Source organism: Streptomyces sp. NPDC002328 (genome assembly GCF_042890065.1).
Lineage (GTDB): Bacteria > Actinomycetota > Actinomycetes > Streptomycetales > Streptomycetaceae > Streptomyces.
Genome location: NZ_JBIARQ010000007.1, coordinates 230,159 through 287,829, shown reverse-complemented (window position 1 = coordinate 287,829; position 57,671 = coordinate 230,159). Strand labels below are relative to the sequence as shown.

General features: G+C 67.6%; 47 protein-coding genes and 1 tRNA gene (1 of these 48 cut by a window edge). 20 read left to right on the top strand and 28 right to left on the bottom strand.

All coding sequences use genetic code 11. From position 1 onward, the window contains the following. Positions 1-89 carry the 3' portion of an SDR family oxidoreductase gene (locus ACFYX4_RS20650; protein WP_389334912.1) on the top strand. Its footprint begins 694 nt before the window's first position, so 89 of the gene's 783 nt are visible here — the last part of the coding sequence; the start codon falls outside the window, past its left edge; its stop codon occupies positions 87-89. 176 nt (positions 90-265) lie between these two features. Next, complete coding sequence (locus ACFYX4_RS20645) at positions 266-859, top strand: TetR/AcrR family transcriptional regulator (protein ID WP_389334909.1); 594 nt, start codon at positions 266-268, stop codon at positions 857-859. 205 nt (positions 860-1,064) lie between these two features. Here ACFYX4_RS20645 and ACFYX4_RS20640 read toward each other — a convergent pair whose 3' ends face one another. From ACFYX4_RS20640 to ACFYX4_RS20630, 3 genes are all read right to left on the bottom strand, one after another. Then, a complete protein-coding gene (locus tag ACFYX4_RS20640; RefSeq protein ID WP_389334906.1) occupies positions 1,065-2,279 on the bottom strand; it encodes an acyl-CoA dehydrogenase family protein in 1,215 nt (404 codons plus the stop codon). Between the two features lie 4 nt (positions 2,280-2,283). Continuing rightward, positions 2,284-3,306, bottom strand: coding sequence for a phosphotransferase family protein (locus ACFYX4_RS20635; protein WP_389334903.1), 1,023 nt, complete (start codon positions 3,304-3,306; stop codon positions 2,284-2,286). A 199-nt stretch (positions 3,307-3,505) separates the two neighbouring features. Continuing rightward, positions 3,506-3,802 (bottom strand): hypothetical protein, encoded by a 297-nt coding sequence (locus ACFYX4_RS20630; RefSeq protein WP_389334900.1) that lies wholly within the window; start codon positions 3,800-3,802, stop codon positions 3,506-3,508. 112 nt (positions 3,803-3,914) lie between these two features. Between ACFYX4_RS20630 and ACFYX4_RS20625 the strand changes: the two genes are divergently transcribed. Beyond that, the gene (locus ACFYX4_RS20625; RefSeq protein ID WP_389334897.1) at positions 3,915-4,862 is read left to right on the top strand and encodes an NADP-dependent oxidoreductase; all 948 of its coding nucleotides are present in this window, start codon (positions 3,915-3,917) and stop codon (positions 4,860-4,862) included. Between the two features lie 21 nt (positions 4,863-4,883). Here ACFYX4_RS20625 and ACFYX4_RS20620 read toward each other — a convergent pair whose 3' ends face one another. The 4 genes from ACFYX4_RS20620 to ACFYX4_RS20605 all read right to left on the bottom strand — a co-directional run bounded on the left by ACFYX4_RS20620 (position 4,884) and on the right by ACFYX4_RS20605 (position 7,081). Next, entirely contained in the window at positions 4,884-5,195 is a 312-nt protein-coding gene (locus tag ACFYX4_RS20620) for a DUF202 domain-containing protein (protein WP_389334894.1), read from the bottom strand. Then, on the bottom strand, positions 5,192-5,590 hold the full coding sequence (locus tag ACFYX4_RS20615) for a YidH family protein (protein ID WP_389334891.1): 399 nt from the start codon (positions 5,588-5,590) through the stop codon (positions 5,192-5,194). Before ACFYX4_RS20615 ends, ACFYX4_RS20620 begins: the two co-directional genes overlap by 4 nt. Then, positions 5,577-6,089, bottom strand: coding sequence for an NUDIX hydrolase (locus ACFYX4_RS20610; protein ID WP_389334888.1), 513 nt, complete (start codon positions 6,087-6,089; stop codon positions 5,577-5,579). Before ACFYX4_RS20610 ends, ACFYX4_RS20615 begins: the two co-directional genes overlap by 14 nt. Before the next feature lie 77 nt (positions 6,090-6,166). After that, positions 6,167-7,081, bottom strand: a complete 915-nt coding sequence (locus ACFYX4_RS20605) for a DMT family transporter (RefSeq protein ID WP_389335214.1) — start codon at positions 7,079-7,081, stop codon at positions 6,167-6,169. Between the two features lie 414 nt (positions 7,082-7,495). On the opposite strand from ACFYX4_RS20605, the gene ACFYX4_RS20600 reads away from it, so the two are divergent. From ACFYX4_RS20600 to ACFYX4_RS20590, 3 genes are all read left to right on the top strand, one after another. Next, complete coding sequence (locus ACFYX4_RS20600) at positions 7,496-8,488, top strand: hypothetical protein (RefSeq protein ID WP_389334886.1); 993 nt, start codon at positions 7,496-7,498, stop codon at positions 8,486-8,488. Positions 8,489-8,552: 64 nt separating this feature from the next. Then, on the top strand, positions 8,553-9,326 hold the full coding sequence (locus ACFYX4_RS20595; protein ID WP_389334883.1) for a molybdopterin-dependent oxidoreductase: 774 nt from the start codon (positions 8,553-8,555) through the stop codon (positions 9,324-9,326). Next, positions 9,310-9,936, top strand: a complete 627-nt coding sequence (locus tag ACFYX4_RS20590; RefSeq protein WP_389334880.1) for a cytochrome b/b6 domain-containing protein — start codon at positions 9,310-9,312, stop codon at positions 9,934-9,936. Before ACFYX4_RS20595 ends, ACFYX4_RS20590 begins: the two co-directional genes overlap by 17 nt. A 60-nt stretch (positions 9,937-9,996) precedes the next feature. Here ACFYX4_RS20590 and ACFYX4_RS20585 read toward each other — a convergent pair whose 3' ends face one another. Next, on the bottom strand, positions 9,997-11,394 hold the full coding sequence (locus ACFYX4_RS20585) for a GntP family permease (RefSeq protein WP_389334878.1): 1,398 nt from the start codon (positions 11,392-11,394) through the stop codon (positions 9,997-9,999). Between the two features lie 140 nt (positions 11,395-11,534). Further along, positions 11,535-12,050, bottom strand: a complete 516-nt coding sequence (locus ACFYX4_RS20580) for a gluconokinase (RefSeq protein ID WP_389334875.1) — start codon at positions 12,048-12,050, stop codon at positions 11,535-11,537. A 134-nt stretch (positions 12,051-12,184) separates the two neighbouring features. Here ACFYX4_RS20580 and ACFYX4_RS20575 point away from each other — a divergent pair, with 134 nt between their 5' ends. Continuing rightward, positions 12,185-12,886 (top strand): FadR/GntR family transcriptional regulator, encoded by a 702-nt coding sequence (locus ACFYX4_RS20575; RefSeq protein WP_389334872.1) that lies wholly within the window; start codon positions 12,185-12,187, stop codon positions 12,884-12,886. A 43-nt stretch (positions 12,887-12,929) separates the two neighbouring features. On the opposite strand, the gene ACFYX4_RS20570 is transcribed toward ACFYX4_RS20575, so the two are convergent. From ACFYX4_RS20570 to queC, 7 genes are all read right to left on the bottom strand, one after another. After that, positions 12,930-13,364: a YchJ family protein gene (locus tag ACFYX4_RS20570; RefSeq protein ID WP_389334869.1), complete on the bottom strand. Its 435-nt coding sequence runs from the start codon at positions 13,362-13,364 to the stop codon at positions 12,930-12,932. A gap of 187 nt (positions 13,365-13,551) precedes the next feature. After that, a complete protein-coding gene (locus ACFYX4_RS20565; RefSeq protein WP_389334866.1) occupies positions 13,552-14,883 on the bottom strand; it encodes a M1 family metallopeptidase in 1,332 nt (443 codons plus the stop codon). Between the two features lie 74 nt (positions 14,884-14,957). Next, complete coding sequence (locus tag ACFYX4_RS20560; RefSeq protein ID WP_389334863.1) at positions 14,958-18,848, bottom strand: Pls/PosA family non-ribosomal peptide synthetase; 3,891 nt, start codon at positions 18,846-18,848, stop codon at positions 14,958-14,960. 1,012 nt (positions 18,849-19,860) lie between these two features. After that, positions 19,861-20,628, bottom strand: a complete 768-nt coding sequence (locus ACFYX4_RS20555) for a GTP cyclohydrolase I FolE2 (protein WP_389334860.1) — start codon at positions 20,626-20,628, stop codon at positions 19,861-19,863. A gap of 3 nt (positions 20,629-20,631) precedes the next feature. Then, positions 20,632-20,988, bottom strand: a complete 357-nt coding sequence (gene queD / locus ACFYX4_RS20550) for a 6-carboxytetrahydropterin synthase QueD (RefSeq protein WP_030951629.1) — start codon at positions 20,986-20,988, stop codon at positions 20,632-20,634. After that, a complete protein-coding gene (gene queE / locus ACFYX4_RS20545; RefSeq protein ID WP_389334856.1) occupies positions 20,988-21,623 on the bottom strand; it encodes a 7-carboxy-7-deazaguanine synthase in 636 nt (211 codons plus the stop codon). The genes queD and queE overlap by 1 nt, the downstream gene beginning before the upstream one ends. A gap of 2 nt (positions 21,624-21,625) precedes the next feature. Next, a complete protein-coding gene (gene queC / locus ACFYX4_RS20540) occupies positions 21,626-22,336 on the bottom strand; it encodes a 7-cyano-7-deazaguanine synthase QueC (protein ID WP_389334853.1) in 711 nt (236 codons plus the stop codon). A 568-nt stretch (positions 22,337-22,904) separates the two neighbouring features. On the opposite strand from queC, the gene ACFYX4_RS20535 reads away from it, so the two are divergent. From ACFYX4_RS20535 to dbpB (ACFYX4_RS20520), 4 genes are read left to right on the top strand one after another with little or no spacing between them, the layout of a single operon-like run. Beyond that, the gene (locus tag ACFYX4_RS20535; protein ID WP_389334850.1) at positions 22,905-23,333 is read left to right on the top strand and encodes a hypothetical protein; all 429 of its coding nucleotides are present in this window, start codon (positions 22,905-22,907) and stop codon (positions 23,331-23,333) included. Next, the gene (gene dbpB, locus ACFYX4_RS20530; RefSeq protein ID WP_389334847.1) at positions 23,330-24,472 is read left to right on the top strand and encodes a DGQHR domain-containing protein DpdB; all 1,143 of its coding nucleotides are present in this window, start codon (positions 23,330-23,332) and stop codon (positions 24,470-24,472) included. Before ACFYX4_RS20535 ends, dbpB (ACFYX4_RS20530) begins: the two co-directional genes overlap by 4 nt. After that, a complete protein-coding gene (gene dpdA, locus ACFYX4_RS20525) occupies positions 24,469-25,722 on the top strand; it encodes a tRNA-guanine transglycosylase DpdA (protein WP_389334844.1) in 1,254 nt (417 codons plus the stop codon). Before dbpB (ACFYX4_RS20530) ends, dpdA begins: the two co-directional genes overlap by 4 nt. 47 nt (positions 25,723-25,769) lie before the next feature. Further along, positions 25,770-26,867 carry a DGQHR domain-containing protein DpdB gene (dbpB, locus tag ACFYX4_RS20520; RefSeq protein WP_359568372.1) on the top strand — a complete coding sequence of 366 codons (1,098 nt, stop codon included), beginning with the start codon at positions 25,770-25,772 and terminating at the stop codon, positions 26,865-26,867. A gap of 56 nt (positions 26,868-26,923) precedes the next feature. Here the strand turns inward: dbpB (ACFYX4_RS20520) and dpdD are convergent, their stop codons facing one another. From dpdD to dpdE, 8 genes are read right to left on the bottom strand one after another with little or no spacing between them, the layout of a single operon-like run. Then, positions 26,924-28,945: a protein DpdD gene (gene dpdD / locus ACFYX4_RS20515; protein WP_389334841.1), complete on the bottom strand. Its 2,022-nt coding sequence runs from the start codon at positions 28,943-28,945 to the stop codon at positions 26,924-26,926. Continuing rightward, positions 28,942-29,463 carry a phospholipase D-like domain-containing protein DpdK gene (gene dpdK, locus ACFYX4_RS20510; RefSeq protein WP_275120966.1) on the bottom strand — a complete coding sequence of 174 codons (522 nt, stop codon included), beginning with the start codon at positions 29,461-29,463 and terminating at the stop codon, positions 28,942-28,944. Before dpdK ends, dpdD begins: the two co-directional genes overlap by 4 nt. Continuing rightward, a complete protein-coding gene (gene dpdJ / locus ACFYX4_RS20505) occupies positions 29,460-33,965 on the bottom strand; it encodes a protein DpdJ (protein WP_389334838.1) in 4,506 nt (1,501 codons plus the stop codon). Before dpdJ ends, dpdK begins: the two co-directional genes overlap by 4 nt. Beyond that, complete coding sequence (locus tag ACFYX4_RS20500) at positions 33,962-34,642, bottom strand: hypothetical protein (protein ID WP_389334835.1); 681 nt, start codon at positions 34,640-34,642, stop codon at positions 33,962-33,964. Before ACFYX4_RS20500 ends, dpdJ begins: the two co-directional genes overlap by 4 nt. A gap of 5 nt (positions 34,643-34,647) precedes the next feature. Further along, a complete protein-coding gene (gene dpdH / locus ACFYX4_RS20495) occupies positions 34,648-37,719 on the bottom strand; it encodes a protein DpdH (RefSeq protein ID WP_389334832.1) in 3,072 nt (1,023 codons plus the stop codon). After that, the gene (dpdG, locus tag ACFYX4_RS20490; RefSeq protein WP_389334829.1) at positions 37,712-38,623 is read right to left on the bottom strand and encodes a protein DpdG; all 912 of its coding nucleotides are present in this window, start codon (positions 38,621-38,623) and stop codon (positions 37,712-37,714) included. Before dpdG ends, dpdH begins: the two co-directional genes overlap by 8 nt. Next, complete coding sequence (gene dpdF / locus ACFYX4_RS20485; protein WP_389334826.1) at positions 38,623-41,226, bottom strand: protein DpdF; 2,604 nt, start codon at positions 41,224-41,226, stop codon at positions 38,623-38,625. Before dpdF ends, dpdG begins: the two co-directional genes overlap by 1 nt. Then, on the bottom strand, positions 41,219-44,500 hold the full coding sequence (dpdE, locus tag ACFYX4_RS20480) for a protein DpdE (protein WP_389334823.1): 3,282 nt from the start codon (positions 44,498-44,500) through the stop codon (positions 41,219-41,221). The genes dpdF and dpdE overlap by 8 nt, the downstream gene beginning before the upstream one ends. A 554-nt stretch (positions 44,501-45,054) precedes the next feature. Between dpdE and ACFYX4_RS20475 the strand changes: the two genes are divergently transcribed. Together ACFYX4_RS20475 and ACFYX4_RS20470 are read left to right on the top strand one after the other, a co-directional pair. Then, on the top strand, positions 45,055-45,576 hold the full coding sequence (locus ACFYX4_RS20475; protein ID WP_389334820.1) for a VUT family protein: 522 nt from the start codon (positions 45,055-45,057) through the stop codon (positions 45,574-45,576). A 1,152-nt stretch (positions 45,577-46,728) separates the two neighbouring features. Beyond that, positions 46,729-47,004 (top strand): NUDIX hydrolase, encoded by a 276-nt coding sequence (locus tag ACFYX4_RS20470; protein ID WP_389335211.1) that lies wholly within the window; start codon positions 46,729-46,731, stop codon positions 47,002-47,004. A 4-nt stretch (positions 47,005-47,008) separates the two neighbouring features. Here ACFYX4_RS20470 and ACFYX4_RS20465 read toward each other — a convergent pair whose 3' ends face one another. Then, the gene (locus tag ACFYX4_RS20465; RefSeq protein ID WP_389334817.1) at positions 47,009-48,829 is read right to left on the bottom strand and encodes an IS481 family transposase; all 1,821 of its coding nucleotides are present in this window, start codon (positions 48,827-48,829) and stop codon (positions 47,009-47,011) included. Positions 48,830-49,157: 328 nt separating this feature from the next. Beyond that, positions 49,158-49,925, bottom strand: coding sequence for an IclR family transcriptional regulator (locus ACFYX4_RS20460; protein ID WP_389334814.1), 768 nt, complete (start codon positions 49,923-49,925; stop codon positions 49,158-49,160). A gap of 278 nt (positions 49,926-50,203) precedes the next feature. On the opposite strand from ACFYX4_RS20460, the gene ACFYX4_RS20455 reads away from it, so the two are divergent. From ACFYX4_RS20455 to ACFYX4_RS20445, 3 genes are all read left to right on the top strand, one after another. After that, entirely contained in the window at positions 50,204-50,725 is a 522-nt protein-coding gene (locus ACFYX4_RS20455) for a hypothetical protein (protein ID WP_389334811.1), read from the top strand. Positions 50,726-50,919: 194 nt separating this feature from the next. Then, positions 50,920-51,102: a hypothetical protein gene (locus ACFYX4_RS20450; protein WP_389334808.1), complete on the top strand. Its 183-nt coding sequence runs from the start codon at positions 50,920-50,922 to the stop codon at positions 51,100-51,102. Next, a complete protein-coding gene (locus ACFYX4_RS20445) occupies positions 51,099-52,997 on the top strand; it encodes a hypothetical protein (RefSeq protein WP_389334805.1) in 1,899 nt (632 codons plus the stop codon). Before ACFYX4_RS20450 ends, ACFYX4_RS20445 begins: the two co-directional genes overlap by 4 nt. A 245-nt stretch (positions 52,998-53,242) precedes the next feature. On the opposite strand, the gene ACFYX4_RS20440 is transcribed toward ACFYX4_RS20445, so the two are convergent. Further along, positions 53,243-53,327: transfer RNA gene (locus ACFYX4_RS20440), tRNA-Leu, on the bottom strand. Between the two features lie 228 nt (positions 53,328-53,555). Between ACFYX4_RS20440 and ACFYX4_RS20435 the strand changes: the two genes are divergently transcribed. From ACFYX4_RS20435 to ACFYX4_RS20425, 3 genes are all read left to right on the top strand, one after another. Then, entirely contained in the window at positions 53,556-54,884 is a 1,329-nt protein-coding gene (locus tag ACFYX4_RS20435) for a M20/M25/M40 family metallo-hydrolase (RefSeq protein WP_389334802.1), read from the top strand. Between the two features lie 231 nt (positions 54,885-55,115). After that, positions 55,116-55,349, top strand: a complete 234-nt coding sequence (gene chpH, locus ACFYX4_RS20430; protein ID WP_389334799.1) for a chaplin ChpH — start codon at positions 55,116-55,118, stop codon at positions 55,347-55,349. Positions 55,350-55,481: 132 nt separating this feature from the next. Then, positions 55,482-56,432 carry a chaplin gene (locus tag ACFYX4_RS20425; protein WP_389334796.1) on the top strand — a complete coding sequence of 317 codons (951 nt, stop codon included), beginning with the start codon at positions 55,482-55,484 and terminating at the stop codon, positions 56,430-56,432. Positions 56,433-56,510: 78 nt separating this feature from the next. Here the strand turns inward: ACFYX4_RS20425 and ACFYX4_RS20420 are convergent, their stop codons facing one another. Next, entirely contained in the window at positions 56,511-56,699 is a 189-nt protein-coding gene (locus tag ACFYX4_RS20420; protein ID WP_189936891.1) for a DUF5703 family protein, read from the bottom strand. A gap of 47 nt (positions 56,700-56,746) precedes the next feature. Between ACFYX4_RS20420 and ACFYX4_RS20415 the strand changes: the two genes are divergently transcribed. Then, positions 56,747-57,484, top strand: a complete 738-nt coding sequence (locus tag ACFYX4_RS20415; protein ID WP_389334793.1) for a hypothetical protein — start codon at positions 56,747-56,749, stop codon at positions 57,482-57,484. Positions 57,485-57,671: the final 187 nt, after the last annotated feature.

Genomic DNA, 57,671 nt, shown 5'->3' with positions numbered 1-57,671 from the left:
CCGCCGACCCCGACCACTGGCTGTCGAACATGAACCACCTCCAGCGGAAGTGGGAGGCCGCCTCGGCCGCCGAACGGCCGGGCCAGTGAACGCGGGGTGTACTGCTGGGGGGAGACTGGCCACCTGCCCGCACCCGCGACAGGTGGAGGTCCTGCCCGACCCGCCCGGGACGGCGAGTGGGAAGATCCTTCGTCGGGAACCGCGTTCCCGCGCGCACGACAGCCAGTAAGGCACAGTAAGGCAGACGGAAAGGCAGGTGGCGGCAGTGCCCAGGACGACGGACGGCGACGGGACGCCCGTGCCGCAGCGGCTCCTCGCCGCCGCCACCCGGCTCTTCGCGGAGCAGGGCTACGACCGCACCTCGGTGCAGGAGATCGTCGAGGCGGCAGGCGTCACCAAGGGGGCGCTCTACCACTACTTCGGCTCCAAGGACGACCTGCTGCACGAGGTGTACGCGCGCGTGCTGCGCGTCCAGCAGGAGCGCCTGGACGCGTTCGCGGACGCCGACGAGCCGATCGAGAAGAGGCTGAGGGGCGCGGCGGCGGACGTCGTCGTCACGACGATCGAGAACCTCGACGACGCGATGATCTTCTTCCGGTCGATGCATCATCTGAGCCCGGAGAAGAACAAGCAGGTCCGGGCGGAACGGCGGCGCTACCACGAGCGGTTCCGGGCGCTGGTGGAGGAGGGGCAGGAGACGGGCGTCTTCTCGCGCGCGACGCCGGCCGACCTGGTCGTCGACTACCACTTCGGCTCGGTCCACCACCTGTCGACGTGGTACCGCCCGAACGGCCCGATGAGCCCGCAGGAGGTAGCGGACCATCTGGCGGACCTGCTCCTGCGAGCCCTGAGGCCGTGACCGCGGGTGTTCCTCGCCCCCGCCGCCCCTACCCCGTCCCGTACCTGGGGGCTGCCGCCCCCAGACCCCCGCTTCGGCCCTGGACGGGCCTCGTCCTCGAACGCCGGACGGGCTGAGTGACCTCACCCTTCCTCCCGACCGATCGGGCGGTGGGTGGGCATAGGCCGGGGGTCTGGGGGCGGAGCCCCCAGGTACCCCCGCCGGGTCACACGTACTTCTTCAGTTCCCGTCGCGCCAGCGACCGCTGGTGCACCTCGTCCGGCCCGTCCGCGATCATCAGCGTCCGCGCCCCCGCGTACAGCTCCGCCAGCGGGAAGTCCTGGCTCACCCCACCCGCACCGTGCAACTGGATCGCCCGGTCCAGGATGTCGACCACCGCCCGAGGCGTGGCGATCTTGATCGACTGGATCTCCGTGTGCGCCCCCCGGTTGCCCACCGTGTCCATCATCCAGGCCGTCTTCAGCACCAGCAGCCGCAACTGCTCGACCGTCACGCGCGCGTCGGCGATCCAGTTGTGGACGACACCCTGCTGCGCCAGCGCCTTGCCGAAGGCGTCCCGGGACACGGCCCGTCGGCACATCAGCTCGATCGCCCGCTCGGCCATCCCGATCAGCCGCATGCAGTGGTGGATCCGGCCCGGCCCCAGCCGCGCCTGGGCGATGGCGAAACCGCCGCCCTCCTCGCCGATCAGGTTCGCCGCCGGCACCCGCGCCCGGTCGAAGACCACCTCGGCGTGACCCCCGTGGGAGTGGTCCTCGTAGCCGAAGACCTTCATCGCCCGCTTCACCGTCACACCCGGCGTGTCGCGCGGCACCAGCACCATCGACTGCTGACGGCGGATGTCCGCCCCGTCCGGGTCGGTCTTGCCCATCACGATGAAGATCGCGCAGTCCGGGTTCATCGCCCCGGAGATGTACCACTTGCGGCCGGTGATGACGTAGTCGTCGCCGTCCCGCTCGATGTACGTCGTGATGTTCGTGGCGTCGGAGGAGGCCACCTCCGGCTCGGTCATCGCGAACGCCGAGCGGATCTCCCCGGCGAGCAGCGGCTCCAGCCACTGCTTGCGCTGCCGGTCGTCGCCGAACTGCGCGAGCACCTCCATGTTGCCGGTGTCGGGCGCGGCGCAGTTCAGCGCGGTCGGCGCGAGCTGCGGGGAGCGGCCGGTGATCTCGGCCAGCGGCGCGTACTGGAGGTTGGTGAGGCCGGCGCCGTACTCGGAGTCGGGCAGGAACAGGTTCCACAGGCCCTGCCGGCGGGCCTCGGCCTTCAGCTCCTCGACCACGGCCGGGGTGTCCCACGGCGAGGCCAGCAGCGCGCGCTGCTCCTCGGCGACCGCCTCGGCCGGGTACACGTACTCGTCCATGAAGGCGAGCAGCTTGCCGCGCAGTTCCTCGGTGCGCGCGTCGAACGCGAAGTCCATGGCGTCAGCCTTCCTGGAGGGTGGTCAGTCCGTGGTCGATGAAGACGGGGACGAGCTCGCCGATGCGGTCGAAGCCGCCGCCCACCGTCTGGCCCAGCGTGTAGCGGTAGTGGATGCCCTCCAGGATCACGGCGAGCTTGAACCAGGCGAACGCCGTGTACCAGGCGACGTCCGACACGTCGCGCCCCGAACGGGCGGCGTACCGCTCGACGAGCTCGGCGGGGGAGGGGTGCCCGGGGGCCGAGGCGGTGGTCGAGACCGGCGAGTCCGGGACCTCCAGCGGCACGCTGTACATCACCAGCAGACCGAGGTCGGTCAGCGGGTCGCCCAGGGTCGACATCTCCCAGTCGAGGACGGCTCTGATCGTGTCGTTCTCGCCGATGAGGACGTTGTCGATCCGGTAGTCGCCGTGCACCACGGCCGGGGCGGGCGAATCGGGGAGGCTGCGCCCGAGCGCCGCGTGCAGCTCGTCGACGCCGGCCAGGTCGCGGCTGCGGGAGGCGTCCAGCTGCTTGCCCCAGCGGCGCAGCTGACGGTCCAGGAAGCCCTCGGGCCGGCCGAAGTCGGCGAGCCCGACCTCGGCGGGGTCCACCGCGTGCAGGTCGACGAGCGTGTCCACGAGCGAGAGCACCGCGTCGCGGGTGCGCTCGGGGCCGAGGGGCGCGAGCTGATCGGCCGTGCGGTACGGCGTGCCGGTGACGAACTCCATGATGTAGAAGGGTGCCCCGAGCACCTCTTCGTCCTCACAGAGCAGCACCGGGCGCGGCACCGGCACGTCGGTCGGGTGCAGCGCGCTGATCACCCGGTGCTCGCGCCGCATGTCGTGCGCGGTGGCCAGCACATGGCCGAGCGGCGGCCGGCGTACGACCCACTTCGACTGGCCGTCGGCGACGGCGTAGGTGAGGTTCGAGCGTCCGCCCTCGATCAGCCGGCCGGTCAGCGGACCGTGGACGAGGCCGGGCCGCTCGCGGTCGAGCAGGGTGCGCAGCCGGTCCAGGTCGAGGCCGGGCGGGTGGTCGGGGCTCATGCGTCGCTCCTACGGCAGGTGGACGAGGACTCGCGAGGACGGACGAGGACCCACGAGTGACTCGACCTATGATGCCGACCGGTCGGTATGTAGTCCAGAGGCCGTGCTCAACGTGATCGGAGCCACCCTAGGACGGCGGCTCCCCGGGCAGAACCCGGGGAGCCGCCGCAGGGCGTCTCTCGGCGGCGCGGGGCACCGGTCAGTGATCGTCCCAGTGGCCGTCGTGCTCGGCGTGCCGGTGGCCGTCGTGCAGGTAGTCGAGGTGGTCGCCGTGCCGCACGTGCGCGTGCCCGCAGTTCTCGCCGTGCCGGTGCTCGTGCCCCTCGTGGGGCATGTGGCCGCCCGGCTCGCACTCGTCCCAGTGGCCGCCGTGCTCGCGGTGCAGATGCCCGTCGTGCGCGTAGTCGATGTGGTCCCCGTGGGGGACCTCCGTGTGGCCGCAGTCCTTGCCGTGCACATGGGCGTGAGCTGTGTGCTCCTGGTGAAGGGTGGTCATGGTGCTCACCTTCGGGGGTACGGGGATGACGACGGACAGGCTGACACGCGAACGGCACATATCCGGGCATCCGGGCTTGCGTGGCGTTCGAGTACCCCGGAGGGTCGGTGGCATGAAGGGCATCAGATACAGCCGGTACGGCGGTCCCGAGGTCCTGGAGTACGGGGAGGTGCGCGACCCCAAGGTCGGGCCCGACTCCGTCCTGGTCAAGGTGCGCGCCGCGGCCGTCAACCCGGTCGACTGGAAGTGCCGCGAGGGCTATCTCGACGGGATCCTCGACGCCGTCTTCCCGGTGGTCCCCGGCTGGGACGTCGCGGGAGTCGTCGTCCAGCCGGGCGCCTCAGTCACGGAGTTCGCGGTCGGCGACGAGGTCGTCGGCTACGTCCGTGAGGACTTCCTCTCCCGCGGCACCTTCGCCGAGTACGTCGCGGCTCCCGTGCGCACCCTCGCGCGCAAACCGCGCAACCTCACCTGGGAGGAGGCCGCGGGCCTGCCGCTGGCGGGGCTCACCGCCTACCAGGCGCTGACCAAGGCCCTCGAGGTCAAGCGGGGCGACACCGTCCTGGTCCACGCGGCGGCGGGCGGCGTCGGCTCGATCGCCGTGCAGCTCGCCCGCCACCTCGGCGCACGGGTGATCGGCACGGCGAGCGAGGCCAACCACGACTTCGTGCGGTCGCTGGGCGGCGAGCCCGTCAGCTACGGCGCGGGCATGGCCGAACGGGTGCGCGGGCTGGCGCCCGAGGGCGTCGACGCGGCGTTCGACACGATCGGCGGCGACACCCTGAAGGCCTCCGCCAACCTGCTGGCCCCCGACGGCCGCCTGGTCTCGATCGCCGACGGCGACGTCGTCGACTACGGCGGCCACTACTGCTTCGTCCGCCCCGACGCCGAGGACCTCACCCGGCTGGCGGAACTGGCCGAACAGGGAGTGGTGTCCGTGCACGTCTCGCGGACGTTCCCCCTGGAACGCGCGGAGGAGGCCCACCGGCTCAACCAGGAGGGCCGCACCCGGGGCAAGATCGTGATCACGGTCGACTGGGAGGCGAAGCCGCCGGAGTGACCGGCGCGGCGCTGGTGCGTCTCAGAGCACCAGCGCCGCCCCGCACACGGCCAGCGCCACCGTGCACAGCGCCGCCGCGGCGGCGTGGCGCGGGCTCAGCGCGGGCGGCGCGGCGCTCTCGGCGAGCCGGCGGATCCGGCGGTGCGCGAGCAGCAGGAAGCCCAGCCAGAGCCCGCAGCACAGCGCGCACGCCACGACCCCGACGGCCGACGCCCCGCCGTGCACCGCGGCCCTCCCGGCCAGCACGGCCACCACCGTGCTCGCCAGCGTCGTACGACGCCAGGCGAGCCGCGTCCGCTCGGGCTGGAGGCCCGGATCGCGCCCGCCGCTCACCCGTCCCACCCGAGCAGCACCACGACGACGATCGCGACGGCCACCACGGCGACGACGAGACTCAGCAGCGCCGGGAACCGGGAGACCGGCAGATCCTCACCCCGCCGCATCGCCCGCTCGCACCGCACCCAGTGGTTCACCGCGCGCAGCGAGCACAGCACGCCCGCGGCGAGCAGCGCGAGCGCCAGTCCCACCCGCCAGCCCCACGGCAGGTCCGGCAGGAACTGGTCCACCGCGAAGCCGCCGCCGATCAGCGCGAGCGCGGTCCGCAGCCAGGCCAGGAACGTCCGCTCGTTGGCCAGCGAGAACCGGTAGTCGGGCGTCCGCCCCTCCCGCCTGACCTCGTCGGGCGCGAACCACAGCCGGGCGTTGCGCACGAACTCATCCCCGCGCACGCAGCGCCCTGAGCCGCTCGTACGCCGCCAGGCCGTCCGGCACCCACGGCCACTCGGTCAGACGTCGCCCGATCTCCTCCTCGGGGAGGAAGTCGTGCCAGGCGACCTCCTCCACCTGAGGGCTGACCGGCAGCTCGCAGCGCACCTCGTACACGGCCGACCACCAGCTCGCCCCGTCGCCGTCGTACAGGAACTTGAAGAGGAACCGGGGCCGGGGCAGCCCGGTCACGCCGAGTTCCTCCTCGGCCTCCCGCAGAGCCGCGTCGTCGTAGGCCTCGCCCGCGCCGACCACCCCACCGATGAACATGTCGTACAGGGACGGGAAGACCAGCTTGGTCGCGGTACGACGGTGGACGAAGACCCGCCCCTCGGCGTCCCGCGCCTGGACGAAGACACACCGATGGCGCAGCCCCAGCGCGTAGGCCTCCCCCCGCGGGGAACGCCCGACGACCCGGTCGTCCTCGTCGACGATGTCGAGCATCTCCTCAGCAGCGTTCATGCCCCCATCCAAGCAGGCGCTTCGCCACGGACGGCGACCGCGCCCCCGGGCGTCGCGCCGGTCACGCCCGTCCCGCCTCACTGCGGCTGGAGGTCGCGGAAGCGTTCGCGTTCCGTGCCGCCCTGGGGCATCGCCGGGTGCAGGCCGAGCAGGACGATGCCGGTGACGATCGCCGCCAGGCCCGCCGACTCCCAGGCCAGGGCGCCGGTGTCGGTGCGCAGCCGGTCGCCCAGGAAGCCGACGCCGCAGACGATCCCGGCGATCGGCTGGGCCGCGGTCAGCGCGGGGAGCGACAGGCGCAGCGGGGCCGTCTCGAAGGCGCTCTGGACCAGGACCAGGCCGGTCACCCCGAGCGCCAGCACGGCGTACGGCTGCCAGCCGGTCAGCAGTTCCAGGAAGCCGCCCTCGGAGAAGCGCTCGCCGCTCACCCGGGTCAGGGCGTCCTGCACCCCGTACAGCAGGCCCGCCGAGAGGGAGAGCAGCACCGGGCCGGTCGACACGCGCGCGTGCCGCTTGGCGTACGCCGTGAGCAGCAGGGCCAGCCCGACCACCGCGCCGATGATCAGCCAGTGCCGCAGCGGATCGGTGACCGCGGTGCCGCCGCGCGGCTGGCCGGCCACGATGAACGCGGTCACGCCGCCGGCGAGCAGCAGCAGACCCGCCCAGCCCTGCCGGCCGAGGGGCTGCCTGGTCTGGTGGCGGGAGAGGGCGAGCGCGAACAGCAGGTTCGTCGCCAGCAGCGGTTCGACGAGGGAGATCTCGCCGTTGCCGAGCGCGACCGCGCCCAGCGCCATGCCGACCACCATCAGCCCCATGCCGCCGAGCCAGCGCGGCATCCGGACGAGGTCGAGCAGCAGCCGGGGCGAGAGGAAGTCGCCGAGCGGCGCCTTCTGGGCCGCGTTCTGCTGGAGGACGAAGCCGAAGCCCAGGCAACAGGCCGCGCTCACGGCGAGAACCAGAACCAGAACCGACACGCTGCGTACCTCGATCATCGGGTCGGGCCACGACATACGGGGTGGCCGACTTCAGTGTCCCAGCGCCATCGGCGGCTGTCCCTGGGAATGCCCGTAGGGGTGCTCCCGGGGAAAACCCGGAGCCGGGCGCCTGACGCGGTCGCGGCACACCCGAGGGGACCGGCGCGGGGCCGGGTCGCGGGCGCGGGGCGACCGTACGGCCATGCTCCGCGACCTGAACTAGCCGCGCCATGGCGTACGCCACATCCGCCCCGCGGCAACCGCTTCCACCAGCGACGGAGCCCGTCAAGTCCTCTCTACCGGGGGGTAGTTGACACCTGTCACGGAATCGCGGCCCTTGACGGTAAGCGCTGACTGCGGTTTGGGTGTGCGGCTGTCGGCCGAACGCGTGCCGACGCCGTACCCGTCACGAGGAGGGTGAGAAGTCCCACGGTGCCCCTACCCTTAACGGACGGCAGAGCCCCCGCTCCGCCCCACGCCGACGTCCGCGACGTCCCCGACGCCCTTGACGTCCGTGACGCCCATGATCCCTGTGACGCCCTCGACGACGTCGAGCTCGTCGCCGCCCGGGCCGCCCTCGCGCAGGGCCGCCGGCAGCCCGCACGCTCCCTGCTCGCCCGCACCGGCGACGACTGGGACCGCCGCGGGCACCGGATCGCCGTCCTCGCCCTCGACCCGCACGCCGCCGCCTGGGCGGGCGAATGGCTGCTCGCCGAGCCCGACTCCGCCGACGCCGCCGTCCTGCTCGCCCTGGCCCGGGTGCGCGGCGCCCTGCGCGGCACGCACGACCCGGCCGCCGCCCGCGCCGCCTGCCGGGACGCCGCCGCGCTCGCGCCCGCCGACCCCACCCCCTGGCTCGGCCTGCTCCGCCTGGAGCGTGACGCCGGCGCCGACGCCGTCCGGATCTTCGAGGAGATCAGGATCCGGCACCGCGACCACCATCACGCCCACCACCTGATGGTCGCCCTGCTCGCCGAGCGCCGGGCCGCCGCGGGACCGGACCCGCTGCACGAGGTCTACGACTTCGCCGCCTGGGCCGCCGAGCAGGCCCCCGCCGACTCGCCCCTGGTCATCCTCCCGATCGTCGCGCACGCCGAGCGCTACCGAGCCCTGGCCGTCCGCGGCCTCGCCCCCGCCGACCCGGCCACCGCGCCGCACTGGCGCGACCACCGGTGCCGTGACGTGATGAAGGCCGCCTTCGACTGGTGGCTGGAGTGGGAGCACGACGACCACCCGCGCCGCCTGGTCGACCTGAACTACCTCGCCCACGCCAAGGTGTGCGAGGGCCGCCCCGCCGAGGCCGCCGCCCTGTTCCACCGCATCGGCGACCATGTCACGCCGGCCCCCTGGTCCTACCCGGACCGCGACCCGTACGCCGCCTTCCGAGCCGCCCGGGACCGGTCCCTCGGCACCGGACGGCCCTGAGAAGCCCGTAAGGGAACCCCGGGAACCCTGGCCCCGCCGCACCCCCGAGTGCTCGAATGGACGAGTGAATCCCGAACCACACCCCGAGGAGCGAGGCGGACGACCGCCCGAGGAGCGGGGCGCGTCGCCCGAGGAGCGGGGCGCGCCCGTCGGCCGGCGGGTCTTCCTCGGCACCCTCGGCCTGGGCGCCCTCGGCGTCTTCGCCGCGCCCACCCTCCAGCGCGGCCTGGAGGACTTCCTCGGCGGCGCGGCCGGCAAGGACCCCACCGGTCTCACCGGCCTGCTCCCCAACGGCGGCGGCTTCCGCTACTACTCCGTCGCGTTCTCCGTCCCGCACAAGGACGCCGACACCTACCGCCTCACGGTCGACGGCCTCGTCGACCGCCCCGGCTCCTACACCCTCGCCGACCTCAAGGCCCTGCCGCAGACCCGTGTCGTCAAGGACGTGCAGTGCGTCACCGGCTGGCGGGTGCCCGGCACGCCCTTCGAAGGCGTCCGCCTCTCCGCGCTGCTCGACGCGGCCGGGGTGCGCGCGGGCGCCGGCGCGGTCCGCTTCACCTGCTTCGACGGCGTGTACACCGAGAGCCTGACCCTCGCGCAGGCCCGCCGCGCCGACGTCCTGGTCGCCCTGCGCATGCGGGACGAGGACCTGGGGCACGACCACGGCGGCCCCGCCCGCCTCTACGTCGCCCCCATGTACTTCTACAAGTCGGCCAAGTGGCTCTCAGGTATCACCGTCACCGAGAAGGTGAAGCCGGGCTACTGGGAGGAACGGGGCTACGACGTCGACGCGTGGGTGGGCCGTTCGAACGGACGCGACGATGAGCCTACGAGCTGACGCCCCGCCGGCCACCGCCGCCCGGATCCACCGCTTCAGCCGCGCCGAACGGTGGATCCACCGCACCACGGCCGCGCTGATGGGCGCGTGCGTGCTGACGGCGGCCTTCCTCTACATCCCCGAGTTCGCGCGGCTCGTGGGCCGCCGCGAACTGGTGGTCCGCGTCCACGAGTGGGCCGGGCTCGCCCTGCCCGTGCCCGTCCTGGCGGGCCTCGCCTCCCGCGCCTTTCGCGCCGACCTCGGCCGGCTCAACCGGTTCGGCCCGCACGACCGCCGCTGGCTGCGGGCCGCCCTGCGCCGCGACCGGCGGCGGGAGTCCCGCCCGGCCGGCAAGTTCAACGCGGGGCAGAAGGTCTACGCCGCCTGGATCGCCGGGGCGACGCTGGTGATGCTCGGCACCGGGCTGCTGATGTGGTTCACCCACCTCACCCCGCTGGTGTGGCGGACCAGCGCGACCTTCGTCCACGACTGGCTGGCCCTCACCATCGGCGTCGTCCTCGCCGGCCATGTCGGCATGGCCCTGCGCGACCCCGAGGCGCGGCGCGGCATGCGCACGGGATCGGTGAGCCGGGAGTGGGCGGAGCGGGAGCATCCGCTCTGGCGCGACTGACCGGAACCCGGAAGGGGCGCGCGGATGTCCCGCGCGCCCCTTCCGGGTGGTCCCGTACCCCTAAATGACCAGCGACAGCAGCAGCACCAGCCCGCCGGCGACCACGGAGATGATCGTCTCCATGACCGACCAGGTCTTGATGTTCTGCCCGACGGTCAGCCCGAAGTACTCCTTCACCAGCCAGAACCCGGCGTCGTTGACATGGCTGAAGAAGAGCGAGCCGGCGCCGATGGCGAGGACGAGCAGGGCCGCGTGGGTCGTCGACATGTCGGCGGCCAGTGGCGCGACCAGCCCGGCCGCCGAGATCGTCGCCACCGTCGCCGAACCGGTGGCCAGCCGTATCGCCACCGCGATCAGCCACGCCAGCAGCAGCGCCGGGATCGACCAGTCCTTGGAGATGTCCAGGACCATCTGGCCGACGCCGCAGTCGATCAGCGTCTGCTTGAAGCCGCCGCCCGCGCCGACGATCAGCAGGATGCCCGCGATCGGCGCGAGCCCCTTCTCGACGAGCTGCGAGATCCGCTCCTTGGAGAACCCGGCGGGCCGGCCCAGCGTGAAGATGCCCACGATCACCGCGGCGAGCAGGGCGATCAGCGGGGAGCCGATCACGTCGAACACGCGCTGCACGGTGGTCTCGGGGTCGTCCACGACGATGTCGACCAGGGCCTTGGCCAGCATCAGCACGACCGGGAGCAGGATGGTCGCCAGGGTGGCGCCGAAGCCGGGGCGCTTCTCCAGCTCCTCCGAGGGGCGCTGCGGGATCATGCGGTCCGGGGCCGGGACGTCCACCCAGCGGGCGGCGTAGCGGGAGAAGACGGGACCGGCGATGACCACCGTCGGGATCGCGACGAGGACACCGAGGGCGAGCGTCACGCCCAGGTTGGCGCCGACCGCGTCGATCGCGACCAGCGGGCCCGGGTGCGGCGGCACCAGCCCGTGCATCACGGACAGACCGGCCAGCGCCGGGATGCCGATCCGCATCAGCGAGTAGTTGCCCCGTTTGGCGACCATCAGCACGACCGGGATCAGCAGCACGACGCCGACCTCGAAGAACAGCGGCAGACCGATCACCGAGGCGATCAGGACCATCGCCCACGGCATGGACCGGCCGCCCGCCTTGGCGAGGATGGTGTCGACGATCTGGTCGGCGCCGCCGGAGTCGGCGAGCATCTTGCCGAGGATCGCGCCGAGCGCGATCAGCACGCCCACGCCGGCGACCGTGGTGCCGAGACCGGCGGTGAAGCTGGCGATGGCCTTGTCCAGCGGGGCCCCGGCGAACGCGCCGAGCGCGAGCGAGCCGATGGTCAGCGCCAGGAAGGCGTGGAGCTTGAACTTGGTGATGAGCAGGACGATGACGGCGATGCCCGCCAGCACGGCGATGCCCAGCTGGGCGTCACCGGCCGAGGTGATGGGCTCGGCGGTGTCCGCTGCCAGCATCTCGACGCTGAGTCTGGTCACGGGGGTTCCTTGGAGAGTACGGGGGATGAGGGAGGGGAGGGGTGGGGAGGGGGTACTGCGGTGCTACGGGTACTCCGGGTGTGCCGGGGAGTCCGGGTGCTCCAGGGAGTCCGGGGTCTCCGGGAGCGTCAGGGGGGCCGCTAACCGGCGTCGGGAAGCTTCCCGAGCGCCTGCGCGGCCCGCTCGGTGATCTCCTCGGGCGTGCCGGAGACGTCGACCGCGACCCCGGCCTCGTCCGCGTCGAGCGGCTGGAGCGTGGCGAACTGGGAGTCGAGCAGCGCGGTCGGCATGAAGTGCCCCTGCCGGTGCGACATCCGGTCCTCGATCAGGGTCCGGTCGCCGGCGAGATGCACGAACACCACGTCGGGCGCCGCCGCCCGGAGCCGGTCGCGGTAGGACCGCTTGAGCGCGGAGCAGCTGACCACCCCGCCCAGTCCGGCCCGCCCGTGCGCCCAGACGCCGATGGCGTCCAGCCACGGCCACCTGTCGTCGTCGTCGAGCGGGGTGCCGGCCGACATCTTCGCGATGTTGGCGGGTGGGTGGAAGTCGTCGCCCTCGGCGTACGGGGCGCCCAGCCGGGCCGCGAGCAGCGGACCGATCGTGGTCTTGCCCGTGCCGGCGACGCCCATCACCACGACGACGTGGGGGGTGCGCATCTCTGCCTGCCTCGCTGTCTTCCTCGACACCTGATGTCGACGACACTGAAACGCATTAGGTACGACGAATTCAAGAGTCTGTGACATATAAGTCTGACTTTTTGAGTCCTTGATCCACCCCGTACGCTGAGTGCATGACCACTCCGGGCCGGGGTCTGCACGGCCAAGTACTGGACACCCTCGGCCCCGCGATCACGGCGGGCGAGTATCCGCCGGGAAGCGTCCTGCGCACCGATGAACTGGCCCAGCGCTTCGAGGTCTCCCGCTCCGTGATGCGCGAGGCGGTCCGCGTGCTGGAGTCCATGCACCTGGTCGAGTCCCGCCGCCGCGTGGGCGTCACGGTCCGCCCCAAGGCGGAGTGGAACGTCTACGACCCGCAGGTCATCCGCTGGCGGCTGGCCGGCGCCGACCGCCCCCACCAGCTGCGCTCGCTCACCGTGCTGCGCTCGGCGATCGAGCCGGTCGCGGCGGGCCTGGCCGCGCAGCACGCCACGGCGGAGCAGTGCGCCGAGCTGACCGAGTGCGCGCTCGGCATGGTCGCCAACTCACGCGGCCACCGCCTGGAGGGCTACCTCTTCCACGACGTGGCCTTCCACCGGGTGATCCTCGCGGCCTCCGGCAACGAGATGTTCGCCCGCCTCGGCGACGTCGTCGCGGAGGTCCTCACCGGACGCACCCAGCACGAGGTCATGTTCCACGACCCCGATCCGGCGGCCGTCACCCTCCACGTCAAGCTGGCCGAGGCGGTCCGCGAGGGCGACGCGGCCCGCGCGGAGGAACTGACCCGGGAGATCACCGCGGGCGCGCTCCAGGAACTGGACATCCTCGCCCCCTAGCCGACGCCGGCCCCTAGGGGATCACTCCGCCGCCCCTCGGAGGTCACTCCGGGCCGGGGAACTCTCCGTCCACGTACACCCACGCCCCGTCCACCCGCTCGAACCGGCTCCGCTCGTGCAGCGCGCCGCCCCGGTAGGTCGCCCGGAACTCCACGACCCCGGTCGAGTGGAACGCGGAGCCGTCGGCCGTGGCGAGGATCTCCAGACCGGTCCACCGCGTCCCGGGATCAAGGTCGAGCCGCCCGGGCCGGGTCCGCGGATGCCAGGTCCGCAGCAGATAGGCCGCGTCGCCCTTAACGAAGGCGCTGTACCGCGACCGCATCAACACCTCGGCGGTCGGCGCGGCGGCCCCGCCGCAGTGGTAGCGACCACAGCAGGCCCCGTACCCCTCGGCCGAACCACAGGGACAACCGGCGGGGCCCACCGCCGCCGGAACCGACCGGACCGACCGCCCGGAGCGCGCACTACGTCGAGACATGCCCCCCATTGTGCCGCTCGCCCGCCCCCCGGCCCCCACGCCCACCCGAACAGCGCGGGCGGCCCCCGCCCACGGCCCTCGCCTCGCTCCCTGCCTGCGCCCCGGTCCTCGCCGCCCTTCGGTCAGGCCCGCGCCGACGCCCCCGCCCCGGCCTTCGCCGCCCCCGCCCCGGCCCTCGCCCCCCTGCCTACGCCCCCGCCCTCGGCAGTGCCGGCAGTGCCGTCCCGTGCACCCATGCCTCGAACAGTTCGTCCAGCGGTTCCGCCGCGAAGCGGCTCGCGTGGGCCGTGAACGTCGTCGTGGTCACCGCGCCGCCGCGGTGCAGCCGCGCCCAGCTCCGCAGCATGCGGAAGAACGCGTCGTCGCCCAGCGCGCAGCGCACCGCGTGCACCGCGAGGCCGCCGCGCTCGTAGAGACGGTCGTCGAACATCGACTTGCGGCCGGGGTCGGCCAGCAGCAGGTCCTGCGGGAGCGAGGACAGCAACCGGTGCGCCACGGCGGCGTGTTGCTGCGCGGTACGGCCGCCCGACCGCTCCGACCACAGCCACTCCGCGTACTTCGCGAACCCCTCGTTGAGCCAGATGTGCCGCCAGTCGGCGATCGACACGCTGTTGCCGAACCACTGGTGCGCCAGCTCGTGCGCCACGAGCCGCTCCGAACCCCGCGCCCCGTCCACGTGGTTGGCGCCGAACAGCGACAACCCCTGCGCCTCCACGGGGACGTCGAGCTCCTCCTCCGTCACCACCACCGCGTACTCGTCGAACGGGTACGGCCCGAACAGCTCCTGGAACAGGTCCATCATCGCGGGCTGCCGCGCGAAGTCCCGCGAGAACCGGGGCAGCAACTGCGCCGGGATGTGCCCGTGCTGCGGCACCCCGCCCGGCCCCGGGTCGCCCAGCAGCACCGTCTGGTACTTGCCGATCGCCAGCCCGACCAGATAGCTCGACGTCGGCGCGGACTGCTCGTACACCCAGGTCGTCGTCGACGCCTTCGTCGTCCGCGTCAGCAGCCGCCCGCCCGCCACCACCGCGTACGCCGACGGCGTCGTCACGGAGATCAGGTACGACGCCTTGTCGGCGGGCCGGTCGTTGCACGGATACCAGGAGGGCGCCCCGACCGGCTGGCTCGCCACCAGCGCGCCGTCCGCCAGCTCCTCCCAACCCAAACCGCCCCAGGGGCTGTTGACCGGCCCGGGATTGCCGGACCAGTGCACCTCCACGGTGAAGGCGGCCCCGGCGCGCGGCGGCTTGGCGGGACGCACCCGCAGCCGTCCGCCGCGGTGCGTGTAGTGCGGCTGCCGGCCGTCCACCCGCACCCGGCCGATCCGGAAGCCGGCCAGGTTCAACTGGAACTCGGTCAGCGGCGCCCGCCCCGCGATGGCGAAGATCCGGGCCGTCCCGGACAGCCGGTTGGGGCCGGGCCGGTAGTCCAGCGCGAGCTCGTAGCGGTGCACCCGGTAACGGGAATCCCCGTTCGCCGGGAAGTAGGGGTCCGATCCCCCTGACTGCTGTACTGCCACTGCCGCGTCCGCTCCCTGCGCCGTGCCGCCACTCCCCGCCGGTGCGCCGCCGTCCGGGTCCGGCCGACCGGCGCTCAGGGACGCCATGCCTCGATCGGGTTGCCGAGCCAGCGGGTGTCGTCCGGAACGGACTCCGCGGCCATCACCAGCGACGCGGGACCCAGGGTCGTCCGGGCCCCCACCGTGCTGCCGGGCAGCACGATCCCGCCAGGGCCCAGCGTGGCGCCCTCACGGAGGACCACAGTATCCGTCCGCAAGATCCGGTCGTGGAAGAGGTGAGTCTGGAGCACACAGCCCCGGTTGACCGTCGCCCCGTCCTCCAGCGTGACCAGGTCCGTCTCCGGCAGCCAGTAGCTCTCCACCCACACGCCCCGGCCGATCCGCGCCCCGAGCCCGCGCAGCCACGCCGTCATCACCGGCGTGCCCGGCGCCGAGCCGGCCAGCCACGGCACGGCCACCACCTCGACGAACGTGTCCGCCAGCTCGTTGCGCCACACGAACCCGCTCCACAGCGGATGCTCCCCGCTGCGGTGCCGCCCCACGAGCAGCCACTTCGCGCCGATCGACAGCACCGCCGCCGCACCGCCCGCACCCAGCAGCACCGCCCCCGACAGCAACGCCGCCCACGGCCCCAGCGCGCACAGCGCCGCCGCCGTCAGCACCGCGAGCCCCGCCGAGCAGAACACCGGCACGATCCGGCACAGCTCCACCAGCGCGCGCGCCCACAGCAGCCGCGCCGGCGGCTCGTACGTCCGGCTGTCGTCCCCGTCCGCGGCGGCCCGCGGCAGCCGCACCGGCGGCAGCCCCAGATACGAGCTGCCCTTCTTGGCCTTCTTCGGCGTCGCCGACAGCACCCCGACCAGCCCGCCGTCCGGCACGCTCCGCCCCGGCGCGGTCATCCCCGAGTTCCCGAGGAACGCCCGCCGCCCGATCTCCGCGCGCCCGATCCGCATCCAGCCGCCGCCCAGCTCGTACGGAGCGGTCAGCGTGTCGTCGGCGAGGAACGCGCCCTCGCCGACCGTCGTCAGGCTCGGCAGCGCCAGCACGGTCGACACCTCCGCGCCCCTGCCGATCCGCATCCCCAGCAGCCGCAGCCACACCGGCGTGGCCAGCCCCGCATACAGCGGGAACAGCGTCTCCCGGGAGCGGTCCATCAGCTGGGTGACCGTCCAGGCCTGCCAGCCCACCCGCCCGTGCGTCGGATACGTCCCCTCCCGCAGCCCCACGCTCAGCAGGCGTACGGCGAGCAGGAGCACCAGCGCGTACGCCAGCCCGTACGCCAGCGTCGCCGGCACCAGGGCCAGCGCCGCCCCGCGCAGCGGCGCGTCCGGCGTGACCAGGGCGTACGCCACGGCGAACGCGGCCCCCGCCGCCGGCACCGGCAGCAGACTCAGCGCGACGCCCGTCACCCCGTACACCGCCCGCCACACCGCGCCCCGGTGCGGCCGTTCCTTCGGCCAGTTGCGCTTGGCCCGGCCCAGCTTGACCGCGGGCGCGCCCGCCCAGCGCTGACCGGTCGGGACCTGCCCGGCGACCGCCGAGCCCGGCGCCACCTCGGCCCGCTTGCCGACCCGCGCGCCGGGGAAGAGCATGCTGCGCGTGCCGACGACCGCGTGCGCGCCGACCTTCACCGGGCCGATCACCAGCCGGTCGCCGTCCAGCCACCAGCCGGACAGGTCCACCTCGGACTCGACGGCCGCGCCCCGGCCCAGCTTCAGCATGCCGGTGACCGGCGGCAACGCGTGCAGATCGACGTCCGGCCCGATCCGCGCGCCCAGGGCGCGCGCGTACCGCTCCAGCCAGGAGCCGGTCAGCGAGGTCGCCCCGCTGACCTCGGCCAGCCGCTCGGCGGTCCACAGCCGCAGATGCACGCTCCCGCCGCGCGGATGACGCCCCGGCCGCACACCGCGCAGCAGCAGCCGCGCGCCGCCCGCGCCCAGGGCGAGCCGTCCGGGCGGGCTGAAGAACAGGAGCGCGCCGGCGATCACCAGCCACCAGGGCGCGGCCGGCAGCCAGCCGTACCGGGGCAGCACGTTGCCGAGCGCGGCCAGCACGACCGTCCAGCGCAGGCCCAGCACGGTGAACAGGGGGAGGAGCAGGAACAGCTGGATCGCCTGCGCGCGCCTGGGCACCGGGTCGACCGTGCGGCGCGCGCCGTCGTCCTGCGCGGACTCCTCCAGCCGGCGGGCCAGCTTGCGCAGCACGGGCTGCTGATAGACGTCGAGGACGGCCGCGCTCGGGTAGCGGGCGCGCAGCCGGGTGGTGAGCTGGGCGGCGGCCAGGCTGCCGCCGCCGATCGCGAAGAAGTCGTCGTCGGCCCCGGCGACCGGGATGCCCAGCACCTCCGTCCACTGCTCGGCGAGCCACGCCTGCGTGCCGTAGAGCTGGGCCGCGGGAGTCTCCACGCCCTTCAGGGGCCACGGCAGGGCGTCGCGGTCGACCTTGCCGGAGGTACGGGTGGGCAGCTCGGCGACCGGCGCGAGCAGCGGGACGAGCGTGGCGGGCAGCTCGGCGCGCAGCTTCTCCACCGCCGTGGCCTGGTCCCAGCCGTCCTGGGTGACGACATAGCCGACGAGGAGCTGGTTGCCGCCGCGGGCGGTGCGCACGGCCGCCGCGGCACCCGCGACCCCGGGCAGCGCCTGGAGCGCCGCGTCGACCTCGCCCAGCTCGATGCGCCGCCCGCCGAGCTTGATCTGCTCGTCGGCCCGGCCGAGGAAGACGAGCCCCTCGGGATCGGCGCGCACCAGGTCCCCGCTCCGGTACGCCCGCTCCCAGCCCAGTGACGTCAGCGGCGCGTACTTCTCGGCGTCCTTCTCGGCGTCGAGATACCGCGCCAGCCCGACCCCGCCGATGACCAGCTGGCCGCTGCCGCCCATCGGCACGGGCTCGCCGGCCTCGTCCACGACGGCCAGCTCCCAGCCCGTGAGCGGCAGCCCGATCCGGATCGGCTCCTGCCCGCTCATCAGCGCGGCGCAGGCCACGACGGTCGCCTCGGTCGGCCCGTACGTGTTCCAGACCTCGCGCCCCTCCGTCACCAGCCGCTGCGCCAGCTCCGGCGGACAGGCCTCACCGCCGAAGATCAGCAGCCGTACGTCGTTGAGGGTGTCCGGCTCCCACAGGGCCGCCAGCGTCGGCACCGTCGAGACGACGGTGATCTCCTGCTCCACCAGCCACGGCCCGAGGTCCGCGCCGCTCCTGACCTGCGCGCGCGGCACCGGCACCAGGCACGCGCCGTACCGCCAGGCCAGCCACATCTCCTCGCAGGACGCGTCGAAGGCGACCGACAGGCCCGCCATGACCCGGTCGCCGGGCCCGATCGGCTCCTCGACGAGGAACAGCGCGGCCTCGGCGTCCACGAACGCGGCGGCGCTGCGGTGACTGACGGCGACGCCCTTCGGCCTCCCGGTGGAGCCGGACGTGAAGATGATCCACGCGTCGTGCTCGACGCCGGGCCGGGCGGCCGGGACGCCGGAACGTCCGTCGGTCGCCTCGTCCACGGCCGCCTCGCGCAGGGTCGCCTCGTGCACGGTCAGCTCGTGGCCGGCGCCGACGACGGCCCGCACCCGCGCCTCCCCGAACACCAGCTCGGCCCGCTCGTCGGGGTCCTCGGCGTCGACGGGGACGTAGGCGGCCCCTGCGGCCAGCACGGCCAGGATCGCCACGTACAGATCGTTCGTGCCGGACGGCACCCTGACCCCGACCCGGTCCCCGAGCCCGACCCCGGCGGCGGCCAGCCCGCGCCGCAGCCGCTCCACCTCGACGGCCAGCGCGCGGTAGGTCAGCGGGGCGACCCCGTCGTCCAGGGCCAGCTCGTCCGGGTAGGCCCGAACGGACGCGTCGAACACGTCGACGAGCGTGCGCGGGGAGGCGGCGGGGCCGCCGGAGAAGCGGGCCGTGTCGCCGAGGTGCTCGCGGATCTCCTCGTCGAGCAGGCCGAGAACGCTGTCCTCGTCTATGGCTGCCATCGGGTCCTCGCGTCTCGTTCCCGGAAGGCTCCGGGGGGCCGGCGGGCCCGTCGACTCGGTAACAAGCCGGAAATTTTAGTACGACGCTAGGCTCGCCCCGTTGTGTCGGCGAGCGGAGACGACCGTCCGGGCGACGCCCGCAGCCGTGGGCACGGCGGTGACCTGCGGACCTTCCGCGCCCGCGAGACATACCCCACACAACGACCGAGGGCCCCGACCTCACGGTCGGAGCCCTCGCTCATGTGCAGTGCAGTGGGACGTTCACGAGATCCCTTGACCAGGCGTAACAGAGCTAATTGATGTTGAGGTTCCCGCAGGCCGCATGATCATTCCCCGAGTGTATGCGCATGCAATTATTGCTGGGATGTACTTACGCTCCGTGGTGGCGACGGGGTCGGACAAGGCCGGGCTTATGCATCGTGGACGATCTGGAGCGCAAGAGTCTTGCCGTATGCAAGGCAGCTGCGGGTGACCGACGGGTGCGGCAGTGGAGATCACACCTTAGGGCTGGAGCTCTTCGATACCGCCCACGTGGCGGCGGAGCCACCGGCTGAGCGTACGGTTGCCGAACTGGGGCACTGCGAGCCCGATAGCGAGGAGGAGGCGCACCCTCGCGCCCGTTGCCATCGGCGTCGACGCCTTCTCCGGAGACCAGGTGGACCTCTGCCGTCAGCTGGTCGCCAGAGGCTTAATCCCGGCTGCAGCTTTCAGGCACCGCTGAGCCGATAACTGACGTAGGCGATGCGCCGAGAAACAGGTACCCAGCACGGGACGTTGATGGCCCCCTGCCCCCGGATTCCTCATGCTGTTTGTCGAGCCGTTCGGCCGCATCCCCTGGTCGCTGACCGTGGACCTTGACCCGGCCTTCTTCCAGGTACGGCTCCAACAGATCAACGACTTCAACGTCCAGCAATGGATGCGAGTGCATGGACCACATCATCCACTGCTCTGTCGAGGCAAACCACCCGATCTGAGTAGAACTATGCGGCAGTGGCTTCTGCCCAATGCTCCCTCACCCGGCGACGCATGCGACAGCGTCGTGGCTATGGATGCTTTCCAGATTGCGGACCCTCACCGAGTGACGAAGACCCCGCTCGCGGCAGACGTGGCTGACTTCACGGGCAATGTCTTCGACGAACACAGGGTGGTCGTACGCCTGCATCGTCAGCGCACGTTCATCCGGACGCTTCACCAAGGGCACGACGGGAGCGGACGCACACCGTTCCAAGAGTCGAACGGCCTGCTGCACCCCAAAGGGATAGGGAGTGTCTCCGTGCCCTGTCACGGACAGCGTGACGCGGCTGCGCTGGTTGTGGGCGCCGTAGTCAGAGATCGCTTTCGAGCACGGGCACAGACTGGTGACCTCGGTGGTAACCGACGTGATCACCGTCGTGTCTCCGTCGTCCCAGCGGCCGTCGAACCGGACATCGTGAACCTGGTACGACTCGGCGCCAGTCGCTGGCGCGACCACGGTCGTGCTCAACGGGACGGCTACCGACACCGCGAGCGCCGGTGCATCCAGGAGGTCCGCACCGACTTTCAGCACGTGCGGCAGCTTTCGCGGATCGAACCGGCGAAGGGACTCGTGGGCGAGAGCCACCATGCGGCTCATGTGGGTGCCACGGCGGTCATGCTGGAGCCGTACGGTCACTTCGATCTCGGCGATGCCCTCCTGGCGAAGGTGGCCGTCTTCGAAGTACAGCGGGTAGCGCAGGCCGCTGATGCCGACCTCGTCGATCTCGATGCCGCGGGTGTCGGTCTCGTTTTGGATATCGTGCATCGCTCACTCGCCCCGATAGGTGCAGCCGGACGTGCACGTCTCGCGGACGGTGAGCGCGGAGAGGTCGGGCAGGGTCGGCTTCAGCCGCTCCCAGATCCAGCGGGCGAGGACCTCGCTCGTCGGGTTCTCCAGGCCCTCAATGTCGTTGAGGTAGTAATGATCGAGCTGCGCTTCGAGGGGCTTGAAGGCCTTCTTGAGGTCGCCGAAGTCCATGACCCAGCCCGACTCGGGGTCGACGGGAGCCTCGACATGGACGATGACCTTGTAGGAGTGGCCGTGCAGGCGCGCGCACTTGTGGCCCTCGGGCACGTTGGGCAAGCGATGTGCAGCTTCGAAGGTGAACTCGCGGAAGATTTCCATTACTGAATTCCCAGATACTTGTGCGTCTGGAGAGAGAGGATCCAGCGCGGGTTCTTCATGCAGTAGTCGACAGTCGCCCTGGTGTTGGCTTCAACGTCCGGGCCGTCCATGGGCTGGAGCCGGAAGTACCGGAAATCCAGGTGCTCGAACTGACGGGGGTCGCCGCCCAGTTGGGGGTAGACCAGTTTCAGTTCGTCTCCGCGGGTCACGACGAGTTCGGAGCCGATCTTGGGACTGACGCAGAGCCAGTCGATGCCGTTCGGCGGTACGCGGGTGCCGTTCGTCTCGACGGCCACCTCGAAGCCGCGGGCGTGCAGGGCGTCGATCGCCGCTTCGTCGAGTTGTAGGAGCGGTTCGCCGCCGGTGCACACCACGAAGCGGTGGCCCCTCGACGACGACGGCCATGCCTGCTCGACGGCTTGAGCGAGGTCGTCCGGGGTCCGGAACCGGCCGCCACCTTCCCCGTCGGTTCCGACGAAATCTGTGTCGCAGAACTGGCAGATCGCACGGTGACGATCCTTCTCCAGGCCCGTCCACAGATTGCACCGGGAGAAGCGGCAGAAGACGGCTGGACGGCCTGCGTGACTCCCTTCACCTTGCAGGGTGTAGAAGATCTCCTTGACCAGGTAGGTCATTCTCACGCGCCCTGGTACTGCACGGGGTCGGTGACGCCGGCCTCAGCGAAGCCCTTGAGGCGGAGCAGGCAGGTCTCGCAATGTCCGCATGCCCGCCCCTGCTCGTCCGGGTCGTAGCAAGAGGAGGTGAGGGAGTAGTCCACGCCGAGGCGCAGGCCCTCACGGACGATGTCGGCCTTCGACATGGCGATGAGCGGCGAGTGGAGCTTGAGACTCTGCGTGCCCTCGACCCCGGCGCGGGTGGCCAAGTTGGCCATGCGCTCGTAGGCCTCCATGTACTCGGGGCGGCAGTCCGGGTAGCCGCTGTAGTCGACCGCGGTCACTCCGGTGAAGATGTCGCTCGCCCCAACCGTCTCCGCATAGGCGAGGGCGAAGGAGAGGAAGATCGTGTTGCGTGCCGGGACGTACGTAACGGGAACGCTGCTGCCGGTGTCTTTGTCCCCGGTGTCGTCCAGAGACTCGTGCTTCGGAACGTCGATGTCCGACGTGAGCGCGGATCCGCCGAAAACTCGCAGGTCGATGTCCGCGATGACGTGCCGAGCGACCCCTTGCGCCTCAGCCACGCGCTTCGCGGCCTCAAGCTCCACGCTGTGCCGCTGCCCGTAGCGGAAGCTCAGCGCGTACGGCGCGTAGCCCTGGTCCTTGGCGATCGCCAGAACGGTCGTTGAGTCCAGTCCGCCACTCAGTAGAACGATCGCGGGACGCTCCGCCATGCCTGCTCCTAGTTAGCTCCGTGTGTACTGCGGCAGCCTACGCGAAAAGTGGCAGGTAGAGTAACGACAACAGACTGGTAGTTATGAGCGTCGGGAGCCGAGCCGCGTGAGGCAACTTTCACTTGTGGTCACATGTACGGACCGTAAGGCTGTAGCGCCGGAAGCCTCACTGCACGCAAGGTCACTGCCAGTTGGGACCGTGGAGGAACGCTCGACCACCTGGAAGGGGCGCGTCGCGGACGCCTCCGCTACCACTCCACTCGACAGGCTCTACTGCGGCGACCACTGGACACAGTCGCGTCGCCTCATCGCTACGGCCGCCAAGGCTGGTTTCGACGCACGGCTATGGGTCGCGTCCGCCGGCCTCGGCCTTCGGCCAGCATCCGAGCCGGCCCCGGCATACGCGGCGACATTCAGCACGCGACACGCTGACTCGGTAGCCACCTCTGCGGATGGAAGCGCCCAGTGGTGGAAGCACCTACAAGAGGGACAAAGTCGCACAACATTGCAGGAACTCGGAAAAAGCGGTCCAATCTTGATGGTTCTGTCCGAGGTCTACGCGAAGGCCATGGAAGCCGAACTCCGAGCTCTAGGTGCCGTTGCGAGCGAGGCGCTGCTGGTAGGCGGTGTCGAAGAGATCCCCGGCATCCGAAGAGTCGCCTCCGATGCACGGCTGCGACTCGCGCTCGGCGGAACCCTCACGAGCCTCAATGTCCGCATGGCCGCTTCCTGGCTCCAGCACTGCGAAGACAGTCGGCTGACCTCTGAGACCACCAGTTCCGCCTGGCACGGATGGGCGTCGGCTGTACCGAAACCGGAACAACTCAACCGTCAGCCCATGACCGATGCAGAGGTCATCGCCTTCATCAGGCAGGAGCTGGGGGCTCAACCGGGCGTCTCACGGACGCGGCTGTTGCGGATCTTGCGCGACAGCGGCCGAGCATGTGAACAGAGCAGGTTTGCCACCTTGTTCAAGCGAACCATGGGGGATCAGTGACCGAGAACCTCATCACACGCAGAGCTCTGCGGATCAATCAGCACCCCGACATCCCCTTGTACCTTTTTGCCTTGGAAGCCGGAGAAGTCGACCTCGTAGCCGACGTTGCGCGGATCTCACGCGATGAGGCCGGAAAGCTCCTCGGCTACCAGCGCCCCGAGAAGAAGCAGCACGTAAAGCAGATCTTGGAGTATCTGGACGGGGACGAGGTGCTGTTTCCGAACGGACTCATCCTCGCACTTCCATCCTCAGTACGTTTCAGAGGAAGCCGCGGCCCGAACCCGAGCGACGGCCTTGCAACCATCGGGATGCTTGAGATCCCACTGCCAGAGTCACGGGAAGCTCCACGTCCGGCTCTGATCGTTGATGGCCAGCAGCGGAGCCTGGCTCTTGCGCGTACCCGGAATGCCAAGTTGCCTATCACAGTGGCAGGCTTCGTTTCCGAAGATCTGCATGTCCAGCGCGAGCAATTTTTGCGGGTAAATACAGTGTCGCCACTTCCCAGCGACCTGGTCTCCGAACTCCTGCCGGAAGTGAACACTCAGCTTCCTACCAAGCTCTCATCTCGAAAGCTTCCGGCGATCTTGGTGAATGCACTAAGCCAGGATGCCGACTCACCCTTTAAGGGCCTTATCAAACAAGCGTCGACGACAGCTAGCAGGAAATCTGAGACTGTCGTTAAGGACAACAGCCTGCTTCAGGCGATCACCGCGTCATTGTCGCCTTCTGGGGTGCTCTTCCCATACAAAGACTTGTCCAGCGGAACCATCGATACGAGCACTATTCGCAAGATCCTCGTCGTCTACTGGACGGCCGTGCGGGACACCTTTCCTGACGCCTGGGGAATCTCTCCCAATAAGAGCCGATTGATGCACGGCGTCGGCATTCGGTCAATGGGACAGCTCATGGATCGCGTCATGGAGCGAGTGATGTTTGAAGTAGACATCAACTCGGACGAGGCCTACAGCAAGGTCATGGCCGAATTGGCCCTGGTCGAACCCTACTGCCGCTGGACCAAGGGGCGCTGGCCAGAGATTAACTACAACTGGAACGAATTGGAGAACATCACAAAGCACATCAACATCCTGTCAAATTACCTGATTCGCGTTTACCAGAAGGCAAGGATGGGCGCAGCGTGAGGTTCTACTTTCCGGACAGCCAGGACCAGGTCAGTCCGAGTTATGACTTCCTCAATGACGAGTATTCTCCTTTTCGCGTCCGGCAACGGGACGATTTCTACGCCCATCAGGCTGTGAAGCCGGCACCTTATGACGGCATCCTGGTCAGCAAGGCCATTGTCGACGGGTCCGTCAAGGGGGCGGGCAAGTACAGCGCACCGCAGCGTGAACGTCTCTACCGGCTTGGTGTGCGGAATTTCTTCCGGCTTCCCATGACGATGAGCAGCCTGGGAGACTGCGGAGCCTTCAACTACATCGACGAAGAGCGCCCACCCTATACGGTTGATCAGGTACTCGACTTCTATATCGGCTGCAAGTTCAACTCCGGAATCAGCATCGACCACGTGATCTTCGGATATGATCCCGAACTCGCCGAAGAGGATGCAAACCCTGCATGGGTAAAGCGACGTGAGATCTCGCTGGAGTTGGCTGAAGAATTCATCGCTGCTGTCAGATCACGCAATTCCAAGATCCTCGAAGAAGACGACAAGCTCGAACCGGTCGGCGCAGCACAGGGCTGGAGCCCGGACAGCTACGCCGACAGCGTTGCCCGACTTCAGAAAATGGGCTACAAGCGGATCGCCCTAGGCGGCATGGTCCCACTGAAGACGCCCGAGATCGTGGCGTGCCTGAAGAGGATTGCACAAGTTCGCGCCGAAGGAGTTGACTTCCACCTCCTCGGAATCACTCGCGTCGACAGCATGGAAGAATTCGCGAAATTCCACGTAGAAAGCTTCGATAGCACTTCTGCTTTCCGTCAGGCCTTTATGGATGAACGCAACAACTATCACACCGCAGACACGGCCTACACGGCGATTCGCGTTCCGCAGGTCGACGGAAATCCAGCTCTCAAGCGACTGATCCTGGCCGGCGTCGTATCCCAATCCGAAGCAATCAAGGCCGAGCGAGAGTGCCTTCAACTGCTACGTGATTACGACAAGGATTTGGTGGATGCCTCAGAGGTCTTGGATGCCTTGCGCCGCTACCAGGTGCTCCTCGGTGATGCCAAGAAGCTGAAGCAGTTGGACAACCAACTGAAGCGATACGGCGCCACGCTGGCTGACAGGCCATGGAAGCACTGCACATGCGACCTCTGCCGGGAACACAAGATCGAGATGGTCATATTCCGTGGGTCCGAGCGTAACAAGCGCCGCGGATTCCATAACATGACGGTACTCGAAGCAAAGATGCGCAAGCTGTCGTTCACATAATCACCCAGAACGCGCATAACACCCAAAGTAACCCAACAGGAGATGATGTGGCCGACCGCTACGAGCTGAAGCTACCCGCCCTCAAGATCCTCCAAGGCACCAAGGAGATCTACTGCTTCGCCGTCGACGGCAAGAAACTGCATGACTTCGCCGCCGTATCGCGCATCCGCCGTGATGACCAGAAGCGGTTGCAGGGGTACCAGCGGCCCGAGGTCCTCAGCCACATCCGCTCAATCCGCCGCTACCTCGAGTCCGAGGGAGCAATGCTCCCTAACGCCGTGGTCCTCGCGTTCGACGAGCGGGTGAGGTTCGAACCAGCGGTCCGCGGCGGCGATGTGAAGTACTCCATCCCGGGCGAGCTGATCATCCCGGTCGACGAGTCACTGGCCGACGACGAGAAGCCGGCCTGGCTCGTGGACGGACAGCAGCGCAGCGCCGCCATCAGGGACGCTGACCTCGCTGAGTTCCCTGTCGCCGCCGTGGGCTTCATCGCATCTGGGCAGGAAGAGCAGCGGTCGCAGTTCATCCTGGTCAACTCCACCAAGCCGCTTCCCAAGGGACTCGTGTACGAGCTCCTGCCCGAGACCACTGGCCAGCTGCCGCGCTCTCTCGCGCGCAGGGCACTCGCCGCGAGGCTCATGGTCCACCTGAATATGGGGGACGGTCCCTTCAGCGGAAGGATCAGCAGTCCCACATCCCCGACCGGAGACATCAAGGACAACAGCGTTCTGAAGATGCTGGAGCACAGCATCTACGAGGGCGCCTTGTACCAATACCGCAACGCCACCGACGGCACCGGGGACGAAGAGCGGATGCTGGCCCACCTGCTGGCCTTCTGGACGCCAGTGGCAAGCATCTTCCGCGACGCGTGGGGGAAGCCCCCGAAGGAGTCCAGGCTGACCCATGGGGTGGGCATCCAGGCGATGGGCTTCGTCATGGACCGGCTCACTGCGGATGTCCCGGTCGACAAGGTCGATTGGGATGACGTTCGTGCCATTCTGCGTGGGCTGGAAGAGCACGTGGCCTGGACCTCGGGGAAATGGAACTTCGGAGATGACCATCAGCTCAACTGGAACAGCCTGCAGAATACGTCCAAGGACGTACGGTTGCTCAGCAGCTATCTGCAAGCCCGAGTCAGCGCATAGCCCATAGCTCGCGCCTTGCTGCGGCGGCCGCCCGGTCCTGGGCGGCCGCCGTTCTGTTAGGACTCTGCTGCTGCGAGGCGGAGCGCATCGACCGCAGCGCGGAGGAGTGATGCGGAGCCACTCCCGTTCGCATATCCGACGTGCTTTGTCGTCTTGTTCTGATCAATGAAGCCGGTGGCCGCGTGCTTGGCGCAGCGCGTGGCCAAAACGATCACATTCGCAGTACGGGCCTTCTGCCGCAACTGCGGCGTGCCTACGTGGTCGTAAGCAGTCAAGACCTTCACAGCGGGAGCGAGCCGCTTCAGTTCCTCCTGGCATCGGGTGAGCACTGCCTCGTCCAGTGAGTAGAGCAGCAGTGTCGCCGAGGGGATCTCGACGGGCGTGCTCTCCTTGCCGTCTTCGCCAGCAGGAGCATCCCAGGAGAAGCTGATGCCTAGGTCTTCAGAGAGACGGCGCGCGAAGGCAAGGTCTGCCTCAGTGAGGCGGCGGCTGTGTGCAGACAGAGGCCCGAGCAGTTGCGAGCACAGGCTCGTGCGGGCCTCAGGATCAGGGCACGCTGCAAGGAACAAGCGGTCGACGAAGTCCAAGACAACCGAGGCCCGTTCGGGAGCAACCCACCGATCCGTATCCGAACCAATGTCCCTGAGGATCTCCGCGTACTGCTCGGCACAGGGAGCAGCGCGAAGTGCGATCTCCATCAGCGCCTGCAAGGCCGCCAAGTCGCCAGGGCTGTAGCGGTTGAAAAGCACTGCGTTGCGGATGAATGCGTGGGCGCATTCGGGTGCGGGGTCGTCGTAGCCCACGGCATCGATGAACGAGCCTACTGCGCGCCATAGTTCTCGCGCGGCACCGTCGCTCAACCCGTCCAGGAACTCGGCGAGGGTCCCATCGTGCTCTGCAGGAGTGGGCCACAGGGTCCACTGTTCCTCATCCAGCGCGTCCTTCGCCGCGCTGTCGCCCTCGGCGAGCGCGAAGAACAGGGCTGGCCAGTCGTTGATCGGAGTGGCCGTGTCTGCCGACTCCTCGGGTTGCGCGACTGTGGAGGCATCAAGGTCGTCCGAAGTCTGCGCAATGAGCGCATTGGCCTCGTTCAACACAAGCGTGGGGATCTCGGGTGTTTGGTCAAGGTCCTCAGCAGCCGCCACGAACCGGCGTGCGGCCTCTGCGTTCTTGAGGATCACGCAAGCCAGAAGGAGCACTGTCATGGCCTGCGGTCCATACGACCGCGGGTCGCCTGCGAGCAGCTCGGGGACGGCCCTGCCGTGGGTGATGAGGTTGGACTTGGCCGCCTCCAGATTCCGAGCCGCGAGTGGCTCCTCCAGAGCAACGGTGTACACGGCGTTCAGGATTGCTGCCTTCACCGGCGCAGGAGGATCTTGCCGGGCCACGTCCTGGAGTGCCGGGAACCACAGCACCTTGGTACTCGCTCCGAGACGGTCAAGTCTCTTGAGCTTGAGATGCGCGAGATTCGTCGCAGTAAGCCCGCCCGCGGCAGCGAGTTGCTCAAGGAGGTCAAGCGACGCAGCTTCGCCGCCGGCCGCGAGAGCCGCGTCGAACTCGGCGATGAGACGCCCGACTGGCTTTACTACGCGCCACAGCCTTGGCGGACGCCTCAGGTAGGTCTGCTGCATCAGTAGCAGAGCATCAGTCAGGCCCTGCCGATACTTGTCGCTCTCCCCGGTTGACAGCCGGAAAGTGGAACGTTCGCCGGCCAGGTCGATGACGGCGCGTTCCACGGGATCGTCCCGGTCGAGGAGGGTTGGACGAAGGCCACCGCGCTCCATGTTGCAGTAAATGTACGTAGGCCCGGCAAATGCCTCAATGAGTTCAGCTGTCTTGCCGGCATCTGCTGGGTCACGTGCGATGGCGTACATCGAGTACGACTGGTTTTCGGCGACCCAACGAGGGAGAACGATGGGCGCGTCGTTATCGCCCAGCGCGATCTTGACGAAGGGCTCGGTGCGCGCTGTCCACGCGTGCTTGGGGTCCATCTTGGGCCACGCGTCGTTGCCCTCGCCGAAAAACCTGTGCAGGAACGCCTGGATACGATCAATGGTCCAGGACGTGGTCTGGTTCATTCTCCGTTCCCCCACCGCTCGGCCAGGTCAATGCGTGCTTGAGCGGCAGCGTCGCTGCCTGCCCGGTAAGTGATCTTTTCGTCGTTCCGGGCCATGCCTCGGATCGTGAAGTTCATCGATCCACTCAGCATCCAGTCATTCCCGCACAGCGTCTTCTCGTGGATATCCGGGTCACGGACGATGTGAAGCTTCCTTCCTGATGCCGCCTTCATCAGGCGGCGTAGAAAGTCCTCGTTGTGGGGATCATCGCGGGTCACGACGTGTACCTGTGCGCCACCATGGGCAATGCGGGCCACGGCGTCTGAGAGTCGGCACCCCACGGGAGGGGTGTCTCCAAAGAGTGCGTCGTAGGCGCCGTGGCTGTTGTCGAGGACCTGGACGTCGGTGATCCATGCGGACACCAACCACAGGTGGTCGCTGGGTGCGATGAACTCCGCAATCAGCGCGGCGGACAGCATGGTGTCAACGCGAATCGCGGTGTGCCGCCCAGTGCGGAGGGTTCGTTCCTGGGATTTCACTGGGCTGCCTCCCTCAATTCGACCCTGACTCGAATCTCGTTCTGGTGGCGGACCACGCCGCAGACTTCTCCGTAGACGCGCAGCACATCCCGGTCGATGGGCGTGACCGGAACCTGCTTCAAGGCTTGAGCCATCAGAGTTGCGTCTCCCGCTGGGCAGACCAGCTCGACAGCCGAGGTCGCGGTCAATTGCTGCCGGTAGGCGTTATCCCAGGTGGGCTTGGTGACGTCGATCACCGGTATACGGTCATCGTGTGCGGCTTGGACCAGCAGACGCTCGAGGACGGGGCCGTCGGCGTATGGCTGGTAGTGCTTCAGGTCTTGAGTGCGGGCCTGGTGGCCACGGGGCCACAGAAGACTGAAGACCTGGTCTGCGGTCAGGGACCGGGCGCCTTCCAACTGGAGCTTGCCGGATCCTACGGCGTATGCGATTACGCGAGCGTCGACCTCGACCCGGAGACGTTGCTCCACCTCCGTCCATGCGTCAACAAGGACGAGAGCGGTGACGTCAGTATCGGGTCCAGACCCCGGGCGCAGAAGTCGCGTGGACAGGGCAGCAACAGCTGCATGCCGAGGCGGGCCGTCGAGCCGTGCCCACGCCTCGCGAAGGACGTCCAGAGCGTCCTCGGCTTCTTTGGCGGAACTGCCGGCCCGGAGTGTCGCCATTGCCTGGGCAGCTGTTCCGCTGGGTTCGTCGATGACATGCCGGAGGAACCGGGTCAGCGTGGCGTCGACGTACTCGTATTCGCTTGGCGCGAGGCTGCTCGTCACAAGCCCCCAGAATTGCCGGGGATCCTTCGAGTAGAAGTCGACCAACTGCTCGACGATCCCCAACCCACCCACGGACGTTTCGCTGAGCCACACCTCGGTGAGCGAGTCCTCTCCCTCACCGGGAAGTGTGTCAACGATGAGATCGCCGTCCTGTGCGTTCGGGCACGCGCGTTGAGCAGCAGCGAGAATCGCAGCTGCCATCGTGTCGCGGTATGTGCGCCGCGCGAGCGGGCTGGTCTCGGCTGAGATGTCCTCTGCTACCAGCAGCTCTGCTGCCCTGTCCAGAGCTGTGATGACCGTGCCGTTGGCGACAAGCTTGATCAACTCTGACACGAGTCGATCACCGTCGACCTCCTGCTCAGTCACGTCGGAGTCACGGTAGAGCACTTGGAAGATCTTGGAGAGATCGTGAGTCCAGGAACCGTTCTTCAGCAGCACACGGACGTCAGCGTTCGTGCGGTTCCCGTCGAGTCCGGCCAGAGCGAACGCGGTCAGATAGATCTGGGCCAGGCGCTCCCTCTGGAAGCTGTCGGAGATCTCGGCCAAGGCCGGATCATCCTGAACCGTGTGCAAGAAGGCCAGAGAGCGCCACTGAGGCGTGGTGAGGTACTCCCTGACAGCTGGATCGTCGAGGTTGAGCGGCTTGAGTGCGAAACGGATGGCATCGACGCCCAAGGCGAATCCGAGTGCGGCCGGTCGTCCCCGGAGTTCGTATCGAACAGTGCGGGCTTGACTGTTCTGCCGTTCCCGGCGGACGTTGCACTCAGCGCCGAACGTCATGCGGCGCACTTGTACAGGGTTGCCGGCCGCGTGGGTCGCAAAGCTGACCGTGTCAATGCGACGTTGCCAGGGGGACGGCTTTGGCACGGTGCCCTCACTGAGGGGCGCGTCGTCCTCCACGACGATCTCGGTGCCCCACTGCGGCTGGCCGTGGGACTGGTCCACGATGTCGGGATCGGGTTGGGAAAGCGCCAGGCTCAAGGGGCGGACGACTTCGAGGTTGGCGCCATCATGTCCATGAGGCTGCCAGGTGCCCTCCAGCCTGCCCTCGGTGACGATTTCCCTCAGGTTGAGCACATTGCCGTCGTCGTCGGGGATGGGGAGCCACGTGCGGTGAGTGTCGTCCAGGTACCCGAAGCGCCGGCTGACCCGTCCCGGCACGGCTTCAGTCAATGCCTTACCGATGGGCATGTGCTCGATGGATCCGTCCCCGTTGTCGAAGGGGAGTTCCAGATCGACCTCAGGAAGGTTCAGCGGCTCGAACAGGGTCCGGGTGATGAACTCGGGGAGCATGGCCTTCTTGCCCATGCCGGGGTCGTTTACAAGAGGTTCCCAACGGGAGCGAAGCCGGCGAAGAGCCGTGGGCACGACGGCCAGGAGGAGGGAGCGAGGCTGTTCCCACAACACGGCCTGTGCGTCGTCAACGCTGATCTTCAACGCCTTGACGAGGTGCCGTGCAAACTCGTCCTGGACACGCTCCTCGGTCAGCAGTTGATGCAGGATTTTGATCAGTCCGAGGCGCTCGTTCTCGTACTCGGACAAGATTTTCGGGTCATCCGGGGTCGTCAGGAGCTTCCGCACGTCGCCGCGCCCGACCTGGGCACGCATCCTGCGCCCGGCCCAGTCAAGAAGAGACTGGGCTCCCTGGATCTTGAGGACGTACCGGTTCTTGAGCGGCAGGGTCGTAGCAGCGACCTCCGGAGCAAAGAGCGTTTCGTAGCCCTGGTAGGCCAGGCGGTCGCGACCGTAGTCCGACAAGGTCACGATGGTCAGCGGCCGAGTTCCGCGCTCTCGGCCAGCGCGGCCGCGGCGCTGGATGAACGAAGCAGCATTCCGCGGTGCCTTGTGCTGAAGGACGAGACCAACCCGGGGATCGTTGAAGCCCACCTCCAACGACGCCGTAGCAATCGTGAGGTTCGCATTGCGGTTAACCCCCGCGTCCTGCGATGAGGTTCGCCCGATGATCAAGGGATGCATGCGGAGATCGGGGTCGAGTTCATGTCCGATCCGCTCGACGAGCTCCCAGTTCTGTCCCTCGAGGTAGCGAGGCCCGGGCTCAGGGCGCGCACGTGACCGCAACCCGGCCAACACGTCACCCCGGCGATTCGTGCGCCCGCGGTGGTCCTGGTCGCCCTCGGCGTCGCGGAGGTACTTGTAGAAGCGGTTGGTGACGTCCAGGGCATCCGTGAATAGGAACCCGGTCGAGCCGTAGAGGAAGGCGTCGTCACCGTTGTCGAGTACGCGGCCCCAGAGCATCGCAGTCTGGATCGACGTGGACAGGAGACTGGCTCCCGAGACTGGGTCGCCTCGCAGCGCGAGCGCGTACTCGCGGCCTTCCCGCACCATGGTGGCATCTTCGGGTGCAATGGAGTCCACGTCACTCTCGCGCAGGCCGACCAACTGTGCGAAGAACTGGTTCGCGTCGCGCAGTGTGGCGCTGAGGCCCACGAAAGTTACGGGTTTGCCTACTGCGTCCCTCCATCTGCGTAGGAGGTAGGCGACCTGCGCCCCGTGCACTCCCGAGTAGGTGTGCACCTCATCGAGGAGCATCAGGGACGGCACGCTTCCCCCGCGCCAGCCCAGGAGGCTATCGAGGTAGCCGTCGGCGCTGCAGTTGTTCAGCATCTCCGTAGTGGTGAACAACAGGTGCGGCGGGTTCTTCTTCAAGGACTCGCGAGTCAGGGCGAGTTGGCCGTCCGGGATTTCGTCCCCGCAGCGTCGGCATATGAGGCGTTCAACGCGTTCAGCGCGGTCCCTATCGGACCAAATCAACTCGCCGTCTTCACACTCAGGGCTGGGACAGGGAAGGAAGGGACACACGGCGCCGTCCCCTACGCGTGCCCAACGGCCGGAACCTCGTCCGGGCTGAAGTCGCCAGTCGTCGGCGTGATTCGGGGTGCCTCCGTAGAGTGCGCCGAGACGCAGAGGCCTCTTCCCCTGGCTGACGAGCGCGCTCTGAACGCTGCGAGCATTGACGATCGCATCGCGCAACTGATCCCGCAACAACTCAGTTCGCGGATACAGAGCCAGAGTGTGGATCCTGTTCTGGACCCTGTTGGTCGCGTGCTCCGCTATGGCTGCGAAGGCGGGCAGGTAGAAGGACAGCGTCTTGCCGCTACCGGTGCCGGCGCTGACGATGATGCCCTTAGAACGGTTTTGGCCCTGGAGTGAGGAGAAGACGGCTTGCGTTGCCTCCAACTGAAAACGGGCGAGCTTCTTGCCGCCCAGTTGGTCCTGGGCAACGCGGCCTTGGAGATCGCCCCAACCGGGAAGGGTACGCAACTCCTTGAGTGCTTGGGAGCCTGGAATATCTCGATCAGGGTAACGGCGATAGCGAACGTGTAGGCGGTAGTCAGCAACGAGTCGCTTCCCTTGCCGCCACCACCCGTTGGGGGTGTCGTCTGCCCAGTCTCCGCGAGGGCGGAAGAGTTGACGCAGTCCGGCGGTCAAGCGCAGAGCTTCGGCAAAACGAGTGCGGTAGCGGATTGATCCGTCGCTAGGCCAGGGCACCTTGAAGAGCAGCGCGCGGCCCTGCAGCTCGCGGAGGATCTCGACGGCTGATAGTACTGGCGGATTGTCGCATTCGTCGAGGAACTGCTCGATGCAGTTGAGGACGTCATCCTCTGAGAGTGCACCTTCCGTCATGCCCCACATGAGGAGGGGCAACTCAAGGTCTTCAAGTTGGTTCAGGAGTTCGTTGGCGAACTTCCGGCCTACTATGCTCTGGTTCACGAACCCTTCCTCTTCAGGGTGATGTGGGCGTCCATCCGGCATTCGCGAAGGAGTGCGATCTCTTCGTCTGTGACGTCGCTTAGCGTCAGGCCAGGTTGCTCGCGTAGCCGATTTAGCAGGTCGCCGAGTGCTTCCGGCGGGTCTTGAGTGTCTTGAAGGAGTTCCGCTAGGCCGGCGTACGTGGTCGCGAATGTGGTGATGGCTTCTTTAGAAGCCTTGCCCCTGGCGATTCGCTCCAGTTCAAGTTGTCGCTTGGAAGCCTGCTTCTCCGTTTCGAGTTCGACGAGCATCGAGATTCGCGCAAGGGGCAGGTCCGCGAGGAGTTGCTCAGTCCAGGCTGACCAAGCGGATTGATTCTCTTCCGCGAGACGATCGGTAACTGCCTGTGTCTTCTTCTTCGCCGTGTTGAACACCTGGTTGGAGGGGAGTCCGCTGGGTCCCAGACTGCGTTCGAATCCAGCTCTGCCGTCATCGATGCCGGACAAGTCGATGTTGAGTCCCGCGCCGCGGGACTGTAGGGCCTGTGTGACGGCCAGCTGCGAGCGAAGCTGGTTGAGCTGAGAGCGGAGTTCCAGCAACCGGCTTGATACACGAGTGGCCTGCCGCTGTGAATCCTCACCATCCGCGATGCGTGAAGCGTGATCCTCAAGCAGCTTTGCCTTCTCGTACACTGACATCCGAGTCACGGTTGATCAGCCCCTTCGACTGCCAGGGAATGCCATTCGGCAATGAGTTCCTGCACGCCCTCGGCTGCGCTCTTGGCGGCCGAAGAACTCGCCCGCATCTCGGCACCCTTCAGTGCCTCATCAAGCCACTCATCAGCGACACAAAGCAGGTTCCGGATAACTTCGATGGAAGCTCCTCGGTCCTGGGCGGCCGTGCGGATGCACGCAATCAGACGCGACGCCTCAGGGCGATCGTCGTCGAAGCACCGGGCCAGGTCATCTTCCAGAGCGGAGATCGTGGACCACTCCACAGCAACTGCCTGCTCGAGGAGAGCATCGAGTTCACGCGCTCGTTGGGCGGGCAACGACAGACTGACCTCTCTTGCCCTGTCGACGGCAGTTCTGATGCTGGCCAGGGTGTGGTTCCCCGGGGTGCTGCGGGGTTGCCGCATTCGGATGTCGCTCAGCCAGTCCTTGAGCACCGTGACTTGCCCGTCGATCAGCCTGGACCATGACGCGAATGGTTTGACTGCGGGCTTCACCCACTCTGGGACACTGCCCGTTGGCGTTTCCCACGCCCAGGTGGCTGTTGCCTCTTCCAGCAGAGGGATTGCCCGGGCTGCATCGATCATGCCCACGGCTCCTCTGCTGCCCTGCGAGATGCCGATCCCGGTACGAATACGTTTCACCAGGGCACTGCGCGCCGACAGGTGCTGGTTGAGGGCGGCGGTCCACCGGTCCGGCCTTGACATGACGCCGGTACCCTTCCAAGCTTCGCCGTCGTCCACCGCTGCCGCCAGGAGCTCTTCGATGCTCATGCCAGGCCAGCAGCGACCAGCAAGAACGGCTCCCAGAACGGACGCTCGTAGGCCAAGGACAAGGTCGTCGTCCGTGATCTCCAAGTTGCATTGAACTCGGGATGCCAGCGCACCGGCGTGCCGCTCGGCGAGGGTCGCGAGCCTGCGGATGTCCTCACCGCGTACCTGGTCCAACCCGTTCTGCGCACGGATCAAGCTCTGGAAGAACCTGCTGTTCGTGGCACTTCGCTTGAACTGAATCGGCGCGCTATCAGCGCCTGTGATGCCTGCAACCGCAGAGCCTTCGATGCTGACGACGGTGCCGTTATTCGGCCAGCCCTTCTCCTTCACGTTGCTCTGCGCCTGCATGAGCGGCGCGTTCCAGCGGTACCGCTCCGCTACCGCTGTTGCGATGACTGTGCGGATGGCTCGGGCGTGATCCTGCTTGAGATCGTCGCCGCGGGTCACCCACTCCTCGATGTTCTGAAGGCTCCGCTGAACGGACAGGCGATAAGTCTTGTCTTCCGTCTTGGCAGTGCCTGGCGTGGCGCTCCGTTGGGGGGAAGGCTCAGCCTCACGTTGTGGCTGCTGCGGAGGGGCTTGGACTCCCGCAGCCAGGGGGTTGAGAGCAAACGCCTCCAACACCGTGGGATCGATTTCGATGCCCTGAGCAGCGGCGTCGCCCCAGAACTCAAGGATCAGCTGTCGCCGTGGGCCGGCCACCCGATCATTGGTATCGATGAACGATCGCACGGCTGTGTCGAGCGTTGTGTCGATGTCAGCCGTAGGGAAGCTTTCGGAGAAGGCCGCATCGGGAAACTCTCCGCGCCGCAGTGAACCAGCGTGCTCAATGAGAATTGGTCGTACCACACTCCCGAGCACCGTTCGGGGGACGAACCCCCAGGGTTCATCCTTCGAAGCGGTGGAGTGGACCATGCGAGTCAGGGCTGAGCGGTTGAAGGGGTAGAGCCCGTATCCATCCGCTGATGCTCCAAACGCGTCGTGGCAACGGGGCTGCAGGGGGCAGGTGTCACATGCGTTCGGCGGTTCGGCGCCGCCTACCTGTTCCAGTTGATCCTTGCCGATGCGCGCTGCGTTGAGGTAGCGGCCAACGAATGCAGCGATGGCTTCTTCACCGGTGTCTTCTTCGCTGAACGGAACATCGAGGTCATATGCGTAGCCCAGGTTTGCTTGTACACGGGTGAGCGCGGTCTCTGGCAAGTCACGGAAGTAGCCAGTTGTTACCGCCATAAGGGTCCGGATGGGGGCTAGTCGTGTCGCTCCCTCACGGTGAGCGGCTTCGACAACGGCGTCCAGCAGGTCCTTCTGCACACCCTGAATGAGAGCAAAGTCTTCGATGAGGAGAACAATCTCTTTGCCCTGTCGGTGGTACTCCTCGCGGACAAGGGTCATCGCTTCCAGCAAGCGGCCCATGCCGAGGTTGAAGCTGCGATTGATCGCAGTCTCCAAGTGCTCGTTCAGGAGGTCGATCGCGATCTCCTGGAGTTCGGCCTTGGCGCTGAGAATCTGTACCCACTTCTTGGCCAGCGCCGAAGCCTTGCTGACATCTGTGATGTCTAGCGGGAGATCATCAACTGTGAACTTCGGCGGGCGATCTTTGTCACCCTTGGTGCGGTCTCGTAGGAGGTACGTGGCCAGTTGTGGAACAAACTTCTCGGGCTGGAGCATGAATTCGCTGACGTGCGGATCGTCAAGGAGTGCTCCGAGACCATGAGGGCCGAAGAGTTGCCGCGCCGGCCCCGAGACGCCGCGGCCGGTCTCGGCTACGAGGGTCTCGTTGAGGGAGTGGATCAGCCGCCGAGCCAGCACTGATGCGTCGATGTCAGCGGTAAATTTGTCGATCTCCGCTTTGAGTTGCTTCAGTTCATCACTATCTGCCTTGGCGATCAGGCTTTGCACCACTGCCTTGAGGCTTGTTCTGTGCTTCTCAAGGTAGATGATCTCGCGATCACGGCGCCCGTTGTCGACCAGTTCGAGGTGCTCTCGGACCCATCTGACGAGGTGAGACTTTCCCGACCCGGACTCGCCCACGATGGGCATAAGGAGTGCACCGCTGTTGGACTCATGATTCAAGAAGTCGTGAAGAACCGTCCGCTCGTCGACCGGCTGACCCTCAAGCACGAGTTGCCGGCCGTCGAGCCGCGCTCGCTGGATCCGCAACGGCGCATGAGTGGCCCGAAACACGGCCGCAGATGGCGAGATGGCTTCAACGCTAATGGTATTGGCGGCCGTTGCGGGATCCCAGCAGACCTTTCCGCGCAAGTCAGGCACTGGGGGCCTCCTGGATCGTGATGTCGCTTACGTAGCGAGGACTCGAGGGCTGCTCTGGATCGCTCACCTGCAGCACCAATGCGGCATCGGAATCGAGTTCTAGGCGCAGCCAGCCCTCGTCGTTACCGCGGAGCAGCGCAAAGGAGAGAGCAGGGCCCGCTACACGGTCACCGGGGTTGGGGAGGTGGAGAGCCAGGGAGTATTGGCCGCTGGAGAGTACCGGCAAGTGCTCGCGGACGCTTCGGACGGCTGTTACGGCATTCACCTGGCGGCCCGGCTCCCATAGGCACTGCATGACGTATCTGACCGCTGCGGTGCAGTCGGGTACCAATCGACTGCCACCTCCGCCGGCAAGGAGTGGTCGTGCTGCGAGCCCTAGCGCGGGGGCCCAGTCGCAGAACTGTCGCCATCGCTCGGCGTTCACGACAGCCGGTCCCGCCTCGGGTCTGAGAGGGGTCTCCTTCATGAGATCCTGCGCCTGGTCCCAGTCCACAGCAGGGCCCATGGGATCTAGCGTGAGGAACCATGCCAGGGCACGCGTGAGGTCTCGGGATTCCCTCTGTTCATCGTTGTCCCCCAAGCCGCTGTTGCGCTCAGGTGCAAAGACGGCGCTGCGCAGCGCAGCCGCGAATGCGTCCCAGTCTTGGCCGTCGAGATGCTCAGCGGGTCCCATGAGCGTCAGCTCACCGGTGGATTCGGCGACGTGGAGCAGCCCGAGCTCCCGCAGCGTCTTGACGGCTTTGTTGAACATCTCCGACGCGTCTTTGTCACCGGATGCGAGGGTCGGTGGACTCAGCAGAGCGCGGGCGCCGTTGAGTGGTACCGGCTTCTTCGAATGGGCCAGTAGACGGACGACTGCCCACATGGGGTCGGGGCGCGAGGCGTCCACGTTGATCAGGGCCATCAGAACGACTCCAACGCGGTCTGTACGGAGAAACTTTGAGCATGAAGAGCACCGAAGGCCAGGCCTGGGCGACTCGGATCCGGCGTACTTCGCGCGTGGATCAAGTAGGTCACATCTGGTGAGTCAAGCCGCGACCTGAGCACCCGGTCCATCGGTGACAGATCATCGTCCAGAACCCAGACGATGGGGCCTTCGTAGAAGCGGAGCAGATCTGCGTCGGTGTCGCAGATGATCGGCCGCGGTGCCACATCCTCCTGAAGAGCTTCGGCTAGAGATGGGGTGATCCCTGGCCCACCAATCACATTCATGCCACGAAGGGCCAACATCTCCAGCAGCCGAGGCACCTTGACCTGACGGTCCGTCTCGGTCCCCCACCACAAACTGAGGCAGGACGCGGTGCCACGCATGCTTCGGAGTGGATCGCGGCTGGTCCGCCTAGGGGCTGGAACCAGTGGATGAGGGTCTCCGGCCAGCTTGTAGAAGCCGTTCTCCTGCGGAAGGCCTGTCGTTCTGCAACTGGGGCAGCCTCGGCAATTCACCCCCGTCAGCAGTGGGGCGCCACCTTGCTGAACCCGGTAGTAAGTGCGGAGAACCTCGCCTGTGCATCGATCACCGCGTAGCAGGGTGCGGAGATCGGATAGGGCCTGTCGCTGCGCGGTGATTGAGCGCCGGCGCTCCGCTTCGAACCGAGTCCGGAAGTGCTCCTCGTCGTTGGTCTGAGTGTCTTCGAGCGTGACGTCCACATGCGTGGATGCCACCTCGTAGAACCGGTCGAGGCGTTCCTGGAAGGCTGCGCGTGGTTCGTCGTCGTGTCGCTGGGGCGGCTCAGGAACGTGGAGACCGATGAGCCCGGCGCGCAACATGAGGTTCAAGGTGCGGATGTTCCAGTCGCGGTTTGCCTCCGAGGTGTCGTGGACGTTGTCCGGGATGGAGTCAAGGTTGACGAGGTAGTGACGCTGACGTGGGTATGTCTTGTCCCTGAGCGTCCACATCCACCGCCACCTCGACCACGCTTTGTCTGCACCGATGATTGCTTGCCGATTGATGCCCTCGGCAACGGGCTCATCCCGGGGGGCGGACGCCAGGTAGGCCACGGACGGACGTCCGTCCCGGCCTGTGCGCCCTACCTCCTGGTAGTAGCGGTCGACGGTTTCGGGCAGGCAGGCGTGCACCACACTGCGGACGTCGGGTAGGTCTACACCCAGGCCGAAGGCTGAAGTTCCTACGACGATGTCGTACCGGGTGGGGATAGGGCCGGAAGCGGAACGGCCGCTCCAGCCTTCCACTGCGCTTCGGCGTTCGTCGGGGCTGGAATAGCCTGCGACGTCAGCTACTCGTGCGAAGCCGGCTGTGCGTAGGCGGTCGAGCCACGCCTTGGCGTCTTTCCGCTCTGTCACGTACAGAGCTAGTGGTTTCGGTAGACGGTCGACGGCGCGAAGGATTGCCTCGGTGCGCTGCTCCTCGTCGGTGAAGGCATCGATGTAGTAGCTGGGTTCATGGCGCACCTGGGCGCCCCAAACGATCTCGGCTGGCTTGGGGTCTGCGAAGAGTTTCTCGAGCGTGGTTACCTGCTGCTCGGTGAGTGTGGCGCTCATGCAGACCGTCACGGGTGCGCGTCCGGGTGGTGCTGCGCTCAGCCAGGTCCGACGGTGGACGGACATGGTTTGGAACTCAGGTCGAAAGCCTTCGCCCCATTGCTCGACGAGGTGGGCCTCGTCAATGACGAAGTAATGAAGGTGACCTGCCTCGGCAGCATCTTCCAGCGCAGACTTAAGTCCAGAAACGAGTGATTCAGGGTTCGTGAAGACTAGCCGCTGTTTACCTGTTCGGATATCTTCTCGTATTTGTTGCTTGAGGTTCTCGTCGAGGCCGCCGATGTAAGCGTAGCGGCCGGAGAGACTTCGTCGCCCGCGGCTGTTCAGCAACTCCTGGGCACGACGTTCCATGTCCAACGCGAGCACGACAGTCGGCACTACGACCAAGGTGACGCCGATACGGTTACTTGCGAGCAGAGCCGGAGCCTGTACGAGGGCGGTCTTGCCGTGGCCAGTGGGCAAACAAGCGATGACAGTGCTGCCAGGCTCTGCGAGTGCCACAGCGCGCGCAGCTTGCCGCTGCCCGATTGACTTGTACTGGGCGTAACGGCTGCCGAGAGCACGGATCCAGAAGGGGTCAGCTGGACACGGCTCCAACTCAAGCTGTGGTTGGAGGCTTTCCCCGAGGTGGACCTGCTCCAAGTCGTACGTGGCTGCTTCGTCAGCTTTCTGATCTTCCCCGCCAGGATGCCACGGCCGGGCTGTGACCAAGACGCGACGGCTGTCCGGGAGCGCATGGCAGTGCATCTGTTCCCACTGTTCTCGCGTGGGCAGCGGTGCGCCAGGTGGAATTGAGAGACCATAGGTGTTTCCGCTGGCCTGAGCTCCCAGAAGAATCTGCCGTGTCAATGCTGCCACGTCACGCCACGAGGCCGTCTGTTCAGCGAGGCCGTCGAGGGCATCCTTGAGCCGTCGCAATGTGCCGCTGTACTCCGGCTCCTCCGGCGTCGGGACAACGAACGGCCAGGTGTCAAAGAGTTGCTGTGCACCAATCCAACTGTCACGCACTTACCTGTGCCCCCTTTCTCCCAGCGCGGAGAACGCAGGTTGCAGACATGAGCCGTACGCTGGGCTGCATGAGGCCGTCGATGAGCAGACCGGCGGTCTTCACGTCTGTCAGTTGGCTTTCGTCCTCACGCAGGAGACGACCGGCAGCCCTGCGGGCCTCTGCCTGCGCCCGAGTCACGGTGAGTCGCCGGCGACCGCGTTCCTGGGCCTCGGCGCAGAGTGCCTTCAGGTCAGTGACGCGGAAGAGTTCGTCGCGTGCGACCTTCTCGGCGTTCTCAGCAGCATGGCGGAACTCCGACCAGCCACCGAAGACGTCGATGAGGACACGAATCCGCTGGCCACTCAGGTTTTGGCACTCTTTGTCGTAGGACTTGTTCAGCCATTCGAGCGCCGAGGCCAGCGTCAGCGCCTCGGCGCTTCCAGCCCGCACCCACACTCTGCGCGTGAACGGCGGAAGGAGGAGATCGGCCTGGCGCTGCAACGCCCGTTTCACCTCTTCCCGGTTGGCCATCACCTCTGCCGCCACGGAGACGTCGGCCTCAACCAGGAAGTCGAAGCCGAAGTAGGGCTCCGGGTCACCCATGTGGCCGGGGTCCACGCGCTGGTAGGCAGTGGCCTGGCCACGTTCGTCGATGTCGCTCAACGCGGCGAGCGCGTCGATGAAGGGGTTGCCTATGCGGAACAACCTTGTGCCAGGATCACGCAGGGCTCTGGACCGGTTGAACGTCCCCTGGGCCATTGCAGGATCCAGCGCCGCGGTCTGCGCCACGTAGAGCCGCGGCGGCACCTGCGGCCGTGACCCTGCGAGGTCGAAGACGCTCTTGCCGGCTGTGCGCTCGTAGTGGCGGATGTTGATACCACCAGATCCTGCGCTTGTGTACCGGAAGACGCCGCGCTGGATCTCCCTCCACTCCAGTTCTAGCCCTCTGAGGTTCTTGACCATGCTGTCTCGGCCATCGACATCAAGGTAGATGGCTTCGAGCATGTCCATCTTCTCAATCTGTTGGCGCGCCTCGCGGAGCTGGTCTTGAACTCGTTGCTGAGAGGACGCGAGCCCGGACGGGCCATCTCGTAGGGCGTCGCTCCAGACAGCGTCGCGGCCTTCTGCGATGGCGTCCTGCAGTGTCGACACGGACCTCGAGAAGACGTCGTAGCCGTCACGCAACAGGTTCAGCCACGCCGTACCAAGGGCTTCATCCTCGGCGCTTGCGCTGACCACGTACTGGCTGGCTTCATCGAGATGGCTGACGGACTCGCCACTGGGATAACGGTCAACCCGCCCGATCCGTTGTTCGAGCTGGTTGGGGTTCCACGGCAGACGCATGTGAACGACGGCACTCGCGACCTGAAGATTCAGCCCATCCTCGGCGGTGTGGTCGGCGACAAGGACGGACGTGCCCGGCGCCGTACGCCACTTCGTGACCGCATCCTCTGAAGCCACCGCTCCGGCTTGTGCGGTGTGCTCCACAACACAGGCTGTACGAGACAACCGCCGTAGGCGCGCTGCAAGTTGGTGCGCCAGCAATCCCGGGCCGCAGAAGACAACGATGCGTCCACCGCGATTCAGAATTGGGATGAGGGCGTTGACCGTCGCCTTGAGCGGCTGGTTGCCCTCTGCCTCGCCGAGGTGCCTCTCTAGCTCGTCGAGTGCTTCCACCTCTGCAGGGATGAGAGTGGGCGCGGCGAGCATGGTCTGCTCCTGGGCACTAAGACCGGCTCGTTGCGCCGCCTCGGCATCTCTGCGGACCCGCCAGCGCAGGGCGTCGACGAAGTCGTCGAAAGGCCCACCAGTCCTGGACGTGAGTACACCGAGGATGCGGGCGTACGCGGTGGTCTGATCTTCAAGCCCGGCATCGAGCAAGGAACTCGAGACGCCAATCCGCCACTCCGTAAGGGCGGCTTCGACCGCGTCGAAGGTGGACGGCAGGGTGATGACGTCCGAGAGCTTCCGCCCGCGGACAGCGTAGGGTTCGCCTTCTTCGGAATCGTCTTCGGGCCTCTCCACCTGGTCGCGCCGGTGTCGGATCACCCGGCGGTGGAGACGGTACGTCTCGCTGATGTGGCCCCGCAGCTCCTCTACGCGCAGGGAGAGCTCATCGGGTTCTACTTCATCGCGGAGGTCATCGTCCTCAGTGAGACATTCGACGATCCGCTTTGCAAGGTGCTCAAATCGGGGGTCATCGGGAAGGATCCGCCGGATGTCGTCGAGCGTGGACCTCAGCAGAAAGGTGAATGTGGCATCCAGGGCGTAGACGCTGTCGGCCAACTCGGCTCGTAGGGCATAACGGTGCTCGAAAGCTTCGCGGTCGTCCCAGCTGTAGAGGTCGCGGTCGAGCAGGTGCAACAGGCCGAGGTGAGTGGTGTAGTGCGAAGTCACGGGGGTCGCGGACAGGAGCAGAAGCCTTGGTGCGGAGTGCGCCAGGGCGGCTAGTTCCCGGTAGGGCGAGAGGCCCTCATCGGCGTTCTGTACCAGTGCATGGGCTTCGTCCACGACGACAAGTGCACTGTCGTGGTACGCGGACCACTTCTCCGGCGTCTCGTGAGACGTGATCACAATTCGGGCCGATGGAAAGTCGTCGACGAAGAACTTGTTGCGGAGCTCCTTGTCCCACTGGCGCCGCAGTGGCTCGGGGGCAACGACCGTTATTCGTGTCTGCGGATCGTCCAGGAGAGTCTGCCGGATGACGAAACCAGCCTCGATGGTCTTCCCGAGGCCTACTTCGTCTGCGATGAGGTATCGCTGCACTGGATCAGTGAGCACCGTCATTGCCGCGCGGATCTGATGTGGGAAGACCTCGGCAGCCGAGGACAGCAGCGCAGCCATGTTCGCGCAGGCAGCTCGTTGGGCAACGAGGTCACGCAGGAAGGGAAGCCGAGCGTCGCGGAAGAACCCCGACTCGCTACCACCACTCGTGAGGACTTGGAGGGGGTCACGAACGGGGCGGTCCCAGCGCACTCGGAGATCGCACTCGTTCGCGCTCTCGTTCCACTTCTTGTTGGGGACCTGGATGAAGTATTCCGGGAGACGCTCCCCCGTGACCCGGCCCGCGAGCCAATCTCCGGTGCTCGGTTCGCGCCAGTAGACCCGCGTTTCGGCTTCGAGCTTGGCACGCCAGCAGCTGCTCGCCGGCACACGCTGAGAGTGGACGACCTCCTCGGCTACTGATTCGAAGAAGTCGACGCGCAGCATCTCGCCGTCGATGGCGCCAACCCGGCCGATGCCCGGAGCCCCCGTGAACTCGACGAGGTGTCCAACCGCGAAGCCCGAAGACATCCGTCTGCTCGCCCCCCACCTGCTGATTTAACAACTGGCACGAGCTTAAGCGCATCCACTGACAACGCAGTCGACGGAGTAGATCGGGAATTCGCATGCATTTTCGATACTGGAGAGTAGGTGCCCCTGCGGCGTCTCCCTACGGTCGCCGCATACTCGTCTAATGGGGACTAAGTGGATCTATCGGGTTGGTTCGCTAAGTGCATCGCGCCGCAGATTACGGCTGAAACAACGTCTTGCTCAGAGGTGACACCGCCATCGCAGCGAGCCGTGCACAGCAACGACGCTCGCGCGACCGCTGGGGAACGACCTCCGCCTGACCTGCGAGTGCATGCCCGAGGCGCGCTCCCAGGTGCGCCCGCATGTAGCCGACTCATGCCGCCCTGGTCTGCATATGCTGCCAGCAGTGCACTCATTCCCAGACAGACTCTCCAAGGCCAGGAGCCGTGCCGATGTCAGTGGCCTGGGTTGTACTGTCTGGGCGTTCGCCTCGCTGTCCGTCCACGGCGTGGTATCGGCGCAAACCACCACATCACTGAAACAGAAAGAAGACCGTGAACGTCCCCGCCCCTGCCGGTATCGCGGCCCTCGTCGCCTACGTCGCCACCATCCCTGCCGCCAACCTTGCCGTCACCCACTTCGGAGCTGTTCCCGTCGGCTTCGGCTACGCCGCCCCTGCCGGCGTCTACATGGTGGGTCTCGCCTTGGTACTTCGGGACCTCGCCCGTGAGTCCGCCGGCCGTGGTGCTGTTCTCGCGGCCATAGCCGTCGGCACCATCCTGTCGTACTTCCTTGCTGACCCGGCGCTGGCTGGCGCCTCAGCCGCCGCCTTCGCGGTGGCCGAGACAATGGACTTCGTCGTCTACGAGCCTCTCCGGAAGCGCGGCCTGCTGATCGCGATGCTCGCCTCGAACGCCGTCGGCCTGCTCGCAGACAGCCTCCTCTTCCTCAAGTTGGCCTTCGGTTCCGTCGAGTACCTGCCCGGCCAGATTCTCGGCAAGGCGTGGATGACCTTCGCTGCAATCGCGGTGCTGGCCCTCCTTCGACGCCGCAAGCAGGCGAGCGCGAACGCCTGATCACCCTCAGCACCGTTGGTGACGTCATCGGGGGTGCCGGTGTGGGCTTCGCGCGGCACTGACCTGTGCATGCGCAGTACCGGTACAACTCCCCGTGAATGTCTGGCCATTGACGCCAGGGCACGAGTCGCAGGGTCAACTTGCCTCGCTCCTTGCGCCTCCGATACGGTCGCGTCATCAATGAGGGCCCCACCATGCCTAGGTCTGGTGGGGCCCTTTTGTGTCCTCTCGAACCCGGGGGGACCGAATGTCGCGTGCCACCGTCTTCTTCAGGTTTGGCGGCCAGGGAGACGGCGGCGGTGCTCATGCGAAAGGACAACTGGTGAGTACACACCATGGCACAGGCTCCAGCCAGCAGCCACCCGGGCATGGCCCCGCGGATGACGTCTGGGGCCCGGAGGCGCCGTCGTCGACGTCCGCCCATGTACGGCGCGCAAACGTACAACTGCTGGTCGGCGGCCGCACCGTCTTCGCGGTGTACATCTCGCCCGCGATTGTGGCCGGTGCAGCAGTTGCGTCCCTGGTGCTCGGGGCGGCGAGCTGGGGCCACTGGCCTTGGCCGTAGAACCGTGAGGCAGGCCGCGGGAGCACCTGCTCCCGCGGCCTTCGGGCGGCCATTTAAGGCACAGACGGAGTGCTGCAGTGTCTCGCGGGCGTGGCCCGGGCCGCGCGCTATCTGTAGCGGCGGGTCGGCACGAGCCCGGCCTTCGCCGGCCCTGCCCACCTCAACCGCATTCCGGGACACAAGACCGATCTGAGCCGGCGTTGCCGGCTCGAGCAGACCCATCCGGGATAGTGAGGCTTCGTTCGCCTCTGTACGCGAGACCCCAAATGGAACTCGTGGTTACGGTGGGGCAGCAGACCAAGCGTCTGGAGATGAAACTGGAGGACGCCGCTCTGAGGCTTAATTCGGTAAACAGCGACATCACCGGAGGTCGTTGCACAATTCGCAGGCAACGGTCGCTGCAGTAGCCGTGCGGCCGGCCGCTGCCCAGACGCGGACCAGATTCGTCGCATCGAGCTCCGAGATGAAACTCGCGTCGATCCAGGACACGAGTGGCCGGTTAAGCGGCCGCATGTCAGGATCGGACAGTGCCTGTTTTTCTGGATGCTTCCGAGAGTTCGGGGCGCCCTGCCGTGCCGCCTCCCAGGATGCGGCGGGTGGTGTTCGTCGCGGTGCTGAGCTCGGACGGACGGCTTGCCCTGGTGGCAAACGACCTGTCTGGAGCTCTTCCCCTATGGGTACTCCCTTCAGGATCCGTCCGAGCCACAGAAACCTACCGTGAGGCGGCAGTGCGCGTACTCCGCGATGCGGTCGGCGCGATGCCGGTGCGCGAGGGCGCTGTTGAAGGATGCCGCTGGGCTCAGGTGCCTGTGCCCGTAGGCCGGAGCCGTCGAGAGGCACACGTGTTCATCTTCTCGATGTGAGGTCTCAGGACTTCCTTGACGGTTTGTCGTCAGGAGATCCATGACGGTCCCTCTGGGTGCCCATGCCTTTGACGTAGAGCCTGGTGATCGGCCCGGGGTTCTTGCGGGGCCTGACAGCGAGTTCGTCCTCGCCGTGCAGGATCCGGTAGTGGGTGTCCTCGATGACGACGGTGACGATCTTTCCCGCATGCCGCGGGCCGAGCTTGATGAACTGGCCGTTGATCATGAAGCGGCCGCTCGCATGCACCTTGCGCTGGGCCCGGATAGCACCAGCAGGCAGGGGCGGAGGCGGCAGCGGGGACGTCGCCGTCCGTGACCCGTCGATCTGCCCCAGACGGTCGGCCGGAACGGGGCAGGGCCACGTTCCCATCAGGGCGTTGTCGGCGATGGCGTGCATGAGGTGTCCGTCGAGACGGAGGGTGATCGTGCGGCCGGCGAGGGCGAATCCGACCTGGTAGCGGCCGCCGGCCAGGCAGACGATCCCGTCGCGATGGACCTTGCGGTCGACCTCGACGGGTTCGCCGGCGGCGAGGATGGCCGTGCCGCTGCGGGCCCTGGGCAGGGCCGGGGGTGCGGGCTCGGGACCGGCCGGACGGGCTCCGTAGCGCATGGTCAGGTAGGCGAGGTCCTCCGGCCGCAGCCGGGACGGGACCGTGGTGACGAGGTGCCCGTCGAGGAGGAAGTGGACGCTGCGGTGATTCGCCCAGACCGTCAGCGTCCGGCCGGCCAGTGCCTGGTGGATGCCGACTCGCTGCCTACCCGTCACCAGGGTGATCTCGCCGCTGGGAGGCACCCGCACGTCGAACTCGATCGCGGTGCCCTGCGGGGGCAGGACGGGCGGTTCGACGACCTCAATGGACAACTCCGGCTCGGCGACGGCCTGTTCGGGATGCTGGTCACTGCCGCGGACGGCAGCATGGGGACGGAAGAGACTGACCGGGGTGGCCATGCTCAGGGCCTGGTGCGGGCGCTGGTGGTTGTAGGCGTGCACCCAGCCGTCGATCGCTTCCTGGGCCGCGGCCAGCGACTCGAACGGCGCCACATGATCGAGGAACTCCTCGCGCAGGGTGCGGTGAAAACGTTCGATCTTGCCCGTGGTGGTGGGTGAACGCGGCTTGGTCAGCCGCTGGGTGATGCCGTTCTCCCGGCAGATGCGCTCGAAGAGCACCTCCACTGGCTGGGGGCGGGTATGACGGCCGGTGAACTGCTTGCCGTTGTCGGTCAGGACCTCGAAGGGCACCCCGTAACGGCGCATCGCGGCGGTGAAGGCCGAGCACACCGCGCGGGCACTGGGCACGGCCACGACGGAGGAGATCACGACGAAACGAGAGTGGTCGTCGATGCCGGTGACCATCTTGCACTCCCGCCCGTCGGCCAGCGGCACCCCGCCGACCAGGTCCATCTGCCACAGGTGCATGGGCGCTTCGCGCTGCCACCGGCGGTACTTGCGCGGGTGTTGCTGTTCCTGGGTGCGGACCAGGCCGTTGCGGGACAGCACACGATGGACAGTGGCCCGCGAAGGCGCCGACTCCAACCCGCGGGCAGCCAGTTCGTGGGAGATCCGGCGGGCACCCCACCGGGGATGCCGGCGACGCAGTTCGCAGATCTCGGCTTCAACCTCTGCAGAGAGGCGCGTGGGGCTGTTCCGCGGGCGCCGGGAGCCATCCAGCAGTCCGGGCATGCCCTCCTGCTCGAACCGCCGCCGCCAGCTGTGCAACGTCTGACGCGAGGTGCCGTACCGGGCCGCGACTTCACCGATCGGGGACCCACCGAGCACCTCGCGGACAGCCCGGTAGCGGTACTCGGCCAACTGCTGAACATCCACGTCACCGACGGAAGCAGCCCTGCAGCATCGGTGGTCGGGGGATGGCCGACGTTCAGTCGAACGTGTCAACCATGTCCAGAGCACAAACGGTCAAGCATCTCCTGAGACCTCACACCGACACATCTTTCGTCTCGCTGCGGCTGATGCTCCGCCGGAGCATCAGCCCTGGGGAGCGACACGCTGGGCGGGGCCTGAGCAGTGGCAGGAGTTGTGCACACTGTGCGATCTGCCAGATGTGGATGTGCTGTTGACGGGATACCTGGAGGGGTGGATCCCGGACGGGCGGATCACGTTGGGGCCTTGAGGCCCGGCACCTCGGCACCCGCTGTCACTCTGCCCTGGCGATCGCGGTGGCGGTCTCCTGCAGGGCCGTGGCAATCGCTGGCATGTCCTGTTCACGCAGACGTACGGCGGGTGCGTACACGGAGATCGCGGCGAGCGGTTCCCCGATGCGGTTGCGGATGGCCACGCCTACGCCGTGCAGGTCGTGTGCACTTTCCTCGAGGTCTGCCGCCCATCCCCGGGCTCTAACTTCCTCCAACTCCAGCTCAAGCAGTGGCCACTCAGTGATGCTTCCTGCCGCCGTGGCAGGGAGCGCGGCCGGGAGTTCCGCGCGTACATCTGCCGGGTCGCGCAGTGCGAGCAAAGCCTTGCCCGCCGCTGTGACGTGGGCGGGGAGCTCCTGTCCGAGCGGAACGCTGACGCGCAGGACATGCCGGCACTCGACTCCGTCGAGTAGTCGGACGACGGCCGCATCCAGGGAGTACAGGCACACCGTCTCCTGCAGCTTCTCGGAGAGCTCCTCCAGGGGTCTGCGCGCCTGTCGTCGGACGTCCAGCTTGGCGATCGCGGCCAGTCCCATGCGCACAAGCTGCGGACCCGCTGAGTATCCGTGCTGGCCAGGATCGTGACGCAGGAAACCTGTGCGCTGCAGGGTGACCAGGATGCGGTGTGCGGTGGAACGTGAGATACCGAGCTCCCGGGCGGTTTCGGTAACACCAACTTCCCCCCGGTCATACGCCAGAACTAGAACATCCAGGGCCTTCGTCACCGACGCCAAGGCCTCCGTCGCCGACAGATGCTTGCCATCCACCATGAAGGAACCGTAACGCTCAAACGTTCCCGGAGACCGGGAGCTTCGACAGAATCCACAGGTCAGAATTCTGCGATGGCACGTCTCACAGTTCCGGTGCGGCATCGCTCGAACCCGGCGAGCCAACTCTTCGTCAAGACAGGTCGATTCCTGCGATAACCCCGACCGGACTTGCCGTGCTTGAGCGCACTGCTGACCGTTTGATAGCGCCTCACAGGAATGGCGTGCGTGCCACAGTGTGCCGTCCCTACACTGGCAGCGGCCTTCCTTAGGAGTTCGCTATGGCGGGATACCAGACCAGCGCATCTGCGTCAGACAAGGGTGTCTACATCGGCCAGGCCCGGCATGCCGTGAAGGAGCTGATCACTTCACTGCGCGGCGAGTTGGCGACATTGGAAGCTGCGTACGCGATGATGCGCGAGGGTGCCGAATCCACCGATGTCCGCGAAGAGCCACCGGACACTGGCGAGGACGCGGGAACCGCCCAACCCTCCAGGGAGGGTCCGCCTGAAGTTTCTGTCGCCGACGAGGATCCTTCGTCCGAAGATGCGCGCCCGGGCATGGGCACTCGGACCCTGGGGCCACCGCGTAACGGAAGCATGCGCGATGCGATCCTCACACTCCTGTGCGCCGCCCAAGAGGCAATGTCCATCACCGATATCGCGGCGGCGGTGCGCCCGGGAGCGGACGCGACGGTCCGCTCATCCGTAGGAAAAACCCTCAACCGTATGAAGCAACTTGGCGAGGTGGAAAACGTGGCACCGGGAATGTTCCGGGCCGTGCTGTCATCCCGGGCCGCTTGATCCACCCGAGGACGACCCTAACCCAACAAGCAGGCCTCCCTCGATTAGCGGTCGAGGGAGGCCGCCAAACACGCGAACACATCCCGGCAGACGCGTACGCCTTCCGACCGGACTGGCAGGACCGCACCAGCAAGCACATCGCATCGGACTGGCTGGCCAGGTACCCGCGGATCATCGGCCGTTGTGACGGTGCAGTGCTGCAGACCCAGCGGCTGCGCACAACCTGGCTCGTCGAACTGCTGAATGCAGGTATTCCGCTGAAGGTGATCCTCAAAGCGTCGGGGCTCGGGACCCTGCACAGCCTCTCGCGCTACCTTGTCTTCCTCTACGACGTGCCCGAAGCGGAGGCGTCCGATCTGTTGCGGGGGGCGGCATGAGCAGGAAGAACCCGGAGGACAAACCTTGCCGGCGTACCGGCCTAGCCCTACGCCCTGCACCGCAGGCCCCCGGCCGGACCCTCAACGACCGCGTTGTGAGGCAGGTCTTCGACCTCGTGCGACTCAGCGGAGTACTGGAACGCCTTCCCTCCAACGAGCTCCGGCCAGGCCCGAAGGGCTTCCCGTTCCGCACAGTGCTGATCGGCCTGATCTTGTCGCAGTACATGGGCAAGAGCGCGAACATCAACGACGCATGGGAGACGCTCTTCTTCGCCCTGTCTCCAGGGTCCAAAGCCCTCCTTGACGTCCCCGACGTCGACCTGCACATCCGCGAGGGCGCAACCCGAGAAGAAATCGACCGGGTCGCGCACCACCAGTACGCGACGTCGAAGCGCGTCTACCGGTCCTGGGCCTCGATGACCCGGCGCCTCGACCCGGCACCACACGACCGCCGCAAGCGACTGTCGCTCAGCGAGGCCAAGAAGATCCGACGGAAGTGGAATGCCCTCGCCAACCAGGAGACCGTGCGCAACCTGGAGGCCATCGCCCAGGATCTGATTCTCGCTCCGGTGATGGCTTCCTACCGGCGCGGCGACTTCGCTCGGTGGCCTGGCCACATCTCGGTCGACGACACTCCGGTTCCGGTCTGGGGCAAAGAGCCGGACTACCACCAGGACCGGGCCTCGCTTGAGATCACCGCCGGGATGTACGTGAAGGGAGGAACGCAGAAGAAGTCGCCCAGCGGCAAAGCTGCGGCCTCCACGAACACCGGCACCCGGCGCGGCACGGCAAACAAGCCAGTGCCTCGCAAGACCAAGTCGGGACAGGAGAAGAAAGCCAAGGCGCCGGAGAAGAGAGAGTTCCGCTACGCCATGATGGCCGCGTTCCCGGGCCATGGCCATGGCGACCTCGCCGGCGCCTACCCCGCGGTCTGCCTCGGCATGATCCTTCACACCCCGGGCACCGAACCCGGCCCGGCCGCCCTGCGCGCCATCCAGCCGGCCTTCGAACGAGGCCTGGTCAAAGACCTGTTCTGCGCCGACCGGGGCATCACCCAGGCCAAGCCTCACAACCTGCATCTGCAGCTGCTCAAACTCGGCCTCAACGCGGTGAAGCACTACAACGACGACAAGGTCGACCGGCAGGGAGAGTTCCGCGGCATGCAGCTGGTCGGTGGCGAGTTCTACTGCCCGCTGATGCCCACCCCGCTCATCACTGCGGGCGCCACGTACATCGACAGCCGCACGGACGAGGACCGCGCCCACGCACTCAACCTGGTCCAGTCCCGGAAGGACTACCAGACCAAGATCAAGGAGTACGGGCCCGCAGGGGACCAGCGTCGGCAGTGCCCCGCCCTCGGGCCGCACGCCACGGTCACCTGCTATCGCCGGCCCCAGCCACGCCCGTCCACCGTCGTCGACCTCGACGCCCCCACCGTGCGTACCCCGGCAGCCCTGCCCACCATCCCCAAGCCCAAGCGGGACACCCCCGTCTACCCCGACATCTGCAGGGGGAAGAGCATTACCGTCCCGGGCACCGTGTTGGCCAAGTGGCGGCAGAAATACCCCCTGTTCACCCCTCTGTGGCAGGAAGCCTGGTCCGGACTGCGCAGTCAGAACGAGGGCGGCAACGGCAACCTGAAGAAGTCCGCCCTCGACAGCATCGACAACCCCCAGCTCCGCCTGCCGCACGGACGCGTCGCACAGACCCTGCTCAATGCCGTCATCATCTTCGTGGCGAACCTCAGAGCCATCCGACGGTTCCTCCGCGACCAGGGCATCCAGCCCCGCAAAGCCAGCCCGCAGAGCGCCGCAATCCAACCCGGTGAGCCCTCCGGCCCGCCCCTGGCGCGACCGCTTCCGGCCGAGCAGGTCGAGCCGCCGCCACGCGAGTGACACACCTCCGCCGCGCTCCGCCCCCTGAAAACCCCACATGCCTGCGCCACGGCTACCAGCCGTCGCGTAGGCATGCCCTGTTTCCGCAGGTGAGGGGCGCAGGACCTGTACCGCCACCGCCTCACCCCTGCATCGGGCCGATCACGAGGCTCGAGGCCCCAGAAACGACGAATTACCGGTGAGTCACATGACTCGACCGGTAATTCGTGAACGCTTCGGGACGATCTCGCGAACGTCCCGTGCAGTGTCCGAGGGGGGACTTGAACCCCCACGCCCGATAAAGGGCACTAGCACCTCAAGCTAGCGCGTCTGCCATTCCGCCACCCGGACAAGGTGTCTGTCGCGCGGGTTCTCCCCGCGGCGACGAGGTAAACATTACCAGGCCCGCGGCCGTGCCCGATCACAGGCGTCCTGGGCCACCGTGCCCGGCCTCCCGTCGGTCGCGGCCGACGGGCACGGCGTGAACGGTGTGTGGCGGGGCGGGCGCGGTCTTGGGCATGAGGCGGGGGAGGGGGAGGATGAGGGGGACCACCAGCAGTGACAGCGGGAGGAAGCAGCGTGAGCGCGACGGACGACACGGGCAGGGGCGTCACCGGCGAGGACGAGGTCGTGGACCTCTGCCGGGATCTGATCCGGTTCGACACCAGCAACTACGGCGACCACTCGGGTCCGGGCGAGCGCAAGGCGGCCGAGTACGTCGCCGAGAAGCTCGCCGAAGTGGGTCTGGAGCCCCGGATCTTCGAGTCGCACCCGGGCCGCGCCTCCACGGTGGCCCGCATCGAGGGCACGGACCCGTCCCGGCCCGCGCTGCTCATCCACGGCCACCTGGACGTCGTACCGGCCAACGCGGCCGACTGGACCCACGACCCCTTCTCCGGCGAGGTCGCCGACGGGTGCGTGTGGGGGCGGGGCGCCGTCGACATGAAGGACATGGACGCGATGACCCTCGCGGTCGTCCGCGACCGGCTCCGCTCGGGGCGCAGGCCGCCGCGCGACATCGTGCTCGCGTTCCTCGCCGACGAGGAGGCGGGCGGCACCTACGGCGCCCGTCACCTCGTCGACCGCCACCCCGAGCTGTTCGAGGGCGTCACCGAGGCGATCAGCGAGGTCGGCGGATTCTCGTTCACCGTGAGCGAGGAGCGCCGGCTGTATCTCGTCCAGACCGCCGAGAAGGGCATGCACTGGATGAAGCTGACCGTCGCCGGCACCGCCGGCCACGGTTCGATGATCCACCGGGACAACGCCATCACCGAGCTGTCCGAGGCCGTCGCCCGGCTCGGCCGACACAAGTTCCCGGTGCGCGTCACCAAGACCACCCGCGCCTTCCTCGACGAGCTCGGCGACGCCCTCGGCACCCCGCTCGACCCGGAGGACATGGAGTCGACGCTCGCCCGGCTCGGCGGCATCGCCAAGCTCATCGGCGCGACCCTCAGCAACACCGCCAACCCCACCCAGCTCGGCGCCGGTTACAAGGTCAACGTGATCCCCGGCGAGGCCACCGCCCACGTCGACGGACGCTTCCTGCCCGGCCACGAGGAGGAGTTCCTCGCCGATCTGGACCGCATCCTCGGCCCCAAGGTCCGGCGCGAGGACGTGCACGCCGACAAGGCCGTCGAGACCACCTTCGACGGCGCGCTCGTGGAGGCGATGCAGTCCTCGCTGCTCGCCGAGGACCCCACGGCGAAGGCCATCCCGTACATGCTCTCCGGCGGCACGGACGCCAAGTCCTTCGACGACCTCGGCATCCGCGGCTTCGGCTTCGCCCCGCTCAAGCTCCCGCCGGAGCTGGACTTCGCCGGCATGTTCCACGGCGTCGACGAGCGAGTGCCGGTCGACGGGCTCCAGTTCGGCGTCCGGGTGCTCGACCGTTTCATCGACGCGTCCTGACGCCTCCCCCCCTGAATCCACCTGATTCCGCCCTGAATCATCCCGGCGAAACGACACTTCAGCATTCGGCCGTGTGTGCGGGTGCGACTGAGACGAGTGAATGCGCCGATAAGCGCGTAGCCCCACTAATTCCTCCTCGTTACTGGTGATGCGATCCGCTGCTCGGGATCGCTTTGCCGAAATGGTTTGCCGACACGGTTTGCCAACAAGGTTTGCCAACAAGGAGGAACAATGATCAAGAAGGTCGTCGCCGCTGCGGCCGCCACCGGTGGGCTGGTTCTCGCGGGCGCGGGCATGGCCGTCGCCGACTCGGGCGCCCAGGGTGCCGCCGTGCACTCCCCGGGCGTTGCCTCCGGCAACGTCATCCAGGTGCCCGTGCACGTCCCGGTGAACGTCTGCGGCAACACGATCTCGGTGATCGGGCTGCTGAACCCCGCCTTCGGCAACGCCTGCGTCAACAAGTGACGTCGACCCACTGAGGGGTCGTCCACACCGTCGGCCCCGGAGCGCACACCCGCGCTCCGGGGCCTACCGGTCTTTTCTCCCGGCAGCGCGCAATCGCCGAGGAATTCGAAAGAAGAAAGCAGGGATTCAGTCATGCGACAGGTCACCCGCAAAGGCCTCATGACCGTGGCGGCAGCCACGGGCGTGATCGCCGCCGCAGGCGGCTACGCCCACGCCGACTCCGGTGCGAACGGGTTCGCCTCCAACTCGCCCGGCGTGCTGTCGGGCAACACCGTCCAGGTGCCGGTGGACGTGCCGGTGAACGTCTGCGGCAACACCGTCGACGCGGTCGGTCTCCTCAACCCGGCCATGGGCAACGCCTGTTCCAACCAGAGCGAGAGCAGGTCCGGCGGGAAGGGCGGCAAGGGCGGCGGCAAGTCGGAGGGACGCCACGGCGGTCACTCCGGTCACGGCGGGCACTCCGGAAACGGCGGCCACGGCGGAAACGGCGGTCACGACGACCGCGGTGGACGCGGCGGTCACGGAGGCCACGGCGGTCACGGCGGTTCCGGAGCGCACGGCGGCTCGGGCGCGTACGGCGGCTCGGGCGGCGCGCACGCGGGCGGACACACCGCCGGCTCGCCCGGCGTCGGCTCCGGCAACCACGTCCAGGCCCCCGTCCACGTGCCGGTGAACGTCTGCGGCAACAGTGTCGACGTCGTCGGCATCCTCAACCCGACCATGGGCAACCGCTGCGACAACGACAGCCGCCCCGCCCCCGGCTGGGACTACGGCACGCCTCCCGGCGGCGAGGAGCAGCCGCCGTCCGGCGAGCCCGGCAACCAGAACCCCGGCACGCCGACCAACCCCGGCACGCCGACCAACCCCGGCACGTCCAACCCGTCCACCCCGGAGGGCTCGCCGTCCACGCCGCAGCGCGTGACCCCGGCCGGCTCGTCCGTCGCCCACCAGCCCGCCGGCCAGGCCACCCAGCAGCTCGCCGAGACCGGCAGCGAACTCCCGCTGGGCCTCGCCCTGCCCGCCGGCGCGGGCGCGCTGCTCGCGGGCGCGGTGCTCTACCGCAAGGCGCGCCCCTCGGCGTAGCCGGCCCACCCGTGGCACCGCGTACGACGGAGCGGGCCCCGCCTCGGCGGGGCCCGCTCCGTTCACGTCATCCTCGGGTCACCACGTGGCCCGCACCTGGCGGATGATCCGCCGGCGCAACCGCACCCTGCGGCTGCCGTCCCGCAGCAGGCTCAGACGGTGCAACTCCCAGTTTCCGTACTCGGCATGGTCCGTCAGCAGACGTGTCGCCTCCTTGCGGGAGACCCCGCGCGGTACGTACACGTCGACAAATTCGTATTCCGGCATCGCATCTATTGTGCGGGCTGGGGCCCGGTACGGATAGCGTCTGCACTATGTCTGATGCTGCGCAGCCCACCGCTGCCGAGGTACGCGCCGCCGCCGAGGCGGTCAAGACCGCGCTCGACCGCCACCTGGCCGCGGTCGAACGCAGGACGGGAGAGGACGACCAGGCCGTCTACGAGGCGTTCAACCAGCTGGCCGCGGCCGCAGAGGCGTACGACGAACTGCTCTACGACCGCTACGACGAGGTGACCCCCTTCGAGATCCCCGCCGCGGAGGACGCGCTGCCGCCGTACGCGGGTCCCGAGGAACCGAACGGGCTGAGCGTGCTGATCCGCCGCGACTACGCCGTGGCGGAGCCGCAGCGGCTGCTGGCCCAGGCCCAGCGGGTGGAGGCGGCGGAGTACGACGGCGTCGGCACGGACACGGAGGCCTCCGGCACGATCCACGGGGCGCTGGGGCTCCTCTTCGGCGAGTTCGAGCCGGACGAGATCGCCTCCCGGCACAAGGAGTTCGGCCTGGAGGAGGGCGACTCCACGCTCTGGGTCGTGGCCGCCGAGGAACCGGCCGACCCGGGCGACTGGCTGGAGACGCCGTTCGAACAGCCCGACCCGCAGCAGGTGGTGTGCCGCTTCGACGTCAGCTCGGTCTTCGACGACGAACTGGACGACGAGGACGAGGACGAGGAAGACGCCGACGACGGCGAGGACGGTCTCGACGCCGAACTGGACGCCGACGACGAGAGCGACGAGAACGCCGGGCCACGGGACGCGGACCGCGCGGGCCGGTGACGACGTCCCGGCGTCGTCATGACGACGCCGGGACGGCAGCGGCGGGGGGGGGGGGGGGGGGGGGGGGGGGGGGGGGGCGGGGGCCGGCGGGGGGGGGGGGGGGGGGGGGGGGGGGTGGGGGGGGGGGGGGGGGGCGGGGGGGGGGGGGGGTTGGGGGGGGGGGGGGGGGGGGGGGGGGGGGGTGGGG

Coding starts and splice junctions, on each gene's coding strand:
- ACFYX4_RS20640 (WP_389334906.1), bottom strand. CDS start 2,279: ATGGACTTCGCGTTCGACGCGCGCACCGAGGAACTGCGCGGCAAGCTG.
- ACFYX4_RS20635 (WP_389334903.1), bottom strand. CDS start 3,306: ATGAGCCCCGACCACCCGCCCGGCCTCGACCTGGACCGGCTGCGCACC.
- ACFYX4_RS20630 (WP_389334900.1), bottom strand. CDS start 3,802: ATGACCACCCTTCACCAGGAGCACACAGCTCACGCCCATGTGCACGGC.
- ACFYX4_RS20625 (WP_389334897.1), top strand. CDS start 3,915: ATGAAGGGCATCAGATACAGCCGGTACGGCGGTCCCGAGGTCCTGGAG.
- ACFYX4_RS20610 (WP_389334888.1), bottom strand. CDS start 6,089: ATGAACGCTGCTGAGGAGATGCTCGACATCGTCGACGAGGACGACCGG.
- ACFYX4_RS20605 (WP_389335214.1), bottom strand. CDS start 7,081: ATGATCGAGGTACGCAGCGTGTCGGTTCTGGTTCTGGTTCTCGCCGTG.
- ACFYX4_RS20590 (WP_389334880.1), top strand. CDS start 9,310: ATGAGCCTACGAGCTGACGCCCCGCCGGCCACCGCCGCCCGGATCCAC.
- ACFYX4_RS20580 (WP_389334875.1), bottom strand. CDS start 12,050: ATGCGCACCCCCCACGTCGTCGTGGTGATGGGCGTCGCCGGCACGGGC.
- ACFYX4_RS20575 (WP_389334872.1), top strand. CDS start 12,185: ATGACCACTCCGGGCCGGGGTCTGCACGGCCAAGTACTGGACACCCTC.
- ACFYX4_RS20570 (WP_389334869.1), bottom strand. CDS start 13,364: ATGTCTCGACGTAGTGCGCGCTCCGGGCGGTCGGTCCGGTCGGTTCCG.
- ACFYX4_RS20560 (WP_389334863.1), bottom strand. CDS start 18,848: ATGGCAGCCATAGACGAGGACAGCGTTCTCGGCCTGCTCGACGAGGAG.
- ACFYX4_RS20555 (WP_389334860.1), bottom strand. CDS start 20,628: ATGCACGATATCCAAAACGAGACCGACACCCGCGGCATCGAGATCGAC.
- queD (WP_030951629.1), bottom strand. CDS start 20,988: ATGGAAATCTTCCGCGAGTTCACCTTCGAAGCTGCACATCGCTTGCCC.
- queE (WP_389334856.1), bottom strand. CDS start 21,623: ATGACCTACCTGGTCAAGGAGATCTTCTACACCCTGCAAGGTGAAGGG.
- queC (WP_389334853.1), bottom strand. CDS start 22,336: ATGGCGGAGCGTCCCGCGATCGTTCTACTGAGTGGCGGACTGGACTCA.
- ACFYX4_RS20535 (WP_389334850.1), top strand. CDS start 22,905: ATGGAAGCCGAACTCCGAGCTCTAGGTGCCGTTGCGAGCGAGGCGCTG.
- dpdD (WP_389334841.1), bottom strand. CDS start 28,945: ATGAACCAGACCACGTCCTGGACCATTGATCGTATCCAGGCGTTCCTG.
- ACFYX4_RS20500 (WP_389334835.1), bottom strand. CDS start 34,642: ATGTCAGTGTACGAGAAGGCAAAGCTGCTTGAGGATCACGCTTCACGC.
- dpdG (WP_389334829.1), bottom strand. CDS start 38,623: ATGGCCCTGATCAACGTGGACGCCTCGCGCCCCGACCCCATGTGGGCA.
- dpdE (WP_389334823.1), bottom strand. CDS start 44,500: ATGTCTTCGGGCTTCGCGGTTGGACACCTCGTCGAGTTCACGGGGGCT.
- ACFYX4_RS20470 (WP_389335211.1), top strand. CDS start 46,729: ATGCGGCGGGTGGTGTTCGTCGCGGTGCTGAGCTCGGACGGACGGCTT.
- ACFYX4_RS20460 (WP_389334814.1), bottom strand. CDS start 49,925: ATGGTGGATGGCAAGCATCTGTCGGCGACGGAGGCCTTGGCGTCGGTG.
- ACFYX4_RS20455 (WP_389334811.1), top strand. CDS start 50,204: ATGGCGGGATACCAGACCAGCGCATCTGCGTCAGACAAGGGTGTCTAC.
- ACFYX4_RS20445 (WP_389334805.1), top strand. CDS start 51,099: ATGAGCAGGAAGAACCCGGAGGACAAACCTTGCCGGCGTACCGGCCTA.
- chpH (WP_389334799.1), top strand. CDS start 55,116: ATGATCAAGAAGGTCGTCGCCGCTGCGGCCGCCACCGGTGGGCTGGTT.
- ACFYX4_RS20425 (WP_389334796.1), top strand. CDS start 55,482: ATGCGACAGGTCACCCGCAAAGGCCTCATGACCGTGGCGGCAGCCACG.
- ACFYX4_RS20420 (WP_189936891.1), bottom strand. CDS start 56,699: ATGCCGGAATACGAATTTGTCGACGTGTACGTACCGCGCGGGGTCTCC.
- ACFYX4_RS20415 (WP_389334793.1), top strand. CDS start 56,747: ATGTCTGATGCTGCGCAGCCCACCGCTGCCGAGGTACGCGCCGCCGCC.